This window comes from Promicromonospora kroppenstedtii (genome assembly GCF_044389675.1).
Lineage (GTDB): Bacteria > Actinomycetota > Actinomycetes > Actinomycetales > Cellulomonadaceae > Promicromonospora > Promicromonospora kroppenstedtii.
Map to the genome: position 1 here is coordinate 227679 of NZ_JBIRYI010000003.1, position 57671 is coordinate 285349.

46 protein-coding genes (2 of these 46 cut by a window edge) are annotated in these 57671 nt (G+C 72.7%); 20 read left to right on the top strand and 26 right to left on the bottom strand.

The features are described from left to right. The 8 genes from ACH47X_RS06725 to kduI form a co-directional block, all read right to left on the bottom strand. Window positions 1-5624 carry the 5' portion of a LamG-like jellyroll fold domain-containing protein gene (locus ACH47X_RS06725; RefSeq protein ID WP_397402621.1) on the bottom strand. Its footprint begins 136 nt before the window's first position, so only the first 5624 of its 5760 coding nucleotides appear in the window; it begins with the start codon at window positions 5622-5624; its stop codon lies beyond the left edge, outside the window. A gap of 137 nt (window positions 5625-5761) precedes the next feature. Next, complete coding sequence (locus ACH47X_RS06730) at window positions 5762-7252, bottom strand: aldehyde dehydrogenase family protein (protein WP_397402623.1); 1491 nt, start codon at window positions 7250-7252, stop codon at window positions 5762-5764. Window positions 7253-7334: 82 nt separating this feature from the next. Further along, window positions 7335-8339, bottom strand: coding sequence for an ABC transporter permease (locus ACH47X_RS06735; RefSeq protein ID WP_142036994.1), 1005 nt, complete (start codon window positions 8337-8339; stop codon window positions 7335-7337). 2 nt (window positions 8340-8341) lie between these two features. Continuing rightward, window positions 8342-9904, bottom strand: a complete 1563-nt coding sequence (locus ACH47X_RS06740; protein WP_397402626.1) for a sugar ABC transporter ATP-binding protein — start codon at window positions 9902-9904, stop codon at window positions 8342-8344. Then, on the bottom strand, window positions 9901-10848 hold the full coding sequence (locus ACH47X_RS06745; RefSeq protein ID WP_036969994.1) for an ABC transporter permease: 948 nt from the start codon (window positions 10846-10848) through the stop codon (window positions 9901-9903). Before ACH47X_RS06745 ends, ACH47X_RS06740 begins: the two co-directional genes overlap by 4 nt. Before the next feature lie 80 nt (window positions 10849-10928). Further along, window positions 10929-12032 (bottom strand): sugar ABC transporter substrate-binding protein, encoded by a 1104-nt coding sequence (locus ACH47X_RS06750; RefSeq protein ID WP_397402629.1) that lies wholly within the window; start codon window positions 12030-12032, stop codon window positions 10929-10931. Window positions 12033-12094: 62 nt separating this feature from the next. Then, entirely contained in the window at window positions 12095-12853 is a 759-nt protein-coding gene (gene kduD / locus ACH47X_RS06755; protein WP_397402631.1) for a 2-dehydro-3-deoxy-D-gluconate 5-dehydrogenase KduD, read from the bottom strand. Then, complete coding sequence (kduI, locus tag ACH47X_RS06760) at window positions 12850-13668, bottom strand: 5-dehydro-4-deoxy-D-glucuronate isomerase (protein WP_397402633.1); 819 nt, start codon at window positions 13666-13668, stop codon at window positions 12850-12852. The genes kduD and kduI overlap by 4 nt, the downstream gene beginning before the upstream one ends. Before the next feature lie 212 nt (window positions 13669-13880). Between kduI and ACH47X_RS06765 the strand changes: the two genes are divergently transcribed. The 5 genes from ACH47X_RS06765 (at window position 13881) to ACH47X_RS06785 (ending at window position 20606) form a co-directional block, all read left to right on the top strand. Beyond that, the gene (locus ACH47X_RS06765) at window positions 13881-14678 is read left to right on the top strand and encodes an IclR family transcriptional regulator (protein ID WP_397402635.1); all 798 of its coding nucleotides are present in this window, start codon (window positions 13881-13883) and stop codon (window positions 14676-14678) included. A 215-nt stretch (window positions 14679-14893) separates the two neighbouring features. Beyond that, on the top strand, window positions 14894-15760 hold the full coding sequence (locus ACH47X_RS06770) for a prephenate dehydrogenase (RefSeq protein ID WP_397402637.1): 867 nt from the start codon (window positions 14894-14896) through the stop codon (window positions 15758-15760). Further along, window positions 15757-19146 (top strand): TIR domain-containing protein, encoded by a 3390-nt coding sequence (locus tag ACH47X_RS06775; RefSeq protein ID WP_397402639.1) that lies wholly within the window; start codon window positions 15757-15759, stop codon window positions 19144-19146. The genes ACH47X_RS06770 and ACH47X_RS06775 overlap by 4 nt, the downstream gene beginning before the upstream one ends. Before the next feature lie 56 nt (window positions 19147-19202). Continuing rightward, window positions 19203-20054, top strand: a complete 852-nt coding sequence (locus ACH47X_RS06780; RefSeq protein ID WP_397402641.1) for a prephenate dehydratase — start codon at window positions 19203-19205, stop codon at window positions 20052-20054. A 27-nt stretch (window positions 20055-20081) separates the two neighbouring features. Next, window positions 20082-20606, top strand: coding sequence for a 2'-5' RNA ligase family protein (locus ACH47X_RS06785; protein WP_397402643.1), 525 nt, complete (start codon window positions 20082-20084; stop codon window positions 20604-20606). Window positions 20607-20786: 180 nt separating this feature from the next. Here the strand turns inward: ACH47X_RS06785 and ACH47X_RS06790 are convergent, their stop codons facing one another. Continuing rightward, window positions 20787-23567: a hypothetical protein gene (locus tag ACH47X_RS06790; protein WP_397402645.1), complete on the bottom strand. Its 2781-nt coding sequence runs from the start codon at window positions 23565-23567 to the stop codon at window positions 20787-20789. Window positions 23568-23761: 194 nt separating this feature from the next. Further along, complete coding sequence (locus ACH47X_RS06795) at window positions 23762-24763, bottom strand: squalene cyclase (protein WP_397402647.1); 1002 nt, start codon at window positions 24761-24763, stop codon at window positions 23762-23764. A 164-nt stretch (window positions 24764-24927) separates the two neighbouring features. Here ACH47X_RS06795 and poxB point away from each other — a divergent pair, with 164 nt between their 5' ends. After that, window positions 24928-26661, top strand: coding sequence for a ubiquinone-dependent pyruvate dehydrogenase (gene poxB, locus ACH47X_RS06800; RefSeq protein WP_397402649.1), 1734 nt, complete (start codon window positions 24928-24930; stop codon window positions 26659-26661). A gap of 113 nt (window positions 26662-26774) precedes the next feature. After that, entirely contained in the window at window positions 26775-27965 is a 1191-nt protein-coding gene (locus ACH47X_RS06805; RefSeq protein WP_036970112.1) for a cytochrome P450 family protein, read from the top strand. 34 nt (window positions 27966-27999) lie between these two features. Here ACH47X_RS06805 and ACH47X_RS06810 read toward each other — a convergent pair whose 3' ends face one another. From ACH47X_RS06810 to ACH47X_RS06820, 3 genes are all read right to left on the bottom strand, one after another. Then, window positions 28000-29277 (bottom strand): cytochrome P450, encoded by a 1278-nt coding sequence (locus tag ACH47X_RS06810; protein ID WP_397402651.1) that lies wholly within the window; start codon window positions 29275-29277, stop codon window positions 28000-28002. A 110-nt stretch (window positions 29278-29387) separates the two neighbouring features. Next, on the bottom strand, window positions 29388-30149 hold the full coding sequence (locus tag ACH47X_RS06815) for a tetratricopeptide repeat protein (RefSeq protein WP_397402653.1): 762 nt from the start codon (window positions 30147-30149) through the stop codon (window positions 29388-29390). 219 nt (window positions 30150-30368) lie between these two features. After that, window positions 30369-30809, bottom strand: coding sequence for a cupin domain-containing protein (locus ACH47X_RS06820; protein ID WP_397402655.1), 441 nt, complete (start codon window positions 30807-30809; stop codon window positions 30369-30371). A 96-nt stretch (window positions 30810-30905) separates the two neighbouring features. Here ACH47X_RS06820 and ACH47X_RS06825 point away from each other — a divergent pair, with 96 nt between their 5' ends. Further along, a complete protein-coding gene (locus ACH47X_RS06825; RefSeq protein ID WP_397402657.1) occupies window positions 30906-31868 on the top strand; it encodes an ArsR/SmtB family transcription factor in 963 nt (320 codons plus the stop codon). A 36-nt stretch (window positions 31869-31904) separates the two neighbouring features. Continuing rightward, complete coding sequence (locus ACH47X_RS06830) at window positions 31905-32405, top strand: cold-shock protein (RefSeq protein WP_397402659.1); 501 nt, start codon at window positions 31905-31907, stop codon at window positions 32403-32405. 10 nt (window positions 32406-32415) lie between these two features. Here the strand turns inward: ACH47X_RS06830 and ACH47X_RS06835 are convergent, their stop codons facing one another. After that, window positions 32416-32742: an L-rhamnose mutarotase gene (locus ACH47X_RS06835; protein ID WP_036969972.1), complete on the bottom strand. Its 327-nt coding sequence runs from the start codon at window positions 32740-32742 to the stop codon at window positions 32416-32418. Between the two features lie 37 nt (window positions 32743-32779). Then, entirely contained in the window at window positions 32780-33751 is a 972-nt protein-coding gene (locus tag ACH47X_RS06840; RefSeq protein ID WP_397402662.1) for an AraC family transcriptional regulator, read from the bottom strand. A gap of 80 nt (window positions 33752-33831) precedes the next feature. On the opposite strand from ACH47X_RS06840, the gene ACH47X_RS06845 reads away from it, so the two are divergent. After that, window positions 33832-34692 carry an NmrA family transcriptional regulator gene (locus ACH47X_RS06845; RefSeq protein ID WP_397402664.1) on the top strand — a complete coding sequence of 287 codons (861 nt, stop codon included), beginning with the start codon at window positions 33832-33834 and terminating at the stop codon, window positions 34690-34692. A 17-nt stretch (window positions 34693-34709) separates the two neighbouring features. Here the strand turns inward: ACH47X_RS06845 and ACH47X_RS06850 are convergent, their stop codons facing one another. Both ACH47X_RS06850 and ACH47X_RS06855 read right to left on the bottom strand, forming a co-directional pair. After that, window positions 34710-35519 carry a DUF899 family protein gene (locus tag ACH47X_RS06850; protein ID WP_397402666.1) on the bottom strand — a complete coding sequence of 270 codons (810 nt, stop codon included), beginning with the start codon at window positions 35517-35519 and terminating at the stop codon, window positions 34710-34712. A 293-nt stretch (window positions 35520-35812) separates the two neighbouring features. Next, window positions 35813-36478, bottom strand: a complete 666-nt coding sequence (locus tag ACH47X_RS06855; RefSeq protein WP_397402668.1) for a GntR family transcriptional regulator — start codon at window positions 36476-36478, stop codon at window positions 35813-35815. A gap of 42 nt (window positions 36479-36520) precedes the next feature. Between ACH47X_RS06855 and ACH47X_RS06860 the strand changes: the two genes are divergently transcribed. From ACH47X_RS06860 to ACH47X_RS06875, 4 genes are all read left to right on the top strand, one after another. Beyond that, on the top strand, window positions 36521-37804 hold the full coding sequence (locus ACH47X_RS06860) for a YncE family protein (RefSeq protein WP_397402670.1): 1284 nt from the start codon (window positions 36521-36523) through the stop codon (window positions 37802-37804). Beyond that, window positions 37801-39069 (top strand): amidohydrolase, encoded by a 1269-nt coding sequence (locus ACH47X_RS06865; protein ID WP_397402672.1) that lies wholly within the window; start codon window positions 37801-37803, stop codon window positions 39067-39069. The genes ACH47X_RS06860 and ACH47X_RS06865 overlap by 4 nt, the downstream gene beginning before the upstream one ends. Window positions 39070-39339: 270 nt before the next feature. Further along, on the top strand, window positions 39340-40737 hold the full coding sequence (locus ACH47X_RS06870; RefSeq protein ID WP_397402674.1) for an enolase C-terminal domain-like protein: 1398 nt from the start codon (window positions 39340-39342) through the stop codon (window positions 40735-40737). Next, on the top strand, window positions 40724-41428 hold the full coding sequence (locus ACH47X_RS06875; RefSeq protein WP_142037058.1) for a FadR/GntR family transcriptional regulator: 705 nt from the start codon (window positions 40724-40726) through the stop codon (window positions 41426-41428). Before ACH47X_RS06870 ends, ACH47X_RS06875 begins: the two co-directional genes overlap by 14 nt. Window positions 41429-41436: 8 nt before the next feature. Here ACH47X_RS06875 and ACH47X_RS06880 read toward each other — a convergent pair whose 3' ends face one another. The 4 genes from ACH47X_RS06880 to ACH47X_RS06895 form a co-directional block, all read right to left on the bottom strand. Then, window positions 41437-42429 carry an ABC transporter substrate-binding protein gene (locus ACH47X_RS06880; RefSeq protein WP_397402677.1) on the bottom strand — a complete coding sequence of 331 codons (993 nt, stop codon included), beginning with the start codon at window positions 42427-42429 and terminating at the stop codon, window positions 41437-41439. Between the two features lie 58 nt (window positions 42430-42487). Then, window positions 42488-43477, bottom strand: a complete 990-nt coding sequence (locus tag ACH47X_RS06885; RefSeq protein ID WP_397402679.1) for an ABC transporter permease — start codon at window positions 43475-43477, stop codon at window positions 42488-42490. 14 nt (window positions 43478-43491) lie between these two features. Continuing rightward, a complete protein-coding gene (locus tag ACH47X_RS06890) occupies window positions 43492-45060 on the bottom strand; it encodes a sugar ABC transporter ATP-binding protein (protein ID WP_397402681.1) in 1569 nt (522 codons plus the stop codon). A 155-nt stretch (window positions 45061-45215) separates the two neighbouring features. After that, the gene (locus tag ACH47X_RS06895; RefSeq protein ID WP_397402683.1) at window positions 45216-46208 is read right to left on the bottom strand and encodes an aldo/keto reductase; all 993 of its coding nucleotides are present in this window, start codon (window positions 46206-46208) and stop codon (window positions 45216-45218) included. Between the two features lie 164 nt (window positions 46209-46372). Between ACH47X_RS06895 and ACH47X_RS06900 the strand changes: the two genes are divergently transcribed. From ACH47X_RS06900 to ACH47X_RS06915, 4 genes are all read left to right on the top strand, one after another. Further along, complete coding sequence (locus tag ACH47X_RS06900) at window positions 46373-47179, top strand: alpha/beta fold hydrolase (RefSeq protein WP_397402685.1); 807 nt, start codon at window positions 46373-46375, stop codon at window positions 47177-47179. Window positions 47180-47296: 117 nt separating this feature from the next. Beyond that, window positions 47297-49006, top strand: a complete 1710-nt coding sequence (ilvD, locus tag ACH47X_RS06905; RefSeq protein WP_397402687.1) for a dihydroxy-acid dehydratase — start codon at window positions 47297-47299, stop codon at window positions 49004-49006. A 73-nt stretch (window positions 49007-49079) separates the two neighbouring features. Continuing rightward, a complete protein-coding gene (locus ACH47X_RS06910) occupies window positions 49080-50321 on the top strand; it encodes an MFS transporter (RefSeq protein ID WP_397402689.1) in 1242 nt (413 codons plus the stop codon). Window positions 50322-50366: 45 nt separating this feature from the next. Further along, the gene (locus ACH47X_RS06915) at window positions 50367-51329 is read left to right on the top strand and encodes a hypothetical protein (RefSeq protein ID WP_397402691.1); all 963 of its coding nucleotides are present in this window, start codon (window positions 50367-50369) and stop codon (window positions 51327-51329) included. 172 nt (window positions 51330-51501) lie between these two features. Here the strand turns inward: ACH47X_RS06915 and ACH47X_RS06920 are convergent, their stop codons facing one another. The 5 genes from ACH47X_RS06920 to ACH47X_RS06940 all read right to left on the bottom strand — a co-directional run bounded on the left by ACH47X_RS06920 (window position 51502) and on the right by ACH47X_RS06940 (window position 55966). Further along, window positions 51502-51870 carry a MerR family transcriptional regulator gene (locus ACH47X_RS06920; protein WP_397402693.1) on the bottom strand — a complete coding sequence of 123 codons (369 nt, stop codon included), beginning with the start codon at window positions 51868-51870 and terminating at the stop codon, window positions 51502-51504. A 455-nt stretch (window positions 51871-52325) separates the two neighbouring features. Further along, the gene (locus tag ACH47X_RS06925) at window positions 52326-52859 is read right to left on the bottom strand and encodes an AAA family ATPase (RefSeq protein ID WP_397402695.1); all 534 of its coding nucleotides are present in this window, start codon (window positions 52857-52859) and stop codon (window positions 52326-52328) included. A gap of 41 nt (window positions 52860-52900) precedes the next feature. Next, complete coding sequence (locus ACH47X_RS06930) at window positions 52901-53593, bottom strand: LysE family translocator (protein WP_397402697.1); 693 nt, start codon at window positions 53591-53593, stop codon at window positions 52901-52903. Between the two features lie 42 nt (window positions 53594-53635). After that, window positions 53636-55180: a peptide MFS transporter gene (locus tag ACH47X_RS06935; protein WP_142037092.1), complete on the bottom strand. Its 1545-nt coding sequence runs from the start codon at window positions 55178-55180 to the stop codon at window positions 53636-53638. Between the two features lie 99 nt (window positions 55181-55279). Then, a complete protein-coding gene (locus ACH47X_RS06940; RefSeq protein ID WP_397402699.1) occupies window positions 55280-55966 on the bottom strand; it encodes a cytochrome b in 687 nt (228 codons plus the stop codon). 71 nt (window positions 55967-56037) lie between these two features. On the opposite strand from ACH47X_RS06940, the gene ACH47X_RS06945 reads away from it, so the two are divergent. Continuing rightward, window positions 56038-56691, top strand: coding sequence for a TetR/AcrR family transcriptional regulator (locus tag ACH47X_RS06945; RefSeq protein WP_397402701.1), 654 nt, complete (start codon window positions 56038-56040; stop codon window positions 56689-56691). Window positions 56692-56707: 16 nt separating this feature from the next. Beyond that, window positions 56708-57671, top strand: partial view of a glycosyltransferase gene (locus tag ACH47X_RS06950; protein ID WP_397402703.1) — the 5' portion only. The gene runs 194 nt beyond the window's last position; the window shows 964 of its 1158 coding nt (coding positions 1-964); it begins with the start codon at window positions 56708-56710; the stop codon falls past the right edge of the window.

A 57671-nucleotide genomic window follows, 5' to 3' on the forward strand; every position in this document is an offset into this window, starting at 1 on the left:
GTCAGCGTCTGGCCGTCCTTGACCGCGATGCGCACCTGCCCCGTCACCGGGACCTCGTGCGCGGCCGTGAAGGACACGTCGACGACGACCTTCTTGCCCGACTTCTTCGCCGCGATCTCCATGGTCGGCACCACCTTGTCGACCACGACCCGTACCTTCGAGGACGCGGGCTGGTGGTCGGCGTCGCCCCCGTACCGCAGGGTGAGGTCGTACACGCCCGGGCGGATCGTGCCCACCGGCAGGACGAGGGTCGCCCGTCCGTCCGCGACCGTGCCGCTCGCCAGCGCCGTGGTGCCATCGCTCAGCTCGACCGTGCCCGTGGCCGTGTCCGGGGAGACCGCCACCGAGACGGTGCCCGCCGTGCCGTAGGTGATCGGCAGGGCGACACCCGCCACGGCCGTCACCTTGGGCGACCTCACCGTAATGGTCACCGTGGCCGGCGCAGACGTCGCCGTGCCGTCGGACGCCTTGTAGGTGAAGACGTCCTTGCCGGAGAACCCGTCGTCGGAGACGTAGGTGAACGAACCGTCCGCCTCCAGGGTGACCCGGCCGTTGGCGGGCTGCGTCACCGCGGTGGCGGTGAGCACGTTGCCGTCCTCGTCGGTGTCGTTGGCCAGGACGCCCGGCGCCGGGAGCGTCAGGGGCTGACCACCCACTGCCGCGTAGGCGTCGGCGCCCGCCACCGGCGCCGTGTTGACCGGCGGCTGCTCCCCCTCCTCCACGGTGATGGTCACCGTCGTCGCCGCGGACGTCGCGGCGCCGTCGGAGGCCTGGTAGGTGAACGTGTCCGTGCCGAAGAACCCGCTGTCCGGCGTGTAGGTGAAGGACCCGTTCGCCGCCAGCTCGACGTCGCCGTGGGCCGGCTGCGTGAGCCCGGTCGCCGTCAGGTCGTCCCCGTCGAGGTCGGTGTCGTTGGCCAGGACCCCCGGCGCCGCCACCGTCAGAGGCTCGTCCTCGACGGTGCCGTAGGCGTCGGCGGCGCCGACCGGGGCCGTGTTGGCCGCGGTGCCGGCGTGCAGGTCACCGACCTGCTCGGCGGTGAGCTCGTAACCGAACATCCGGAAGTCGTCGACCAGGCCGTCCCAGCGGGCGTCGGGCCAGCTGGTACCGCCGATGAGGTTGGCCGTCGTCTGCCCGCCCACGCCGACGTCGCCGATGGTGACGGTGAAGTCGTCGCGTGTCGCCTGGAGCTCGCCGTCGAAGTAGATCTTCCCGACGGAGCCGCTCTGGGTGAACACGACGTGCGTCCACTCGTTCAGCGGCAGGTCGTTGCCCTGGCCCAGCACCAGACGTTCCTGGGCGCTGCCCGGGGTGCCCGGCGCCTTGAAGGTCGCCGCGAAGCCGGTGGCGCCGCTCGTCTGGGTGTTGGACTGGAGCAGGAAGAACGTGTCGGTGCTGCTGCCGATCTGCAGCAGCGGCACCCACGTGGGCAGGGCGTCCGGCCGGGCCCAGATGGAGACGCTGAACTCGTCCTCCATCCCCGCCTCGATGTTGTCCGGCAGCCTGACCTGGTTGCCCGTGCCCGACGCGCCGCCCGGCAGGTCGACCGCCGAGCCGAACCGTCCGGCCGGGTTCCAGCCCGCCGAACCGCCGAGGGTGGCCGCCCCGACCGAGCTGTCCAGCCCGGTGTTGGCCGCCGTGCTGCCCTGACCCTCGTCGAACCTGTAGTGGATCGGCGTACCCGTACCTGGCGGTGGCCGCTCGACCGTGTGCTCCACGGTCCGCGCGGAGTCGCGCCACCCGTCGTCGGCCACGAAGCGGACCTGCACCTCGTGGCCGCCCGGGGACAGCGCCACGTCCGTGAAGCGCACCGCGCCGTCGGTCAGGTCGACCTGACCGCCCACGCGGGCGCCGTCGACCCACAGCTCCGCGACGCCCGCGGGTGCCGCGCCGGTCTCGTCCTTGACGGTGGCCGAGACGTCGACCGGCTCGCCGAACGGCGACGGGGAGCCCGGCTCGACCGCGACCGTGGTGGTCGTGGCGAGCGCGCTGCCGTCGGCGTACAAGGCCTCGATGTCGGCGTCACCGAGCGCGGAGGTGTAGACCCGGACGTCGTCCATCAGGCCGTCGTAGGCCGGGTCCGGGAACCCGTTGCGGCCCAGCCAGTTGTTCGCCGTCGGACCGACGTCGGTCATGTCGATCGTCAGGTCGTCGCGCGACGCGATGGCCTCACCGTTGAGGTAGAGCGTGCCGGTCGCACCCTGGCGGGTGAACGCGACGTGGTTCCACTCGTCGACGGCCACGTCCCGGGTGGGCGTGGCGTAGACCCGCTCCTCCAGGGCCGCGCCCTTGGCCTTGAACGTCGCGGCCAGACCCGTGCCGCCGGCGGCGGCGTTGGTCTGCATCTGGATCTGGAAGAAGCTGCCCGCCCCCGCCAGCCCGTCACCGATGTGGAACAGGCCGGTCCAGCCCGTCCGCACGTCGGGGCGCACCCAGAACGAGGTGGTGAAGGCCTCCTCGCCCTGCAGCAGGTTGTCGGGCAGGTCCACCGCGTTGGCGTTGTCACCGCCGGCCAGGTCGAGCGCGTCGCCGAACACGCCGTTCTCGCTCCACCCGGTCGTGCCCGTGAGCGCCGCGGCGCCCACCGAGTCGTCCGTGCCGGTGTTCGCGGCCCGCGTGCCGGTGCCCTCCTCGAACTCGTAGTGCACGGGGACGTCGCCGGCGCCGGGGTCGGAGCCCACGATCACCAGGTCGTCGATCATGACGCCCGCGCCGGAGTCCCCGGCCGCGAGGGTCAGGTCCTGCGACCGGGCCCCTGCGGTGAAGGTGCCGACGTACGTGCCGAACGTGCTCTGCGACGACAGGTCTGGCCCCGCGGAGAGAGTGGTGGACAGGTCACCGACCGACAGGTCCGCCGTGCCCGGGGCGGTACCGGCGGACCGGCTGTCGCGGGCGTAGCGCAGCGAGACGCGGTACTCGCGGCCCGGGTCGAGACCCTTGACCGTACGCGTCAGGTCGCCCTCGGTGCCGACGGCGAGGTGGTAGCCCGTCAGGCCGAGCCCGCCCTGGCTGGACGCCGCCGCGCGGACGAGCTGGACGTCGCCGTCCACCTCCCACGGGGACATCCGGCCGTTGCCGGGCGCCACGTCGACGACAGCCGGCGGGTTGGCGGACCGCCACTCGGCCGGCAGGCGCGGGTACTCGATCTGGTCGACCAGGTGCGGGGCCCGGGCGTCCATCGCGACCTCGGGGTCGATCTGGACGATGTCGGCCACCGAGGGTGTGCCGTCCTCGTCGAAGACGAAGAGCATGTACGCGCCGGGCGGGGCGTAGGTGCCGTCGACCGGGGTCTCGATGGTCAGGTCGTCGCCCGTCTGGGCGAACGCCAGGTCCTGGAAGTTCTGGTCGTTGTTGAACCCGTGCGTCACGGAGCCGTTGCGGACCAGGGTGACGCGCGAGACCTCGCCGTCGGCCTGGACGCCGAACGTGCCGTCGTAGCCGACCTTCTTCGGGACGCCCGTGACCTGGGGACGCACGGCCGGCTCGTCGCCGTCGAACAGGTACGCCGGCGAGTAGAACTCGACGTCCGTGTAGTTGCGCGGGCCCGGCGTGCCGCCGCCGCCCACCATCACGCGGCCGTCCGGCAGGAGCAGCGCGGTCGAGTGGTACAGGCGGGCGTGCTCGTACGGCACGTCGATCGTGGTCCACTCGCCCGTCTCCGGGTCCCAGATCTCGGCCGTGGTGACGTAGCCACCGTTGCCGTTGTTGTCCCGGGAGCCGCCGGTGACGATGACGTCGCCGTCGGGCAGCACCGTGGACGTGGCCCAGTGCCGGGCATACTGCATCGGCTCCGTCTTCTCGACCACCGGCGCGTCCGTGCCGCCCGTGATGTCCACGGTGAAGCCGGCGCGGGCGCCGTCCGGACCGCCGCCGTTGGCCCACCAGCCACCGCCGACCTGCAGGATCTTGCCGGGCCGGTACATGGTCGCCGTCGACGTGGCGCCGACCGGGTTGCCGAGGCCGCCCTGGTTGGCGACGTCCGCGGGCAGGGTGCCCCGCAGGGTCACCTCGCCGTCACCCGACGGGTCGAGCTCGTACATCTGGGTGCCGGTGATGTTGAAGACGTTGCCGTTGCCCGGCGCGACGAACGCGCGCGGGTACCACCAGCGGTTCTCGTCGGGCCCGTTGCCGTTCCCGCCGTCGCCGTAGGCCGCCGCGCTCGTGGCGCCCTCCAGCAGCTTCCAGGAGCTGCCCTCGTCCGGCGTGTAGAGCTCCGGCGTCAGCACGCCGGGACCGCCCGGGCCGCCCTTGAGGCTGCCGCCCTGCACCACGACGGAGCCGTCGGGCAGGGTGGTGCCCGTGGGGTACCAGCGCGGGTAGTTCATCGGGGCCTCGTTGCGCAGCCCTTGGTTGGTCGTGTAGCTGGTGACGCCGATCGCGGCGTCGTTGGGCGCGTTGCCGCCCAGGCCGTCGTCACCGCCGACCGTCATCGTGGCGCGCCGGTGCGGCATCTGCACCTGCATCGAGCAGAACAGGTCGGTGTACGTCGAGTTCGTCACGATGCCGTCGTTCACGTTGGCGGTCGTGCGTTCCTCGGCCGGGTCCCAGACGTCGATCTCCATCTGGCCGCCCTGCACGACGCACGAGTTGCCGCCGAAGTCGTAGGGCGTGTTGTCGGTGCAGCCCGACGACACGCTGCCGAACGACTGGACCTTGCCGTCCGACGTCAGCGCCGCGTTGATCGGCACCAGCGGCCACGGCGTGACGCCGCTCCAGGCCCCGTTCTCCGCCTTGTCGGGCGGCGAGCAGTCGGCCGGGAGCAGGCCCGCGGTGTAGGCCAGCCCGTTCTTCATCTGGGTGCGGATCGGGGCCTCGGCATATGCCGTGCCCTCGTGGCCCATCCCGGAGTACCACGACCGGCCCTCGTCGATCTCCTGGCACCAGGTGATCGGGTGGTTCGTGCCGTTGTTGCCCCCGCCGTACGACGACTCGTCGGCGTTGAGCAGGGTGCGCACGTTCGGCGCCGGGTTGACCAGCCAGTCGTACCACTCGTCGCTGCGGGTGAACTCGGCCGGCAGCCCCTGGGTCAGCGGGTGCGAGGCGTCCTTGACGACCACACGGCCCGGGCGGACCGCGGGGTTCTCGGGGTGACCCTCGGAGACCGCACCGACCAGGCGGGCGTAGAACGGGTTGACGTCGTGCTCGCTCTGGCCGACCGACCAGCCGGCGTAGTGCAGGCCGAGGTACCCGCCGCCACCGCGGATGTACCCCTCCAGTGCTGCGCGCTGGTCCACGTTGAACAGCACACCACCGGTCTGCGCGAAGGCGACCGTGTCCTTGGTCGCGAGGTTCGCCGCGGTGAACGCGGCTGGGTCGTCCGTCTCCTGGATCTCGACCGGCTGGTCGTACTCGACGCCCAGGTCCGTCACGAGGTCGCGGACGGCCTGGCGGGCCTGGACGTGCGACGCGTGGAAGTTGGACTTGTAGAAGAGCAGGACGCGCAGCACGCCGTCGTCGACGGACCCGGCCGCGGCCTGCGCGGCGGGGGTCGGCGCGGCCTGGGCGACGCCGCCCGTGAGCGGCGCGGCGACCCCCAGGGCGACCAGCATGGCCGCCAGTCGTATCGGGGCCCGGCGCAGGCGGCGCGCGCCGCGCCGCCGGTCAGGTCTGCGTAGCAGGTTCATCTTTGATCCCTTTTCGCACGTGGTTGATGGACATGAGGGCAGGCCGGGACGGCCGAACCCCGCACGGGGTCGGCCGCCCCGGAGCTGCTCCCCGGTGGTGCGTCTTGCGTTCAGTGCCCCCTGGGACTCAGGCCCGGTCAGCGCAGCTCGGCGATCACCGTCTTGAGCTCCGTGTAGTCGTCCAGGCCGAACGAGCCGAGCTCGCGGCCCCAGCCGGACTGCTTGAAGCCGCCCCGCGGGAGGGTGACGTCGTCGGCGTGCCAGGTGTTGAGCCAGACCGTGCCCGCGCGCAGGCGGCCGCCCACGCGGTGGGCCGTGCCGAGGTCCTTGGACCAGACGCCCGCGGCCAGGCCGTAGACGGTGTTGTTGGCCGCGGCCACGACCTCGTCCTCGGTGTCGAACGGGATGGCGGTGATGACGGGCCCGAAGATCTCGTCGGTCTGCACGGCCATCTGCTCGGTGACGTCGGTGATGAGGGTCGGGGAGAAGAAGTAGCCGCGGTCGGCGGCCGGGTCGGGGCTGCCCGCGGCGATCGTGGCGCCGTCGGCCACCGCGCCCCGCACGTAGCCCATGACCTTCTCGTGCTGCTCCTGCGAGACCAGCGGGCCCATCGTGGTGGCCGGGTCGAACGCGTCGCCCACCTTGATGGCCTTGGCCGCCGCGGCGACGCCCTCGATGACCTGGTCGAACACCTCGCGCTGGACGTACAGGCGCGAGCCGTTGACGCAGCACTGGCCCTCGTTGAAGTAGCCGGCCAGCGCGGCGCCGGCGATCGCGGCGTCCAGGTCGGCGTCGGCGAAGATGATGTTGGGTGCCTTGCCGCCCAGCTCGAGCGACACCTTCTTGAGGTTTCGTGAGGCGCCCGCGGCGATCTTCTTGCCCACCTCGGTGCTGCCGGTGAAGGCGACCTTGTCGACGCCCGCGTGGTCCACCAGGGCGGCGCCCGCGTCGCCGAACCCCGGCAGCACGTTGACGACACCGGCGGGGACGCCGGCCTCCAGCAGCAGCTCGCCGAGCCGCAGCGCGGTGAGCGGGGTCTGCTCGGCCGGCTTGAGCACCACGGTGTTGCCTGCCGTGATCGACGGGATGATCTTGAAGGCGGCCATCGTCAGCGGGAAGTTCCACGGCACGATGCCGGCGACGACGCCGATGGCCTCGCGCCGCGTGTAGGCGTGGAAGTCGCGGCCGGGCACCGACATCGGGATGGTGGTGCCCTCCATCTTGGTGGCCCACCCGGCGAAGTACCGGAACAGCTCGGCGGCCACGCCGACGTCGCCGCGCGCGGACGCGAGGGACTTGCCGTTGTCCAGCGACTCGAGCTGCGCGAACTCCTCGGTGCGCTCGTCGATCATGTCGCCGATACGCCACAGCAGGTGGGAGCGGTCGCGCGGCGTCATCCTCGACCAGGGCGAACCGTGCTCGAAGGCGTTGCGGGCCGCGGTGACCGCCCGGTCGGCGTCGACCGCGGAGGCCTGGGCCACCTGGACGAGGACCTCCTCGGTCGCGGGATTGACCGTCGCGAAGGTCTGGCCGTCCTTGGCGTCCACCCACTCGCCGTCGATCAGGAGCTGCTTGGGCGAGGACAGGAACTTCGAGACGGCGGGCAGGAGAAGGGAGTTCTCGGACATGGGGAACCTTCCGTGGTGTCGGGGTCCGGGTATCGGGCGTCGGGTCGGTCGTGGGCTGGGCCGGCGTTGCTCGGCGATCGGGCTACTTGATGATCAGCACCTTCGATCGGTCCAGGGTGAGCGCGACGGCGGCGACGATGATCGCGCCGTACAGGATCTGCTCGTAGGCCGACGGGACGCCGACGATCGGCAGCCCCACGCGCAGCAGGGTCACCACGAGCGCCCCGGCGAGGCTGCGCCACAGCGAGCCGTGGCCGCCGGTGATGGCCGTGCCGCCCACCACGATGGCCGCCACCGCGGGGAGCAGCAGGTTGTCCGCCATGGTCGGGCTGCCGCTGAAGTTGCGGGAGACCAGCATGACGGCGGCCAGGCCCGCGCACGCGCCGGAGAGGGTGAACGCGGCGACCTTGACCAGGTCGACGGGCGCACCGCCCAGCCGGGCCGCGGACTCGGAGTAGCCCGTGGCGCGGACCCAGCTCCCGAGCGGGGTGAGCGCGAGCGCCAGCGAGACCACGAGCACGACGACCAGCGCGACGACGAACGACATCGGCACCACGCCCGCGACGTAGAGCGTGAGCCAGTGGGTGGCGTCCCGGTCGGCCACCCGGATGGGGCCGGCGTCGGAGATCACCAGGGCGATCGCGGTGAAGATGCTCATGCCGCCGAGGGTGACGATGAACGACGGGATGCGCAGCAGCACGTGGGCGACACCCTGCAGGGCCCCGATCGCCCCGGTGGCCGCGATGATCGCGAGGGTGGTGAGCCCGCCGAGGTCGGGCAGCCACAGCGCGAAGAAGACCGTGGCCAGGGAGCAGAGCGCGGCGATCGACAGGTCGATGCCGCCGCACAGGACCACCAGGGTGGCACCGGCCGCCAGCACGACGAGCGGCGCCGAGGTGCGGACGGCGGCCGTGAGGCTGTTCAGGCTCAGGAAGCCGGGGTCGGCGACGGTGAGCGCGGCCAGCAGCACCACGAGCGCGATGACCGGCATGAACGACGTCAGGCGCTGCCCCGTGGTGGGGCGGGCCTTGGCCGTGGGCTCGGCGGCGGGCTCGGGGGCCGGCTTGGCGAGGACGGGCGTGGACATGGTCAGACCATCTCCTTGACGAGGTCGAGCGGGGTCGGCTTGGCCCCGGCAGGGGCGGCGACCTCCTTGGTCGCGCGGCCGTCGCTCATCACGACGATCCGGTCGGACATGCCGATCGCCTCCTCGAGGCTGTCGGCCAGCAGCACGGTGGCGACGCCGCTGTTGGCGAGCTCGCGCATCAGCCGGTACACCTCGGAGCGCGCCCCGACGTCGAGGCCGCGGGTCGGGTGGTCGAGCAGCAGCAGGCGGACGTCGCCGGCCACCAGCCAGCGCGCCAGCACCACCTTCTGCTGGTTGCCGCCCGACAGCCGCTGGATGGCGGTGCCCCGGTGCGGGGTGCGGATCGAGAGGCGCTCGATCCAGGTGTCCACGAGCGTGGCCTGCTTGCCGGGCCGCACCAGCGGGCCGGAGCAGCGCGCGTGCTGCTTGGTCAGGGTCATGTTGTCGGCGACCGACATCGGGCCGACCATGCCCTCGGTCTTGCGCTCGGCGGGCACGTAGCCGACGCCGGCGGCGCATGCCGCGCGGGTGCCGGACAGGTCGAGCTTCCTGCCGTCGAGCACGACCTCGCCCGCGACGGTGGCCTCGGCGCCGAACAGCGCACGGCACACGTCCTCGCGCCCGGAGCCGTGCACGCCGACGATGCCGACGATCTCCCCCGCGTGCACGTCGAGGTCGACGTCGCGGAAGGTCTTGCCGGTCAGGCCGCGCACCACGAGCCGGGGTCGGCGGGGCTCGTCGGAGCGCTCGGCGGCGCCGTCGTGGTAGTGGTCCTCGGAGCCGGTGGCGCCGATCATCATGCGGTGCAGCTCCGCGGGTGCGGCGTCCGCGGCGGGCACCTCGCCCACCGACTTGCCGCCGCGCAGCACGGCGACCCGGTCGCAGACGTCGAGCACCTCGTCGAGGCGGTGCGAGACGAAGACGACGGACGCGAACTCGCGCAGCCGGCGCACCTGGGTGAACAGGGTGTCGATCTCCTTGGCCTCCAGCACCGAGGTGGGCTCGTCGAGGATGATCACCGGCGGGTGCGCGGTGCGCTCCTCGATACGGAGCACCTTGGCGATCTCGACCATCTGGCGGTCGGCGAACGACAGGCTGTCGGTCCGGGCCAGCGGGTCGATGTGTGACCCGATCTTGTCGAGCTGCTCCTGCGCGAGGCGACGCATGGTGCCCCAACGGTAGATGCCGCGGCGCACGCCCGGGCCCTCGCTGCCCAGCACGATGTTCTCGGCGGCGGTGAGGTTGGGCACGAGCGACTGCTCCTGGAACACCATGCCGAGGCCGTGGTCGGCGGCGTCGACGACGCTGCGCAGGCGCACCCGCTCGCCACGCACCCAGATCTCGCCGGCGTCCGGCCGGACCAGGCCGACCAGCGCCTTGAGCAGGGTGGACTTGCCGGCGCCGTTCTCGCCGGCCAGCCCCAGCACCTCGTGCTGGCGCACGACGAGGTCGACGCCGTCGAGCGCCTTGACGCCCGGGTAGTGCTTGACCAGGCCGCGCACCTCGAGGGCGGGCGGGGACCCCGGCGCGCGCGGCCCGGGTTCGGTCTGCAGGTCGGTTGTCACTTGGTCACCTGGTTCCTACGACGCTGTGGGATGACGGCGGCCGCGACGGCCGCGACGACGATGAGGCCCTGCACGCCGCCCTGCCAGTAGGGGCTCACCCCGACCTGGACGAGGCCGTTGGTCAGGACGGTCACCAGCAGGACGCCGACGGCGGAGTGCAGGATGCCGCCGCGTCCACCGGTGAGCAGGGTGCCGCCCACCACGGCGGCGGTGATGGCGGAGAAGTCGTAGCCGCGGCCCGCCTGGACCAGACCGGCGCCGAGCTGGCTGGTGACCAGCACGCCGGCCAGCCCGTAGAACGCGCCGGCCATGGTGAAGACCGCGACCTTGTACGGCGCGACCCGCACCCCGGAAAGGGCCAGCACCTCCTCGGCGCCGCCGATCGCGAAGGCGTAGCGGCCCAGACGCGAGTACCGCTGCACCAGCCAGCCGAGCAGCACGCAGGCGACGGCGATCCAGGTCAGCCGCGCCAGGCCGAGAAACCGCTCGACGGCCCAGCCCTCGAGCATCGGGTCGGTGATGTTGGGCTGCACGCCCGCGAACAGCAGGGTCGCGACGCCCAGCCCGACGGCGGAGACACCGAGGGTGGCCATGAACGACGGCACCTTGAGCACCACGAGGGCCAGCCCGCTGAGGCAGCCGAGCGCGGCGGCCAGCAGCACCGCGACGGCGACCCCGATCAGGCCGAGGTCGTTGTCGTTGCGGTTGTTGGCGACCAGGAGGGCGACCGTGATGGCGGACGCCCCCATGATCCCGGGTGCGGAGAGGTCGATGGAGCCGGTCATCAGCACGAAGCTGATGCCGCAGGTCACCACGGCGAGGACCGCCGCCGCGTCGAGGACGTTCTGCACGTTGGAGATCGTCCGGAAGTCGGGGCTCAGGACCGCGAAGATCCCGAACACGACGACCAGTGCGATCGGCGGGCCCGCGTCCCGCAGGGACACCCCCCGCCGAGGCCGGGGGCGCGGTGCGGGCACGACGTCGGTGTCGGCTCCTGCGCCAGCTTCAGTGGGGGGTGCCATGGTCACGAGATCGCGCCCTGCGACCGGCTGAAGAGGTTGTCGCAGGCGAAGTCGTCCTCGCTGACCTCCGGGGAGACGAAGTCGGCGACGTTGTCCTGTGTGATGAGGAACTGCTCGGCGAACCAGGCGCGGTCCTCGCCGGCGATGTCCTCGGCGGCGAGCTCACCCGTGGCCACGCAGTAGCCGATGGCGAGGCCGATGCCGCCCTGCCACGGGCCGTCGCTCGAGACGGTGGCCGTCATGGTGCCGTCCTCGATGGCCGTCAGGGCGTCCGGGACGGCGTCGATGCCGACCACGGCCACGTCGTCACGGCCGGCCTGCTGCAGCGCCTCGAGCGCGCCGAGCGCCATGTCGTCGTTGGCGGCCCAGATGCCCTTGACGTCGTCGCCGTGCTTGGTCAGCAGCGTCTTGGTCACCTCGAGGGCCTCGGCACGCGAGAAGTTGGCGGTCTGGTCGTCGAGCAGCTCGACGTCGGGGTTGGCGGCCAGCGACTCCTCGAGCCCGGCGAACCGGTCCTTGGCGGCACCGGTGTCGAGGATGCCCTGCAGCGCGACGATGCCGCCCGACCCGCCGATGGCCTCGGCCAGCGCGTCGCCGATCTGCTTGCCCGACTCGACGCCGTCGTAGGTGATGTGGGACAGCCAGTGGTCGTAGTCGGCCACGTTCAGGTCCGCCGGCTTGTTCCACTGGGTGACGAGGTAGGCGCCCGCGTCCTGGGCACCCTCGACGATGGGCGGGGTGTCGGAGTCGCCGTTGGGCAGGATGTTCATGACGAGGCACTCGGTGTCGCCCGCGAGGAGCTGGCTGATCTGCTCCTGCTGGCGCGTCGAGTCGCCGTCGTAGGTGAGCCGCTCCTGCGTGAGGCCGACCTGCTCGGCGAAGGCGTCGCCGCCGTCGAGCCACGAGGCCTCGTAGGGGTTGGACTCGTTGCGCACCTGGCCCACCAGGGTCACGTCCGCGGGGTCGCAGGCCCCGGCCTCGGCGCTGCCACCGCCGCCGCTCCCCGCGGCGGTCTCGGTGCAGCCGGTCAGTGCGCCGGCCGCCAGCAGGACGCCGACGACGGCGGCCGTGTGGCGAGCGCCAGTGTGTCGAGAGGTGAACTCCATTGTCTTTTCCTCGATCTCGTTCGGTGCCGGGATCCGGCTCTGTGATGCGGAACTGCTGTGGGTCAGCGCGCCAGCCAGCCGCCGTCCACGGCCAGGACGTGGCCGTTGACGTAGTCGGCGGCGGGCGAGCTGAGGAAGACGGCTGCTCCGGCGATGTCCTCGGCGGTACCCCAGCGCCCGGCCGGGATGCGTTCGAGGATGGAGCGGGAGCGATCCGCGTCCTCGCGGAGCGCCGTGGTGTTGTCGGTGACCATGTAGCCCGGGGCGATGGCGTTGACCTGGACGCCGTGCGGCCCCCACTCGTTGGCCAACGCCTTGGTCACCCCGGCGACGCCGTGCTTGCTCGCGGCGTACGACACCACCCGCAGGCCGCCCTGGAAGGACAGCAGGCTGGCGATGCTGACGACCTTGCCGTGGCCGCGTTCGACCATCGGCCGGCCGAGCTGCTGGGTGAGGAAGAAGAGCCCGTTCAGGTTGACGTCGAGCACCTGTTGCCAGGCCTCACGGCCGACGTCCACGGAGTCCTCGCGGTCGATGACGCCGGCGTTGTTGACCAGCACGTCGATCTGCCGCGAGCCGGCCAGCTCGGTGCCGACCCGCTCGACGGCGTCCAGGTCGCTCACGTCGAGGTCGACGACGTCGGCCTCGCCGCCCTGCGCGAGGACCAGGTCGCGCGTGGCGTCCTGGTTGCCGGGCCGGCCGATCAGCACGACGTCGGCCCCCGCGCGGGACAGGCCGAGCGCGACCGCCTGCCCGAGGCCGCGGCCCGCGCCGGTCACCGCAGCGCACCGGCCGGTCAGGTCGAAGGGCGAGGTCGTCACAGGTCGTCCACCGCCACGGGGCTGAGGTCGGTGTAGACGTTGTTCTCGCCCGCCATGGCCCAGATGAAGGCGTACGAGCCGGTGCCGGCCCCGGCGTGGATGGACCACGGCGGGGAGATGACGGCCTCGCGGTTGCGGAGCACCAGGTGGCGGGTCTCGCCGGGCTTGCCCATGAAGTGGAAGACGCGGTCGCTCTCGTCGAGGTCCACGTAGCAGTAGATCTCGGTGCGGCGGTCGTGCAGGTGCGGCGGGAACGTGTTCCACACCGAGCCGCTGGCGATGACCGTGACCCCGAACTGGAGCTGAGCGGTCTTGACGTCCTGGCCCCACACGTACCGGAAGAGGTTGCGCTCGTTGGCCGCTGCGGCCGAGCCCAGCGCGACCGGCTCGACCTCGCTGTGCCGCAGCACCTGCGTCGGGTAGGCGGTGTGCGCCGGCGCGGACACGAAGTAGTAGGCGGCGTCGGTGCCGACGAAGGTGACCTCGCTCCCCCGGCCGACGAACAGGCCGTCGAGGTGCTCCAGCTCGAACTTCTCGCCGTCGACGACGACGTGGCCGGCGCCGCCCACGTTGATAACGCCGAGCTCGCGGCCCTCGAGGTGGCTGTCGGTGCCGAGCACGTCCGTCCAGGCCGGGAGGCCGACCTCGCCGTCGGCCGGGACGGCCCCGCCGACGAGCAGCCGGTCGTCGTGGGTGTACGTGCCCCGGGCCTCGCCGCTGACGAAGAGGTCTGAGACGAGGAAGCTCTCCCGCAGGTCCGCGGTAGTTGCCGTCTCCGCGCTGGCGGGAGATGTCGAGTATCGAACCTGGATCACGTAGCTGCCCCTCGGTCGGTCTGGCGAATCGCGTTCGTCTGTGAACTGCGTTCGTCTATGTGAACTGGTCCGAAGATAGACGTGACCCGGGTCACGGGTCAAGGGGCGGAAACCTGTCCATGTATGCGAACTCGCGGTACTGTCGTATTCACCCCCGGGTCAGTTCCCGGGGTACCCACACGTACGACCGGCAGGACCAGAGGAGAGCGTTGATGCAGCTGCAGAAGGAGTTCCAGACGACCGGCACCACGGAGACCGGTCCGGTGAAGTCGGCGGCGCGCGCCCTGGACCTGCTCGACGACATAGCCGCGAACGGCCCCGGAACCCAGCTGCAGCTCTCGACGCGCCTCAGCATCCCGAAGAGCAGCCTGCACGCGCTGCTGCGCACCATGACCGACCGGGGCTGGCTGCAGACCGACCCGACCGGCACCGTCTACCAGCTCGGCATCCACTCCCTCGTCGTCAGCTCCGCCTACCTGGACGGCGACCCCGTGCTGGCCCGCGCCACGGCCGTGCTCGACGAGGTGGCCGCCGCCACGCAGGAGACGGTGCACCTGGGCCGCCTCGACGGCGCCGACGTCATCTACACCGCCAAGCGCGAGTCCGTGCACCCGCTGCGCATGCACTCCGCCGTCGGACGCCGCCTCCCGGCGTACGCCACGTCGCTGGGGCGTGCCCTGCTCGCGGAGATGCCGGCCGAGTCCCGGGGCGAGCTGGTGCCCGAGTCGATCGCCGCGATCACGCCGAACACCACCACCGACAAGGCCGCCGTGCTGGAGATCATCGACCGCGCGGCCTACCAGGGCTACGCGACCGAGAGCGAGGAGTCGTGCATGGGCGTGCGCTGCTTCGGCGTGGCCCTCCCGTTCAGCAACCACGCCGTGGACGCCATGAGCGTCGCGGTGCCGATCAGCAGGCTCGGCGACGGTCGCGAGGACCTCATCATCGAGACCCTGCTCAGCGTGCGGTCGCGGCTGGCGGCGGTGCAGGGCAACAGCATGGTGCGCTGAGCGGGTACGCCGAACGGTGCGCTGAGCGGTGCGGCCCGCGGGGGCGCCGACGACGCCCCCGCCGCGCCGCTCCCGTGTACGCTCCTGCAGCATGGAGTCCGGCCTCGCGCCGGGGGTCCGCGGCACTCTGACCTGCATCTGGACTGCATCTGGACTGCATCAGGGCTGCCTTCGAACTGCACCTGACCCTGCACCGCGAGCGCGAGGAGCACTCCGTGACCGACGGCATGAAGACGGCCGGCGTGCTCGGCCTGGGGTTCATGGGCGCCTCGCTCGGCGCGGCACTGCGCGGGGCGAGCGGCATCGGGCGGGTCGTCGGCTACGACAGCTCCGCCGACGCACGGGCCCAGGCGCTCGACAACGCGCACGTCGACGAGGTGCTGGACAGCGCCGCCGACGTCGCACGCGCGGCGGACCTGCTCGTGCTGTGCACGCCGGTGCAGCAGATCATCACCTACCTGACCGAGCTCGGCCCGCTCCTGCGCCCCGGCACGGTCGTGCTGGACATCGGCAGCACCAAGTCGGCGGTCACCGAGGCGATGGACAAGCTCCTGCCCGACGACGTCGTGCCGATCGGCGGGCACCCGATGACAGGTCCCGCCACCGCGGGCACCGACAGCCCCACGGCGCGGATCTTCGCCGGCCGCGTCTTCCTGCTCACCCCCACGCTGCGCACCGATCCCGCCGTGACCCGGTGGTGCACCGGCCTGCTGGAGGAGATCGGCGCCCGGGTCGAGGTGCTGGAGCCCGCGCGGCACGACCGGCTCGTCGCCGTCGTCAGCCACCTGCCCCGGATCCTGCCCCTGCCGCTGCTCGAGCTCGCGGACAAGGACCCCGACCCGATGCTCGCCGAGCTGCCGGCGGGCGGCTTCCGCGAGAGCACACGGAAGGCCACGGAGAACATCGACATGTGGGCGGACGTACTGGTCACGAACACCGACCACGTCGTCGAGGCCCTCCGGCGCTACGCGCGCGAGGTCGAGCTGGTGGCCGACCGCGTGGCCGAGAGCGACCCCGCGGCCCTGCGTGAGCTGCTGACGACGGCGGCCGACCGCTGGACCACGCTCTTCGAGGCCGAATGACGAAGATCTTCATCTCGTACCGACGGGACGACACCCGCGACGAGAGCCTGCGGTACTACCGCCACCTGCGGGACCACTACCCGGCGGTGTTCCTCGACACGGAGGACGTCCCGCCCGCCACCGCGTTCCCCGACGTGCTCAGGGACGCGATCCGCGACGCCGACCTGGTGCTGGCCGTGATCGGCCCGCGCTGGGCGGGCGGCGACCGCATCGGCGACCCGGCGGACTTCGTGCGGCAGGAGATCGAGCACGCCCTCGACCACGGCAAACGGGTGCTGCCCGTACTGGTGCGGGGCGCCGGGCTCCCGGATCCGGACGGGCTCCCCGCGTCGCTCCGCCCGCTGACCGAGCGCCAGGCCGTGCCGGCCGACGGGGCCGACCTCGCCTGGCTCGTGCCGACGATCGAACGGTCGCTCGACCCCGCGCGGTGGGACGGTCCGGCCACGCTGTTCGCCGGACGGGTGCGCGCGCTGCTGGCGGCCGTGGGGGTCGACGTGTCGGGGATCGAGCGTGGCCCCTCCGGCGAGCCCTGGTTCCGGGCGACGTCGGCCGGCGACGTCGTCGGCTGGCCCGCCGGCACGGTGCGCGTCGGGTGCACGGTCGCCGAGCCCCGCACCTCCGCGGTGACCGGGCTGGCCGGCGCCGCCCGCACCACCGGCGCCGACCACGCCGTCCTGGTGGTCGACGACAAGGTCGACGCCGCGTCGCTCAGCCCGGGCACCTGGGGTGACGACGTCGAGGTGACGACGTTCCGGGGCCTCGCCGCGCGGCTCGCCCCGCTCGACCCGTACCTCGAGTGGCTGCGCGCCGAGCACGACCGGCGCATCGGGCGCGCCAGGTCGACGTTCGTGGACCTCGCCGCTGCCAAGTCCGATCGCCTGGAGGACGGGAGCGAGGTCTCCCGCTCGCCGCGCTCGTCGCTGGTCGGCTCGGTCGAACGGTGGACCGCGGACCAGAGCGGTACGCAGCTCGCGCTGCTCGGCGACTTCGGCAGCGGCAAGAGCTGGTTCTGCCTCGAGCTCGCGCACCGGCTGCTCCCCGACGCGACAGGGTCCGACGGCGGCGACGACGCAGCGGGACGCCTCCCCCTGCTCCTCGAGCTGCGGCACGTGCGCGCGCCGGACGACGTCGACCTGGCACCCGTCGCGGGGGCGGGCGCCCCGCAGGCCGGCGTCCGGCAGGACGCGGTCCGGGCGATCTTCGCGGACTTCTGCCGGCTGCACGGCCTGCACGACCAGGTGGCGGCAGTGCTGACCGAGCTGAACCGGCAGGGACTGCTCTTGCTCCTGTGCGACGGGTTCGACGAGATGCCGCGCGCCGCCCACGAGACGGTGACCCAGGCGTTCGAGCGGCTGCGCGCCCTCGCCGAACCGGCCAGCAAGGTCGTCATCACGTCGCGCACCCTCTACTTCCGCGACGTGCACGAGGAGTCGGAGGTGTTCCTCGGCGACCGCGGTCGCCGGTTCGACATCCTGTACCTGCGGGACTTCAGCACGGACCAGATCCGCGACATCCTCAGGGCGCGGTTCCCCGCCGACTGGGGACGGCGATGGAGCCTCATCACCGATACATACGGCCTGCTCGACCTCGTCCGCCGGCCGTTCGTCCTGGACATGGTGCTGGAGATCCTGCCGGCCATGCGCGGGCGGACCAGCGCGACGCTCGCCGAGCTGTACGACGTCTACACGCGCCGCTGGATCGAGGCGGTGGGCCGGGACCGGCCGCAGGCCATCTCCCCGCGGGAACGACGACCGCTGATGCAGCGGCTCGCCTGGACCATGTTCGAGCAGGACACGCTGGAGGTCCGCGTCGAGGCGATCGCCGAGATCGTCGGGGGCGAGAACTACGTGCGCATCCCGGGCCTCCTCGAGGCGATCGCGGCCGACCTCACCACGCAGTCCTACCTCCAGCGCGACTCGCACGGCCGCTACCAGTTCGCGCACAAGTCGTTCCTGGAGTTCTTCGTCGCGGACCGGCTCGCGACGGAGCTCGCGGCGGGCCGGTACGACCTGCTGGCGATCCGCCGCCTCTCCCCCGAGATCGTCGCGTTCCTCACGGGCAGGCCGCTGGACGCCCAGCGCCTCTACGACCACCTGGCGACCGTGCGCGGCCGGACCGACGACGCCTGCACCGCCGGGAACGTGCTCTCCCTGCTGCACGCGCTGCGGTTCCGGCTGTCGCGGCGTGACTTCTCCGGCCTCGTCATCGAGGGCGCCGACCTGAGCGGGGCGCACCTGCGGGGCTCGAGCTTCGCCGGCTCGACCGTGGTCTCGATGAACGTGACCGACGCCCAGCTCACCTCCACCGACTTCACGGACGTGACGTTCAAGGACCTGAACCTCGGCGTCCGCTCGTCGGGCAAGGGGGTGGCCGTCAGCCGCGCCGGGACGCGGGCGGTGACGCTCGGCGACAACAGCGTCAGCGTCCAGGACACCACGGGCACGGGCACCGAGCTGCACCGCCTGCGGGGTCCGTCGGACTCGCTGACCAGCGTCCAGCTCACCCTGGACGGCCGGACGGTCGCCGCGGGCAGCTTCGACCACACCGCCACGGTGTGGCGCACGGACGTGCCGGCCGACCACCCCTCCGCACGGCGGGTGCTCGAGGGGCACACCAACACGGTCTACGACGTCGCCTTCGACCCCGCCGGCCGGTACCTCTTCACGGCGGGGAGCGACTCCCTGGTCCGGGCCTGGTCCGTCGACGACGGCGCGGAGCTCAAGTCGGCGCGGGAGCACCGCGCCACGGTGTACTCGATCAACGCCGCACCCGACGGCGCCTGGCTCGCGACCGGCAGCTTCGACGCGACCGTGGGGCTCTGGCGGATCACGACCGACCCGTCCGACGGTCTCCAGCTGCGCTGCGTCGAGCGCTTCGAGGGGCACGGCAGCCTCGTCAACGGGGTGGCCTGGAGCCCGGACAGCCGCACCGTCGCGTCCGCGAGCAACGACGGGACGGTCCGCCTGTGGGACGTCGGGTCGCGTCGTGAGCGCGCCGTGCTCACCGGGCACCAGACCATCGTGTGGTCCGTCGCCTACAGCCCCGACGGCCGGCTGCTCGCCAGCGGGGACTCCGACGGCGTCGTCCGGATCTGGGACGTCTCGGACGACGACGCGGCGACCCCGGCGCTGGTCCGCCGGCTCGACGCGCACGAGGCGGCGGTCTGGAGCCTCGCCTTCCAGTGGCACGACGACGTCCTGGTCAGCGGCAGCCTCGACGGGTACGTGCGGTCCTGGAGCACGGTCGGCTGGGCCCGCCTGGACGAGCTCGCCCTGCAGAGCGACGCCAACCAGCGGATCAGCTGCCGGGGCATGCGGATCAGCGGTGCTGCGGGCCTGAGCCCGCTCCAGGAGCAGTTCTTGACGAAGATGGGCGCGCGGCGGTGACGCCGCGAGGTACGCACGCACCGCACGCACTCAGGCACGACGACACAGGAGGATCCGTGGCCATCGGTTATCTCGGCCCAGAAGGAACGTTCACGCACGCGGCGGCCCGGGAGCTGTGCCCCGGCACCGAGCTCGTGGCGCTGGCGACGCAGGCCCAGGCGATCGCCCAGGTCGAGGACGGCACGATCGACGGCGCCGTCGTGCCCGTGGACAACACGGTCAACGGCGTCGTGCTGCCGACGTGGGACTCGCTGCTGCTCACCACCGAGAGCCGCATCGTGGCCGACGTCCTCGTGCCGGTGACCTTCAACGCCTATGCCCTGGACGCCGACGTCGCGCCGGAGGTCGTGGCGAGCCACCCGCACGCCCTCGCGCAGTGCGCCAGGTACGTGGGCTCGCTCGGCGTGCCCAGCCGCGTCACCTCCTCGACCGCCGAGGCCTGCGCCTCGCTCGCGCCCGGCGAGGTCGCCATCGCGGCGCCCGTCTGCGCGGAGCTGTACCCCGTCGCGACCATCGCCACCGAGGTCGAGGACGGCGCCGGGGCGATCACCCAGTTCGGGCTCGTGACCCGCGACGACGTGCGGCCGACGACGGAGCGCTGGACGACCGTCTTCGCCGCCCTGCCGGAGCGGAACGCACCCGGCAGCCTCGCGGCGCTGCTCGGACCCCTGTCGGCCCTGGGCTGCAACCTCGAGAACATTGTCGCCCGGCCGGTGCGGGACAGCGTCGACTACGTGTTCCTGCTCTTCGTCGCCGACCTCGACGCCGACCGGGAGGCCGCCGCCCTGGAGTCGCTGGGCGCCCGCTGCTCCGGGCTCTCCGTCCTGGGCCGACTTGCGGCGACCAAGCCGTCGGGACCCGACGGCGCGTCCGGCGTGCCCGTCCGCCTGGCGTCCGTGGGGTCGTGACCCGGCACGACGGCCTAGGCTGACCTCGTGGCGCTGGCGATCTGCCTGCTGTTCGACAGGCCGACCGAGCGGGTCCTGCGACGGCTGTGGCAGCGGCTCGAGGACCAGGGCGTGCCCACTCTTGCCACGCACACCCACCGCCGGCACCTGCCCCACCTCTCCCTGGCGGTGCTGCGTTCCTGGGACCTGGACAAGGTGCGGGCCGCCGTCGAGGCCCTGCCGGACGCCGGGCCGACGCCGGTGCGGTTCGACGCCGTCGCCGCGTTCCGGCGCGGCCGGATGAGCCTGGTCCCGGCGGCCACGAGCGTGCTCACGGCGCGCCAGGAGCAGGTGGTCGAGGCGCTGGGCGCCACCGACGAGGAGCTGCACAAGCACTACGTGCCCGGCGTCTGGACGCCGCACGTCACCGTGGCGACGCGCGCCCGGCTGGACCAGACACCGCTGGTGCTGGAGGCGGTCTACGAGATCGTCCCCCTGACGGGCACGTTGTCCCGCGCCGCCCTGGTGGACGCGGGCACGGGCCTCGCGTACCCGCTGGCCAATGTCCCCTGAGCGCTGTCCCCTGAGCACTGTCCCCTGAGCAAGGGCTCCTGAGAATGCTCAGAACCTGAGGCCAGGACAACTGACATCGGTCGGTTGCCTTGAGACCGGTCAGTTGACCGACCGGTCTCAAGGCAACCGACCGAAGTCAATTTGTCGCCCCTGTCAGAACACCCTGTCAGAACACCCCGGTCAGGATCGGCCCGGGGTCAGGACGTCGACGCCGTCCAGGGTGAACGTGCCGCTGACCACCCGGACCGTGACCGTGTGGTTCCGGTTGCCCAGACCGCGCAGCCAGTAGGACGTCTCGCGCGTGCCCACCGGCCCGACCTGCACGGTCCGTGGGGCGGCGCCGTCGACGCTCACCTCCAGGGTCGCGGTGGCCGTGGCGCCGAACAGGTTGATCCCGGTGCCCCGGAACGGCACGGTCACCGACCGGCCCGCCGCGAGCACGTGCTGCGTGCGGTTGAAGTGGGCGTAGCCCGCCTGCGTGAACGTGAACCCGTCCGGGTACGACAGGCGCGGGTCGGCGTCGTCGATCTTCTCCGAGGCCCAGGCATGGTCCTGTACGGGGGTCACCGCGAGGTTGTCGTACCGCGTGTTGTAGAACCCGCTGGTCAGGGCGATCCGCCCGGCCAGCACCGGGTTGGCGGACGTGTCGGTGTAGCGCGTCAGGCGCACGCCGTCGAGCGTCGCGGTGACGACGTTCTCGCGCGCCTCGACCGCGAGCTCGTGCCACGCGGCGCCGTCGAACCCGGCCACCGTGCCCGACGCCACGACCCGGTCGAGCTTGCGGAGCTGCCAGCGGCCGTCCTCGTGCACGCGGACGGCGTAGGTGGCCTGGTCGCCGCCACGCGCGTACGTCTGCCGCACACCGAGACCCGCGAAGTTCTCCAGGCTCCCGTCCCGGTCCACGTCGTCGAGCCGGAAGTCCACGGCCGCCGCGTAGTCGGCCCAGCGGTGGTCGCCCAGCACGGTCGACGGCGACGCCGTCTGCAGCACGTCCTGCCGCCCGTTGCCCCACACGTTCCAGGTGAACCCACGGTTGTCCGCGTTGATCTGCTGCTGGAGCACGTGGCCCGTGCTCCGGTCGCCGCGGACCACCTCGAAGGCGCCGTCCTGGTCCGCCGTGTAGCGCGGCGTACCGCCGCGGCGCTCCAGGTAGGTCATCCGTTCTCCACCGACCTGGGTGACCGGGTACTCGTCGTACTCGAAGTCGTCGCGGTACGGCAGCGGGAGGATGGTGTCGGCCGCGTCGGGCGCGAGCTCGCCCGGCACGTACTCGTCCGTGGAGCCGGACACTCCGTGCGCGAGCGTCGACAGCGTGACGATCGAGTACGCCGGGACCTTGACGCGGTAGACGTCGTGCTCGACACCGTCGATCGTCTCGGTGCGGACCGGCTCGTAGACGCCCGTGTTCTGGAAGTAGTTCGCGTCGTACTCCTGGCCCGCGTCCGGCCCGCGCGTCTCCCACGCGTACAGCGGCCGGCCGGCGGGACCCAGGTCGGCCACCTTGACCTCGAAGTACCGGTCGGTGCGGGTGTTGTTCGCGTGCACCTGCGACCACTGCGGCTCACTGTCGGCACCGTCCTCGCCGTCGGCGGCCGCGGGCGTGCGGGCCGTGAGCACGGTGCGGGTCGAGGTGTCGACGTTCGTGCCGCCGTCACCCTTGGTGCCGTCGCCGCCCGTCGCGCCCTCGACATACTCCCAGCCGTCGCCGACGAACTGGTGGAAGTGCCGCACGGCCACCAGGCCGACGTCACCCTCCCAGTAGCCCGACCACGGGTCGGAGGCCCGGACCAGGTGCTTGGGCGAGTACTGCGTGCCCTCGTACATGGCGCTGACCGCGGGCTGGAACAGGAACGTGGTCATGTGCGCGGGGTCGGCGCCCGCGCCGCTCCAGCGGTAGGCGTTGATGAACCGGTCCGCGATGTCGGCGGCCGAGACCGTGCCCCCGACGCCGCCCCGGGACGGGTCCGCGGCGAGGCGGTACTGCGGGTCGATCATCGGCGCCACGCCCTCGGAGTACAGGATCTCCTTGCCGAACTCCTTGTTCAGCCGGGTCACGTTGGGGCCGCCCACGATGTCGTAGTGGTAGCCGAGGGCGTCGATCTGCTCCAGGGCGGCCGGGTCGGCCAGGATGCGGGCCGCGACGGCGTCGCCCTCCCGGTAGGAGTCCAGCGCCACGATCTTGATCTTCGAGTAGTCGTAGCGGGCGTCCGGTGCGGCGGCGTCCCGCTCCAGCCACTGCGCGAACCGAACCGTCCACGCCAGCTCGGCCGCCTGGTACGTGCTGCCCCGGACCTCGTTCTGCGAGGGGCTCATCCAGTCGAGCTCGACGCCGAAGGTGTCGTACGCGGCGTCGATGGTCTCCTTGTACCACTGGTAGCGCTTCACGGGGTCGTTGCCGGTCCAGGACGGCTCACCCCAGCGCAGCGCCTCGGTCTCGATGTCCGGGTTGATCGACAGCGCGTCGGCGATGAAGTGGAAGCCCGCCCCGCGCAGCACGTTCGCGGGCTCGTCGGCGCTGCGCTTGGTGGCGGGCTCGGCGCCCGACGACGAGTTGCTGTCGGCGCCGAGCTCCACCTTGATGTGCTTGAGCCCCGCGCCCGTCTCGGGGTCGAAGAGCATCCGCATGATGCGCCAGTACGCCTCGGGCTGCTCCTCCTTGTAGTCGAGCAGCAGGTTGGAGGTGTTGTTGCAGGACACCGACCCGAACCCACCGAACGTGTTGAACGCGGTGCCGTCGGCTCCGCGCTGCACGTCCTCGCCGTCGACCAGCAGCTCGCGCCAGTCGATGGTGGGGTCGTCGAGGCGGAGCACCGGGAGCGCCGGGGCGGCCGACGACGCCGTCGTGGTCGCCTCGCGCGGCGCGCTCGCGGTGGCCGACGGCGCCAGCAGACCGCCGGCGGTGAGGGCGAGGGCGGCGGCGACCGCGGTGGATCTGGCCGTGCGGCGGTGGGGACGTGGCATGGGGGCACTCTCCGTCGTCGTCGTTGACTGGTCCGGCACGCGAGGCGACGATCACCGATGATCGTTCGTGATCGGTTGGACCGACCATCCTCGCTGCGCTCCGGCCGAACGTAGGTCGCGGGGCGCGTCGAGGTCAACATTCTGATCGAAAGTGATCGGTTCGGCGGCCGCGGTCGACCCTGGCCGGACGTGCCTCAGCAGCTCCCGTGCACCGAGTCGTCCCACCAGCCGAGCACGCGCGCCGCGTGGAACGTGAGCCACTTCGACGGCTGCCCCGCGTCGACGTCGACCTCGAACCACACCCGGCCGGGGTGGCGCCGGGCCTGCAGCCAGGTGCCGTCCGGCTGCCGCTGCGAGCGCACCAGCTCGACGGCCTCGGCCACGCGCGGGTCGGGCGGCGTGTCGCGCAGCAGGGACGCCGCGCGGAAGTAGTCGGTGGCGGTGAGCACGTCGTAGAAGGCGCGGAACGGGTAGGCGAGCCGGAACACCCAGTCGGCCACCGGCTCGCCCGTGGTCAGCCGGTGGATGAGGCGCCGCTCCAGCAGGTACTCCTCGGCCCGTCGCTGCGCCTCGCGGACGGCGTCCGTGCCGCCCGTCGCCTCCTCGTAGGCCAGCAGACCCTTGAGCGAGTTCAGCGTGGACCGCACCGACGCACGCGTCGAGCCCTCGACCCACTCGCAGTTCCAGCCGCCCTCGGCCATCTGGTGCGCGACGAACCAGTCGGCGACGCCGTCGACGTCGGCCCCGAGCCACAGGCCGTTGGCCAGGGTGAACCCGTTGATGCAGGCGTCGACCTCGCCGCCCCAGTAGGGCAGGTCGTCGTACTCCCACCGGGCGTTGGCGGCGATCAGGCCCGCGGTGTCCCGCTCGCGCAGCACCGCGGGGTCCAGGCCCCACTCGCGCAGGGTGTTGAGCGACCACGTGGTGGCCGTCCACGGCTGCCCCGCGCCGGGCTGCGCCTCCGGGCCGTCGAAGTCGAATCCGGCCGGGAAGAACGCCCCGCCGGCCCAGGTGCCGGCTTCGTCCTGCAGCGCGAGCAGGCGGGCCCCGAACCCCTCGGTCGCGATCCGGGCCCGTGTGGCCTGCCAGACGTCGGCGGGCGCGCGCAGGAGGTCCCTCTCGACCTGCCAGCGCAGTGCCGGGTCGCTGTCGAGCAGCCACGCCGCCACGTCGTCGGACACCGGTACGGAGGCCATACCCCCGAGCGTAGGACGCGCGGCCCGCCGGTTCCACGCAAGTGGCGGGTGACCCGCCGCCCGGCGTTGCGACGCGGTGGGCCGCGGCATACGTTCGACGGGACCTGCTGACCGGGAGGCACCGCCCGAGCAGCGCGAACGCCGATCGGCCAGGGGGCGCACCCATGACGAACGTTGCCGAGACCATCGTCGAGATCATCGAGGACGCGGGGGTGGAGCGGGTCTACGGCCTGCCGGGTGACTCGCTGAACGGGTTCACCGACGCGATCCGCCGCACCGACAAGGTGGCCTGGCAGCACGTGCGACACGAGGAGGCGGCGGCGTTCGCGGCGGCGGCCGAGGCCGCGCTGACCGGGGAGCTCACGGTGTGCGCCGGCAGCTGCGGGCCCGGCAACCTGCACCTGATCAACGGCCTGTACGACGCCAACCGCAGCCGGGTGCCCGTGCTCGCGATCGCGGCGCACATCCCCGCGACCGAGATCGGCAGCACCTACTTCCAGGAGACCCACCCGCAGGACCTGTTCCGCGAGTGCAGCGTCTACACCGAGCTCGTGAGCCTGCCCGAGCAGCTGCCCCGTGTGCTCGAGATCGCGATGCGCACCGCCGTCGAGAAGCGCGGCGTCGCGGTCGTCGTCGTACCGGGCGAGATCTTCCTGGCCGACAACGTGGGACGCAGGAAGTCCGCGCCGATCCGGGCCGCGCAGCCCGTGGTGCGCCCCGGCGAGCACGAGCTCGGGATCGCGGCGCAGATCCTGAACGAGGCCAAGCGGGTGACCATCCTGGGCGGCGCCGGCACCGAGGGCGCCCACCGGCAGGTGCTGCAGATCGCCGAGAAGCTCAAGGCGCCGATCGTGCACGCGATGCGCGGCAAGGAGTTCCTGGAGTACGACAACCCGTACGACGTCGGCATGACGGGCCTGCTCGGCTTCGCCTCCGGCTACCGCGCCATGGAGAGCTGCGACGCGCTGCTCATGCTCGGTACCGACTTCCCGTACCCGCAGTTCTACCCGTCCAAGGCGCAGGTGGTGCAGGTCGACGTCCGCGGCGAGCAGCTCGGCCGGCGCACACCGATCGACCTGGGCCTGGTGGGCGACGTCGGCGACACGATCGAGGCCCTGCTCCCACGGCTGGACGACAAGAGCAGCCGCCGGCACCTCGACTCCTCGATCAAGCACTACACGCGGGCCCGCAAGAGCCTCGACGAGCTGGCCGACAACGACCGCAACCGCGAGCCCATCCACCCGCAGTACGTCGCGCGGCTGGTGAGCGAGCTGGCGAGCGACGACGCGGTGTTCATCCCCGACGTCGGCTCCCCCGTCGTGTGGGCCGCGCGCTACCTGACGATGAACGGCCGGCGGCGACTGATCGGCTCGTTCAACCACGGCACGATGGCCAACGCCCTGCCGCACGCGATCGGCGCGCAGTCCGCGTTCCCGGACCGGCAGGTGGTCGCGCTGGCGGGCGACGGCGGCCTCGGCATGCTGCTGGGCGAGCTGCTCACGCTGCGGCAGAACAAGCTGCCCGTGAAGGTCGTGGTGTTCAACAACTCGTCGCTGAACTTCGTCGAGGTCGAGATGAAGGCCGCCGGGTTCGTGAACTACGGCACCCAGCTCGACAACCCCGACTTCGCCGACGTCGCGAACGCGATGGGCATCCACGGCAGGCGGGTGGAGCAGCCCGACGACCTGGAGGGCGCCCTGCGCGAGGCGTTCGAGCACGACGGCCCGGCGCTGGTCGACGTCGTCACCGCGCGCCAGGAGCTGTCCATCCCACCCGCGGTCAACGCCCAGCAGGTCAAGGGCTTCACGCTGTACGCGATCCGCACGATCATGTCAGGGCGCGGCGACGAGCTGGTCGACCTCGCGGACACGAACGTGTTCCGCCGTCTTTTCGACTGACGGAGGATCAGCTCCGCCGATCACCCGCCCGGATGTGGACAAAGCGGGCAGCACGACAAAGACTGGGCCACTGACTGGTCCCGCAGTAGGTCGTTTCGTCGTGAGGAGTGCTCGTGGAGACGCTGGTCCTGGATGCCACCGGCAGGGCGCCGCTGGAAGAGGTGGCGCGGCTGCGGGAACGGGGGCCCGTCACCAGGGTCGCGCTGCCCGGCGGGGTGGAGGCGTGGGCCGTGACCGACCTGGCCCTGCTGCGCCCGATGCTGGTGGACCCCAACATCTCCAAGGACGCCCGGCAGCACTGGGTGGCGCTGCTCGACGGCGACATCACGCCGCAGTGGCCGCTGTACACGTGGGTGACCGGGCGGTCGATGTTCAACGCGTACGGCACCGAGCACCGGGCGATGCGCAAGGTGGCGGCGCGTTCGTTCACGGCGCGCCGGACCCGGGCGATGGAGCCGTGCGTCACGGCGGCCACCACCGCGGCGCTGGAAGCCCTGGCCGACGCCGGCAAGGGCGGCGCCGAGGTGGACCTGCGCGAGATCTTCGCCGCGACGATCCCGGTCGAGGTGATCTGCGACCTGCTGGGCGTGCCGGACGACCAGCGCGCCGACATGCGCCGGTGCGCCGACACCCTGATCGACACCGGCGCGTCACGCGAGGCCCAGGGTGCCGCCCAGCTCGAGCTGCGCTCCATGCTGACGGCGCTCGTCCACGACAAGCGCGAGCGGCCGGGCGAGGACCTGATCAGCACGGTGGCGGCCGAGCTGCCCGACGACGAGGCCGTCTCGACCGCGAACCTCATGCTCGTGGCCGGCCACGAGACCACCGTGAACCTGCTGGCCTCCGCCATCAAGCTGCTGCTGACCCACCCGGACGTGCTGGCCGCCGTCCGCTCGGGCGAGGTGACCTGGTCGGCCGTGGTCGACGAGACGCTGCGCGTGGCACCCCCGGTGATCTACATCCCGTTGCGGTTCGCGGTCGAGGACCTCGAGCTCGGCGGCGTGCCGATCGCCAAGGGCGACCCGATCATCGCCGTGTTCGGCGCCCCGGGGCGTGACGACGCCGTGCACGGCGAGCCCGCCGTCTTCGACCCCGCACGGGCCGACCGCACGCACCTCGCCTTCGGGGCCGGCGCGCACCACTGCGTGGGCGAGCCGCTGGCGCGCCTGGAGGCCGAAACCGCCCTGCGGGCCCTCTTCGAGCGCTTCCCCGACCTGCGGCTCGTCGAGCCGGACGGCGACCACGGCCAGGTGCCCGGGTTCGTCGCCAACGGGCCGGTGCGGCTGCCCGCGGTGCTGGGTTAGCCAGCCGGGACCGGGCTGCCGACCGCGGGTCCGCTCAGCGGAACGCCCCGCGGTCGGTGGCCCGCTGCCAGGTCACCGGGAGCCTCTCGGCGTGCCGCACCCACGGCGAGGCGGCCGCGGGCAGGCTGCTCTCGGGCACGGTGAGCTGCACGTCCCGGTGTCGCAGCAGGTGGTCGACGGCGGTGCGGGCGATCAGTCGTGCGAGCCGGGGCGCCGGGCAGGCGTGCGGCCCGGTGCCCCAGGACAGGTGGGAGCGGTTGTCCACCTCGTCCCACAGGTCGTCGGTGTGCACGGCCGGGTCGGCGTTCGCCGCGGCGATCGCGAGCACCAGCGCGTCACCCTTGCGGATCGAGCGCCCGCCGAGCTGCACGTCGTTGCGGGCGTAGCGCAGCGCCGGGGACTGGGCGATGGGCGACCGCCGCCACAGCACCTGGTCGAGCGTGCCGTCCAGCGTCAGCCGGCCGCCCGACATCCGCGCCGACAGCTCCCGGTCGGCCAGGAGCTGGTGCAGCGTCTGGGTGATCCAGGCGGTCAGGAAGATCGCCGCCGCGCTCACGGGCACGATCGCGCTGGTGGCGATCTCGCCGTCGTGCGCGAAGTTGGGATGGCCGACCAGGTGCCCGATGAGGTCCTGCCCGCCGTCCTTGCGGCGCTGGCCGATGTGCTCCATGACGATCGCGGCCGTGGACGCCTGGGCGTTGGCGACCTGCTCGCCGTCGCCGCTGACCACGGCGGCGGAGTCGGCCATGAGCCGTGCCCCCGTCTCCAGGTCGAACCCGAGCGTGGTGGTCATCGCGAGGAACCCGACGGGCCGGCTGTACACCTTCACGAGGTCGCCGCTCCCGGAGTCGCCCATCCGCTCGATGACGCGCTCGCACATGTACCGGGTCTGGTCCCGCACGGCGCGCTCGTCGAGCGCGGCCAGGGCGTCGTCCAGCGGCGCGCGCAACCGCTCGCGCTCGGGGCCGTCGTGGTAGAACGACGTCGGGCGCGGCGCGGGCGGGGCGAACGTGCCGATCGCGGTGCCGGCGGGCAGCAGGTTCTCGCGGTTCCAGCGCCAGTTCGCCGCGTTCCGGCTGTAGTCCATCTCGGAGCGCATCACGTGACAGTTCTCCGCGTGGCCCAGCACCAGCCAGGCCGGCACCACGACGTCGTCCTTGCGCTCGATCTCGACCGGCGCCACCTCCCCCCACTGCGCGCGCAGGCGCGCGTAGTGCGCCTGCGGGTCGGGGCTGCTGGTGATCTCCGTGAGCGACGTCAGCCCGCTGTGCTCCTCCAGCGTGGCGGCGTGCCGGGTGGTCTGCGGGTTCATGGGGATCATCCGACCATGACCGCCGGGTGGTGCGGAAGGGCCGGCATTTCGTGTCTCGAACACATTCATCTCCTGGTGCCGGAGGCAGAGCGTCCGGTCGTCCCTGCTGGTCAGCGGGTTGGTGCTACACCGAGCTCGGCGCCGTCGCGCACTGCGAACGCCAGTGTGTCCCACGGGTCGAGACGAGATCCGGCGGCGCGGCCCTCGGCCAGGCCGGCGTCGCCGAGCGCGTCGCGGACGGCGGCCTCGATCGCGGCGAGCTCGGCGGCGTCGTCGGGGTCGGGGACCTGGCCCAGGTCAGCGAAGGCGCGCTCCGCCAGGCCGAGCAGGCGAGCGGCGCGGGGCAGGTCGCCGTCGGCCACGGCCAGGGCGCCCGCACCGACGTAGGCGTAGGGGACGAAGTCGCGGTACTCCCCGGCGACGATGCGGGCGCGGCTGGTCGCGAACCGCTCGCGGGCCGCCGTCCGCTCGCCGAGGCCCAGCTCGGTGAACGCGAGGTTGTGCAGCTCGGAGGTGACCGTGTCGGCATTGCCGAGGGCCTCGTTGAGCTCGATGCTCTCCTGGTACAGCACGCGGGCGCGGGGCAGGTCGCCCGCCATGCGGGTCACGCCCGCCAGCACGTGCCGCGGGCGTTCCTCCAGGCCGCGGTCGCCGGTCCGGACGGCGGCGGCCAGCGCGGCCGACGCGATCCGCGCCGCCTCGTCGAGGTCGCCGGCGCGGATCGCGAGCCGGGACTGCATGTACAACGCCTCGACGAGGGCGGGCAGGTCGTCGGCCGCGCGGGCCCGCTCGGCCTCGTCGTGGGCCAGGCGCGCGACGGCGTCGTCGTCCCCGCGCCGGAACGCCGCGCGCGCGGTCTCGCTGAAGCTCATCCGGTACCCCTCCTCGTGACAGAGGGGAGCCTAGCGAGGCGGGGCGGCCGGGCGGGTGCGGCCGGGCGGGTGCGGCCGGGCGGGTGCGGCCGGGCGGGTGCGGCCGGGCGGGTGCGGCCCGCTCGCCTTCGAGGCCTAAGTTTCTTGTCTTTGGAGCCGTCCAAAGACAAGAAACTTAGGCCTCGAAGGTGAGTCGTGCGGGTGACTCGGCGGGAAGGCTCAGCCCTCGTCGGCGAAGTGGTTGTCGTGCTCCTCGTGCAGCCGGTCCATGTCCGCCTCCTCGGCGGTGGCGAGCTGCGCGAAGTAGTCCTCGCGACGCACTCCCGGCGCCAGCACCATGAGCACCGTGGCGGGCTCGTCGCCCTCCTTACGGAGCCCGTGCACGGATCCGCGGGCCGAGAACGCGGTGTCGCCGGGCCCCAGCGTGCGCCACGTGACGCCGTCGAAGAAGTCGACCTGCCCCTCCTCGACCACGAACGTCTCGCTGAAGGTGGTGTGGAAGTGCGGCGCCGGACCCCGGCTGGAGGGCGCGAGGCGCCAGCGGTACAGGCTCAGGGTTCCGTCGGTGTCCCCCGGGCTCGCGAGGACCTCGATCGTGGAGCCGCCGGCGCCAAGACGAATGAGTCGCGGTGCGGTGTGCTCTGCCGTGTGCTGTGTCATGCCCCGAGTCTCGGCAGCAGGCACGTCCGCCCGCGCTCGTTTCGGCCGTGGCCGAACAGTCTGGTCCCACCTGCGGCGGCGACCCAGAATGGGGCGGTGATCCGTTACCGGCTGGGCGCAGGCGCCACGAGCGTGCGGTGGGCGACGTCGCCGGTGCATGAGGTGGTCAGCCTCGCCCGGCTCCTGACCGAGCCACGCCGGCACCCCGTGTTCCACCCGTGGCTGCGCCGTCGCCGGCAGCGCCTGGCGGGCCTGGACCTGTCGGCCCTGACGGACTTCATGGCGGACGGCGCCTACCGGCCCGACTTCCTGGACCCGACGCCGCCGACCAGCGACCCGACCTTCGACGAGGGCATGGCCGCCCTGCTCGCGGCACCGGTCGAGCAGGTGCACGCCGAGCTGGTCGACGCCACGGCCCGTCTCGAGCCCACGGCCCGCCGCCGGCTGCTCGACGACCCCGCGCGCACCCGGGCCGACGCCGCCGCCGCGGTGCGCCGCCTCTGGCGGGCAGCCGTGGAGCCCGAGTGGCCGTCCATGCGGCAGGCTCTGCGCGCCGAGCTGCTGGACCGCGCCGTGCAGGTCAACCGCGAGGGCCTGCGCGCGGTGCTCCCCCGGCTGCACCCGTCCGTGACCAGCGACGGCGACACGGTGACCGTCGAGTCCGCCGTCGATGTGGAGACCGACTGCCCGGACGGCCTGATCCTGGTGCCGTCCCTGTTCATCACCGACCGCGTGCAGTGCACGACGTCGGACCACTGGTCCCCCGCGATCTGCTACCCGGCCACGGGGCGCTACCTCTGGTCGGCGCCCGCCACCCCGCGGTCGCTCGACCGGCTGCTCGGCGCCACCCGTGCCCGGATCCTGGCGGCGCTGACCACCCCGCTGCAGACCACCGTGGTGGCTCATCTGGTCAGCGTCACAAACCCGACCGCCAGCGAGCACCTGACGGTCCTGCGCGACGCCGGGCTGATCGACAGCACCCGCACAGGCCGGACCGTCACCCACGAGCTGACGGCGGCAGGCCGGGCGGTCCTGGACGCCGCACCGACGCACCGCTAGCGTCGTGGCCGGACCGCACCGCACAGGGGGCACGTGATGGCCGAGGGGACCGTGACGGCGTACGACGCAGAGGCCGGTTGGGGCGTCATCGTGCCCGATGACGGCGGCCCGCGGCTGCGCGTCCACCAGGTCGAGATCCTGACGCACGGCTACCAGGTTCTGGAGCGCGGCGAGCGCGTCGCGTACGCGGTCGAGCAGGACGACGACGGCCCCCTCGCGACCGCCGTCACCCCACTGGGGCCGATCCTGACCGAGGACGAGCTGGCGCGGCTCGGGCTCGTACCGGAGCCCCAGCCGGCAAGCAGCCCCTCGGCCGGCGACGACCCGGCGCTACCGTTCCTGGGCGAGCCGGCCGAACCCGCCAAGTTCCCCACCCCGGTCCGGGCCGTGATCGCACTCGTCGGCCTCGCGGCCCTGCCCTCCATGGTGATCGGCATGATCCAGGTCGCGAACGGGCACGAGGAGTGGCTCCCCCTGCTGATCAGCGGCGTCATCATGCTGCTGGTCCTGGAACGCATCCCGCACGAGCGGTGGTGAGCCGGCGCCGTCAGGCCAGGTGCCAGACCTCCTGCATGTCGCGCCAGCCCTCGCCGGGTGCGGCGTCCTTACCGAACGCGGTCTGGCACGGGTCGGTGTGCGTCCACCACTCCTGGGTCACCGGGTCCTGCGCGATCCGGGCCATGTCGGCCTCGTGGTCGTCGCCGGTGTACTCGTAGTACGCGAACAGCGTGTTCTCCAGCACGAAGATCGTGTAGTTGTGCACGTTGCACGCCTGGAGCGTCGCCTCGACCTGCGGCCAGACGGCGGCGTGCAGGCGCAGGTACTCCTCGCGCTTCTCCGGGACCACGTCGACCACGAGACCATGTCGTTCCACGGAGCCGGACGCTATCAGAGGCGCGCGACGCGGCTGGTCAGAGCCCGGTCTGCTGCGCCCCGACCTGCCTCGGCCCCGCCGCGAGGCGGCGCCGGTACGCGGCCGGGCTGACGCCGAACTCCCGCGTGAACGCGGTGCTCAGCGCGAACCCGCTGGAGTAGCCGACCCGCTGGGCCACGGCGTCGAGCGTGTGGTCGCGGTCGGTGAGCAGGTCGCGGGCCAGGGCGAGCCGCCAGCTCGTCAGATACCGCAGCGGGGGCGAGCCGACCAGCTCGGTGAACCGCGCGGCGAGGGTCGCGCGGGAGACGGTGGCCCGGCGGGCCAGGTCGGCGACCGTCCAGGCCCGCTCGGGCTCGGCGTGCATCGCGCGCAGGGCCGCGCTGACCGCCCGGTCACCGATACCACCCACCCAGCTGGGCCGCGCCGGCGGGTTCGCGGCGGTCCACGCGCGGATCGACTCGATGGTCACCACGTCGACCAGGCGGTCGAGCACCACGCTCTGCCCCAGGCCGTCGTTCGCCATCTCGCGCGCCAGGTGGCCCACGAGCGCAGGGTCGAGCCCGCCTGCCGGCACGACGGCGGCGTCGGGCAGGATCTCGGTGACGAACCGCCCCACGCTGCCCACGTCGGCGTAGCTGGCGACGATCATCGTGTCAGGACCGTCGGGGTCGTTGCCCCAGTGGCGCAGGCCGTGCGCGAGAGCAAGGTCGAGCGGGGCGCCGTCGGGCGTGACGCACCGCTGGCCCGGCTCGATGACCGCGACCGTCGCGCTGCCGGCGGCGTCGGCCACGCGGTAGGGCAGGGGGCCGCGCACCAGGGCGACGTCGCCCTCCCGGAGGTCGTGCACGGTGTCGCCGGCCTCCAGGCGGCAGCCGCCCGAGGTGACGATCACGACGGTCAGCGCGGACTCGTCCTCGACCTGGACGGCCCAGGGCGCGCGCATCGACATCAGGAGCGTGAAGGCGCCCTCCGCCTGCGGGTGCGCCAGGAGCTGCGACAACGGGTCCATGCGCCAATCTTAGACGCTCGAACATGCAGAGCAGACCCTGGGCTATTCAACGTCCAGCGCTCCGGCGTTTCGATGTACCCATGACCACTTCGCAGGCCTCTTCGCAGGCACCCACCACCGCACCGATCCTCGTCACCGGCGGCACGGGCCGCACCGGCCGCCGCGTCGCCGACCGGCTGCGCGCCCAGGGCCGACCGGTCCGCATCGCCTCCCGGAGCGGAGCGGTCCCGTTCGACTGGCACGACGAGGCCGGCTGGGACGCCGCGCTCGCCGGCACGGCCGCCGTCTACCTCTGCTACTCCCCCGACCTCGCCCTGCCCGGCGCCGACGCCGTGGTCGACGCGTTCACCACCCGGGCCGTGCGGCACGGCGTCGAACGGGTCGTCCTGCTGTCCGGCCGCGGGGAGGAAGGCGCCCGCGCCTGTGAGGACATCGCCCTGGCCGCGGCGCCCGCCACCACGGTGGTGCGCTGTTCCTGGTTCCAGGAGAACTTCAGCGAGCACTTCCTGCTCGACGGTGTGCTGGACGGCCGCATCGCCGTGCCGGCCGACCAGGTACGCGAGCCCTTCGTCAGCCTGGAGGACGTCGCCGACGTCGCGGCCCTCGCCCTGACCAGCGACGCCCACGCCGGCGAGGTGCTGGAGCTCACCGGCCCGGAGGCGCTGACCTTCACGCAGGTGGCGCGCCTGTTGAGCGACGCGACCGGCCGCCCGGTCGAGCACGCCGCTCTCACCCCGGACGACTTCGTCGCCGAGCTGACCGCCGCCGGCGTGCACCCCGACGAGGCCGCCGGTCTCGCCTGGCTCTTCCAGGAGGTGCTCGACGGGCGCAACACGGCCACCACGGACACCGTCGAGCGGGTCCTGGGCCGGGCAGCCACCCCGTTCGACGTCTTCGCCAAGACCGCGGCGGCGGCCGGGGCGTGGGTTCCGCGGGCCTGACGGCCGGCTCGCACGCGTCAGTGGTGGTGCCCGCCGCCGTCACCCGGCACCACCGGCGTCGCGCCAGGGCGGGTCCACTGCGGGGTCGGCCGGCGGGTCGGCCCCCAGGTGGCCTCGCCGTCGGCGTCGGTGGCCCAGTACCAGCAGGACGTCCGGCCGGCGGGCCAGCCGTCCGGCACGTCCTCCCAGGCCTCGCCCCGGCCGTACGGCGTCATGTCGAGCAGGCCGAAGATCCCGGCGGCCGGCTCGTTGCCCCGGCCCGTGGTGCGGTAGGTCAGGTACACGCGGTCGCCGTCGCGCAGGAAGCAGGCGATGTGCCCCATGTCCACGCCGACGGGCGCCGGCAGGCCGCGCACCGAGTACCAGGGCTCGGTGTACCCCATGAAGCGCAGGAACGGGACGACCTCGGCCCAGGGGCCCTCGGTGAGCATCGCGAACGACACCCCGCGCGCCCGCAGGTACGGGGCGGCCTGCTGGATGTGCCAGGCGTTCACGGTGCAGCCCGGGCACTGCCCGCTGACCGGGTCGCCGTCGTGCCACATGTGCTGGTAGACGACGAGCTCGTCGCGGCCCTCGAACAGGTCGACGAACGGCACCGGGCCGTCGGGACCGACCACCTGGACGCTGCCGTCGAGCTCCGTCATCGGCAGCCGACGGCGGGCCGCCGCGAGCGCGTCGCCCGCGCGGGTGTGCGCCTTCTCCAGGGCCAGCAGCTCGTCCCGCGCCGCCTGCCAGGCGTCCCGGTCGACGACGGGCGGGCGGGCGGGGGCCGTCCCTGTCGGGCTGTCGGTCGTGGGGTCGGTCGTGGGGTCGGTCGTCTCGGTCATCGTGCGCTCCTGCGGGTCGGGGGTGCTTCACGGGTACCGACGACGACCGAGCTCCTGACTCATCGCTGTCGAGGTCGGCACCCGTCCCGCGCAGCGGCGGCAGGTCGGTGAGACCCGCCCGGAGGGGTTCGATGGTCACCCCCGGGGCAAAGCTTCCCGCCCGAGGTGAGTTGCTCTGAGTCGACAATGTCCACGCGGAGCAACACGCCCCGCAGAGCATCGTTCTCCCCGGAGCACGGACCCGGTCGGCCGGCCGGCTCGACCTCCCAGCCCAGCCGGCTCAGCCAGAGGGCTCAGCCAGAGGGCTCAGCCCGGCGCGCGGCGGCCGCCGCGCGGCTCGTGCCCAGGTGCTCCCGCGCCAGGCGGGCCGCGGCCTCCGCATCACCGTCGCGGACGGCGTCCAGCAGCGCGCGGTGCTCGTCCGCGATCGCGGCGAGGTCGGAGTGCTGGGCCAGCAGCCAGCGCACCCGGCTCGCGGTGACGGCGTGCAGCTCGGCGAGCACCGGGTTGCCGGACGCCTCGACGACCGCCTCGTGGAAGTCCGCCGCCGCCCGGCGCGCCGCCGGGCCGTCGCCCATCGCGGCGGCCTCGGCTTCCCGCTGCCAGGCGTGGGTCAGGGCCACGAGCTGCTCCGGGGTACGCCGCTGCGCCGCGAGCCGGAACTGCACCGGGTCGGTCGCCTCGCGCACTTCCTGCAGGTGCGCGACGTCGGCGTCGGTGAACTCCCGCACGACGGCCCACGTGCGCGGCCGCGGCGTGACCAGGCCCTCCGCGACGAGCGCGCGCAGCGCGTCCCGCACCGGGATGCGGCTCACGCCCAGCTCCGCGGCGAGGTCCCGCTCGACGAGCCGGCTGCCGGGCGCGCGCGTCCCGTCCACGATCTGCTCGCGGACCGCGCTCGCGACCCGCACCGACTCGGGCTCGAAGTCGCCCGCCGGCCCGTTCGGGGGCATGTTCATGGCGCCATCCTGCCAGTTCTGGAAATGGGATACCATTTTTGGATGACCTCCCCCGCCCGACGCCACGCGCCGCTCCGGCGGGCGCTCGGCACCGCCGTGGCCGCCCTCGCCGCGGGCCTGCTCCTGGCCGGGTGCGGACCGGCGGCCCCGGCGGCAACGCCACCGGCACCGTCCGCGACACCCGCGCCGACACCGTCCACCTCCCCTGAAGACACAGCCGCGACCGACGAGCAGCTCCTCCTCGTCACCCAGGCCGACCGCGACACGATCGCCCTGGTCGACCCGGACAGGAGCGCCGACCCCACCGGCAGCTCCACCGGCAGCCCCAGCGACAACCCTGCCGACAGCCCTGCCGACGGCTCCGCCGTCCTCGACGAGATCGCCGTCGGTGCGGCCCCCTGGGACGTCGCGGTCCACGCGGAGACCGGCCGCGCGTTCGTCTCGACGGCGGAGGGCGTCGCGGTGGTGGACCTCGCCACGCGCGAGCGGACCGACCTCGTCGGCTACGAGCATCGCCCCGCGAGGATCACCTACGGCGAGTACCGCCCCGGCGGCCTCGGCCTCGCGGTCTCCCCCGACGGCGGCGCCGTGTACGTCGCGGTGAGCACGGGTGAGGCGGCCTACCTGGAGCAGATCGACGTGGCCGACGGTGCCGTCGTGCGTTCGGTCCCGGTCGGCCGGCGGCCCTTCGACGTGCTGGTCAGCGACGACGGCCGCGAGGTCTACACGATCGACCACGACGGGTTCACCGTCACGGTCGTGGACGCCCGGTCGTTCGAGGCGCACGCGATCGAGGTGGCCCCGTTCGGCACCGAGGGCGGCCTCGCGTCGTTCGAGAAGCCGCACTACGCGGTGCTCGACGCGGACGGCGACCTGCTGCTGCCCTACCAGGGCCGCGCCCTCGCCCGCGTCGACCCGGCGACCGGCGACGTGACGACCACCGGCCTCGACGCCGACACCCACCAGCACGGCGTCGCCCGCGCGGACGACGGCACGCTCGTCATCGCCGGCAACGGCCCGTTCGGCAACGCGGACAGCGGCGCGAGCATCGAGGTCGTCTCCCCCGCGGGCGGCTCGACCGTGCTCCCGACCGAGCGGCGGCACGAGACCGTGGCGGTCTGGCAGCACGACGGCGCCGTGTTCGGCATCCTGGCCGGCGGCTACACGCAGGACGGCGCCTGGGACGGCCTGACCGTCCTCCCGCTCGCGGCCGCCCTCGACGGCACCGACGAGTCGTACGAGATCCGCGTGCTCGGCCGCCCGCAGGCGGTCGTGCCGGTCACGCTCCCCGACCCCGACACCAGCCCTGCGGAAGGAAACCCATGACCGGCACCACCACGCCCGCCAGCATGCCCAGCACCGTCACCGTCCTGCGCGACGTGCGCCCCTGGGGCGGCGCGCGCAGCGACCTGCACGTCGCCGACGGCGTGATCACCGCCGTCGTCCCCCACGACCCGGCCGCGCCCGCCGGCACGCCCGGCAGCACCGGCAGCACCGGGCCGGAGAACGCGACAGCCTCCGGCATCGTCGACGGCGGCGGCCTGCTCGCCCTCCCGGGCCTGGTCAACGCGCACGCCCACGTGGACAAGTCGTGGTGGGGCAAGCCGTGGGTGAGCTACGGCGGCGAGCCGGGCACGCAGGGCCGCATCGCGCACGAGCGTGCGCACCGCGACGAGCTCGGCATCCCCGGTGTCGACGTGACGCTCGCCGTCCTGCGCGAGTCGGTCCGCACCGGCACCACCGCCGTCCGCTCGCACGTGGACGTCGACCTGGGCGTCGGGCTGCGCGGCATCGAGGTGGTGCGCGAGGCCGTGGCCGCGCTGGGCGGCGCGGTGCACGCCGAGATCGTGGCGTTCCCGCAGGACGGCGTGCTGCGCCGCCCGGGCGTGCTCGACCTGCTCGACCAGGCGGCGGCAGCGGGCGCCGAGCACATCGGCGGGCTGGACCCGGCCTCGATCGACCGCGACCCCGTGGGCCAGCTCGACGGACTGTTCGCGATCGCGGAGCGGCACGGCGTGGGCATCGACGTGCACCTGCACGACGGCGGCGAGCTCGGCGCGTTCCAGATCGAGCTGATGATCGACCGCACGCTGCGCACCGGCCTGCAGGGCAAGGTGAACGTGGCGCACGGCTTCGCCGTCGGGCAGCTCGCGGGCTCCCGCCAGGCCGACCTGGTCGCCGCGATGGGCGAGGCGGGCATCACCATGTCGACGGTCGCGCCGATCGGCGCCGCTCCCCTGCCGCTGCACGCGCTGCGCGCCGCCGGGGTACCCGTCGGTCTCGGCACGGACGGCATCCGCGACCTGTGGTCCCCGTACGGCACCGGCGACCTGCTCACGCTGACCACGCAGCTGGCCCGGCTCTCCGGTTTCCGCGACGACGAGGACCTGGTCACCGCGGCACGGATCGCCTCGGCGGACGCGGCCCGGTTCGTCGGGCGCGAGGTGCACGACCTGGTCGTGGGTGCGCCCGCCGACGTCGTGCTGGTCGACGCCGAGAACGTGCCCGACGCCGTCGTCCGCGCCCCGCGCCGCGCGCTCGTCGTGGCCGGTGGCCGCGTCGTCGCGAAGGACGGCGAGCTCCTGCTCTGAGCCCGGCAGCCCCACCCGATCCCCCGCGATCCCCCTGATCGCCAACCCGAGGTCGGCAGCTGGCATCGAGATCGGCACAGACCTTTGCCGATCTCGATGCCAACTGCCGACTCTGCGGGGCAAACTGCCGAGCTTCGAGCAACATGCCGAACTGAACTGCACGCACATTGATCCAACCATTCAGCCATGGGTCAGGGTGAGCACCTTGACCTGGCCGCACACTCGTCCGTAGATTGCAGGCATTTCATCGGATGTTTGCGAGGGAGCGGCATGGCCACGATCACCGGAGTGCGCGTCGAGGACGTGCGGTTCCCGACGTCGGTCACCGCCGACGGTTCCGACGCGATGAACAAGGACGCCGACTACTCGGCCGCCTACGTCGTGCTGGAGACCGACGCGCCGGACCCGGCCGGGTCGGGCGCCCCGCTGGGCGGCTACGGCCTGACGTTCACGATCGGCCGGGGCAACGACATCGTGGCCGAGGCGGCGCGCCAGCAGGCCGCGGCGCTCGTCGGCCGCGACGTCGACGAGATCGCCGCGGACATGGGGGCGCTCTACCGGGACCTGACCGCCGACAGCCAGCTCCGCTGGCTCGGGCCCGAGAAGGGTGTGGTGCACCTGTCGCTGGCCGCGGTGCTCAACGCGGTCTGGGACCTGGTGGCCCGCCGCGCCGGCAAGCCGCTGTGGCGGCTGCTGGTGGACATGACGCCGGAGCAGCTGGTCGACGTCGCCGACCTGCGCTACCTCTCGGACGCCCTGACCCGCGACGAGGCGCTGGCCCTGCTGAAGGCTCGGGAGCCGGGGAGGCAGGAGCGCCTGGACCACCTGGAGCGCACCGGCTACCCGGTCTACACGACGTCGGCCGGCTGGCTCGGCTACAGCGACGACAAGCTGCGGCGGCTGTGCCAGGAGGCCGTCGACGCCGGGTACCAGCACGTCAAGCTCAAGGTCGGGGCGGACCTGGCCGAGGACGTGCGCCGGCTGACCATCGCGCGCGAGGTGCTGGGCCCCGACCGGAACCTGATGATCGACGCCAACCAGGTGTGGGACGTGCCGCAGGCCATCGAGTGGATGAGCGCCCTGGCGCCGTTCGACCCGCTGTGGATCGAGGAGCCCACCTCCCCCGACGACATCCTGGGGCACGCCGCGGTGCGCCGCGCCGTCGCGCCGATCGGCGTCGCCACGGGCGAGCACTGCCACAACCGGGTGATGTTCAAGCAGCTCATGCAGGCCGAGGCGATCGACTACTGCCAGCTCGACACCGGGCGGCTGGCCAGCATCAACGAGATCGTCGCGGTGCTGCTGCTCGCCGCCAGGTTCGGCGTGCCGGTGTGCCCGCACGCGGGCGGCGTCGGCCTCTGCGAGATGGTGCAGCACGTCTCCGTGCTGGACTACGTGGCGATCGGCGGCGACCTGACCGGCCGCGTGACCGAGTACGTGGACCACCTGCACGAGCACTTCACCGACCCGTGCGTCGTCGCCGACCGGGGCGCGGGCACCGCGTACGTGCTGCCGGCCCTGCCCGGCTACTCCACGCAGATGTACGAGGAGTCGATCGACCGGTTCCGGTTCCCGGAGGGTACGTACTGGGCGCGGGATGCTTCGGCGCCGGATGCCTCGGTGCCGGACGGCGCTGTGCGGGATACTTCCCAGCATGTCCCGCACTGACGAGGTCGTCGACGGCATCCGCAGGATGATCCTCGACGGCAGGCTCCGCCCCGGCGACCGCCTGCCCGTCGAGAAGGATCTGGCCGACGAGCTCCAGGTCTCCCGCGGCTCGCTGCGCGAGGGGGTCCGGGCGCTGTCCATCCTCGGCGTGCTGCACACCCGGCAGGGCGACGGCACCTACGTGACCAGCCTCGACCCCGGCCGGCTGCTGTCCCCCATGGCGCTCGTGCTCGACCTGCAGGACGAGGGCGCCATGCCCGCGTTCCACAGCGTGCGCCGCGTGCTGGAGACGGAGGCCGCGGGGCTGGCGGCCACCCGCATGACCGACGAGGCGCTGGCCGAGGCCCGCGCCGTCCTGGACCAGGTCGCCGAGGTGCGGGACGGCGCGGAGGTGGACCACGACCGGTTCATCGAGGTCGACATCGCGTTCCACCGCGTGATCGCCGCGCACAGCGGCAACCCGGTGCTGGAGGCACTCATCGAGTCGTTCGCGGGCCGCACCGTGCGGGCGCGCCTGTGGCGCGTGCTGCACGCCGAGGGCATCGAGGCGCGCACCCACGGCGAGCACGAGGCCATCTGGCGCGCGCTCGCCGCGCGTGATCCCGAGGCGGCCCGGATCCGGATGGCGGCGCACCTCCTGGGCGTCGAGGACTGGCTGCCGAAGCCGGAGAACCTGGACGAGGACGCCTGACACGTCCGCTACTCGTAGAGCACCGCGGCGATCTCCTCGTCGTCGATGTTCGTCTCGTCGTACCAGTAGAAGCCGGAGTCGACGACGGGCTCGACCTCCTCGCCGTCGATCGCGGCGACGGCGGCCTTCACCGTCTCGTAGCCCATCTTGATCGGGTCCTGCGTGATCGCCCCGGCCATCAGGCCGTCGCGGATCGCGTCGGTCTGCGCCTTGCCCGAGTCGAAGCCGATCACCGTCAGCTCGCCCGCCCGGCCGGACTCCTGCACGGCCTTGACCACGCCGATGGCCGAGCCCTCGTTGGTGCCGTAGATGCCCTTCAGGTCGGGATGCGCCTGCATGATCGCCTTCGCGGCGTCGGCGGACTTGAGCTGGTCGCCCGCCGCGTACTGCGTGTCGACGATCTCGATGTCCGGCGCGTTCTCGGCGATGTACTGCGTGAACCCCTCGACCCGCTGCTGCCCGGTCTGCGACGTCTGGTCGTGCCCGACGATCGCGATCTTGCCGCTGCCCACCAGCTCGGCCATGTGCTTGGCTGCTTCGGCGGACGCCGCGAGGTTGTCGGTGGACACCGTGGTCACCGGCACGTCGGAGTCCACGCCCGAGTCGAAGGCGATGACCGGGATCCCGCGCGACTGGGCGTCGGTCATCATCGGGATCGACGCCTCGGAGTCCAGCGCCGCGTACCCGATCGCGTCCGGGCTCTTGTCCAGGGCCGTCTGCAGCATGGTGAGCTGCTTCTCGACCTCCGTCTCCGTCTCGGGCCCCTCGAAGGTGACCTCGACGTCGAGCTCGGCCGCGGCGTCGTCGGCGCCCTGCTTGACCGCCTGCCAGAACTGGTGCTGGAAGCCCTTGGAGACCAGGGCGACGTACGGCTTGTCGCCCGTGCCGGGGGCCGCGCCGCCCGAGCCCGAGGAGCACGCCCCGAGGGCGAGCACGAGGGCGGTCACAGAGGCGGTGGCGGCGACCGCCGCGAGGCGCCCGCGTGTTGTGCTGCTGTTCATCCGGGTCCAGCTCCTTCGATGGTCGGGTGGAACGGGGTGAGGTCACGCCTCCTTGCCTTCACGCCTCCTTGCCGCGCCGCAGCATGTCGGCGTACACGGCGAGCACGATCACGATGCCGACGGCGACCTTCTGCCACTCCTGCGGGATCGACATGATCCGCAGGCCGTTGGTCAGCGTCGCCATGATCAGCGCGCCGATCACGGTGCCGAGGATCGTCGCCTTGCCGCCGCGCAGCGAGGTACCGCCGATGACGACGGCGGCGATGGCCTCCAGCTCGTACCCGAGCCCGAGGCCGGGCTGCGCCGAGTTGAGCCGGGACGCCATGACGACGCCCGCCAGGCCGGTGAACAGTCCGGCGACGACGTAGATGACCACCTTCCAGCGCCGCACGTCGACGCCGGAGATCGCCGTCGCCTCCTCGTTGGAGCCGATGGACAGCGCGTAGCGCCCGGTGAGCGTCTTGCTCAGCGTCACGCCCGCGAGGACGGCGGCGACGAAGAAGATGAGGACGGCGTTCGGCAGCCCTGGCAACAGCTCGCCGCCCGCGAGCTGGCCGAACCCGGGCACGTCGCTGAAGTAGATGGGCTTGGTCCCCGAGATGACGAGGGACAGCCCCTGCGCCACCATCATCATCGCGAGGGTCGCGATGAACGGCGGCAGCCGCAGGTACGCGACGTTCAGCCCGTTGAGCAGGCCGATCAGCGCCCCGATCGCGAGCCCGCCCAGCACCCCGACGACGAGCGGCAGGCCGAGGTTGGCCAGGAACACGCCGGTCATCACCGAGCACAGCGTCATGCCGGTACCCACGGACAGGTCGATGCCGCCCGTCGCGATCACGAGCGTGGCACCCAGCGCCATGATCCCGGTGACGGCCGTGGCGAGCAGGATGCCCTTCACGTTGGCCCAGTCCAGGAAGTAGGGGCTGGCCACCGAGAAGAACACGAAGATGACCACCAGCCCGCCGAACGCGAGGAGCTGTTGGAGCTGCTGGCGGTTGCCGAGCCCGGTGGTGCGTCGCGGCGTCGTGGCCGTGCTGGACGTCGTCATTCTGGTGTCTCCAGTCATTCCGAGTCTCCGGTCGTGACGAGCGAGCGGTCCGCACCGAACCGCGTCGCGAGCTCCATGATCTGGTGCTGGTCGGCGTCGGCGTTGGCGAGCGTGCCGGTGACCCGGCCCTCGCACATGACGACGATCCGGTCGGCCAGCCGCAGCACCTCGGGCAGCTCCGACGAGATGACGATGATCGACTTGCCCTGCGCGGCCAGCGCCGTGAGCAGCGTGTAGATCTCGTCCTTGGCGCCGACGTCGATGCCGCGCGTCGGCTCGTCGACGATCAGCACGTCGCAGTCCCGCACGAGCCACTTGGCCAGCACCACCTTCTGCTGGTTGCCGCCCGACAGGTTCTTGGTGCGCTGGGCGACCGACGGCGTCCGGATCGAGAGCCGGTCCACCATCTCCTCGGCCACGCGGCGCCCGTCGGCGTCGCGCACGAACCCGCCGCGGGTCAGACCGCGCAGGGAGGACAGCATCACGTTGCGCACCACGTCCTGGTCGAGCAGCAGGCCATAGCGCTTCCGGTCCTCCGAGAGGTACCCGATGCCGTGCCGGACGGCGTCCGCGGGGCTGCGCACTGTGACCGGCCGGCCGTTGACCTCGACGACGCCGGCCGAGCGGTCGGCGCCGATGATCGCCCGCGCCACCTCGGTGCGGCCGGCGCCCATCAGGCCGGCGAAGCCCAGGATCTCGCCGCGGCGCAGCTCGAAGGACACGTCCTTGAGCAGCGCACGGGTGCTGAGCCCGCGGACTGCGAGCACGATGTCATGTCCTGAGCTGTCGCGCTCCGATCCGCCGTCGGAGGTGACGGGCCCGCGCGGGGCCGGCCGCACCCCCGTCTCGAGCCGGCGCCCCACCATGGCGGCGATGACCTCCCTCGTCGCCGTGGTCGCCGTCGGGAGCGTGTCCACGTACCGCCCGTCGCGCAGGACCGTGATCCGGTCGGAGATCTCCTTGATCTCCTCCATCCGGTGCGAGACGTAGATGACGCCCGTGCGCGGCGAGACGAAGTCGCGCACGATGCGGAACAGCGTGGCCACCTCGGTCTCGGTGAGCGCCGCCGTCGGCTCGTCCATGATCAGCACCCGCGCGTCGAACGACAGCGCCTTGGCGATCTCGACCATCTGCTGGCCCGCGACGCTGAGACGGGACACGGGCTGCCGCGGATCCAGCGGGATGCCGAGCCGCTCGAACAGCGCGGCGGCGCGCCGCTCCAGCTCGTCGTCGCGGATGAGCAGCCCGGCCCGCCGCAGCTCGCGGCCGATGAAGATGTTCTGCGCGACCGTGAGGTCGGGCATCAGATGGAACTCCTGGTGGATCACGCTGATGCCGAGCTCGTTGGCCTGACGCGGGCCCGCGGGGCTCATCGGCGCGCCGTCGAGCTCCATGGTCCCGGCGTCAGGCTGGTAGATCCCGGAGAGCAGCTTGAGGAGCGTCGACTTGCCCGCCCCGTTCTCGCCCACCAGCGCGAGCACCTCGCCGGGCCGCAGGTCGAGGTGGACGCCGTCGAGCGCGCGGACCCCGGGGAAGGACTTGCTGATCCCCGTGGCACGGAGAAGTGCGGGGCCGTCCGTCACGTGAGCTCCCTTGCGTACGTGCGACACACATCCGACCTCAGGCATTCAACCGCAGACATCAGATGCATCTCAAGACCTCGGGGCAGATTATCCGCGAATTCGCCTCAATCAACCCCCGAACCGAGGAGATAGGTCGGACGTTTGGCGTCGGCGCCTCAGCCTGCCGGCGGCACCGCCTCTGGCGCGAGCAGCCCGGCGTCCGCGAGCGCCTGCCACAGCTCCCCTGGCACGGCGACGGCGGCCCGCTCCGCGGCCTGCACCGCGTGCTCGGGCGCGCCGAGTCCCACGACGGTGCTCACCACGGCCGGGTGCGTGCGCACGTAGGCGAGCGCCGCCTGCGGCAGGGTCACGCCGTGCTCCTCGCACACCGCGGCGATGCGGCGGGCACGCTCCAGCGGCTCGGCGGCGACGGGCGCGTAGTCGTAGGTCGCGTCCGACGGCGGCCGGTCCTGCGCGAGCAGTCCCGAGTTGTAGACGGCGGCCGCGACGACGGCGACGCCACGCTCTGCCGCGGCGGGCAGCAGGTCGGCCAGGGCGGGCTGCTCGAGGAGCGTGAACCGCCCGGCGCACATGACGACGTCGACGTCGGTCTCGCGTACGAACCGGGTCAGCATGGCGGACTGGTTCATCCCGGCGCCGATCGCGCCGACCACGCCCTGGTCGCGGAGCTCGACGAGCGCGGGCAGGGCCTCGTGGGCCGCCTGCGTCCAGTGCTCGTCGGGGTCGTGCAGGTAGGCGACGTCGATCCGGTCCAGACCGGTGCGCTCCAGGCTCGCCTCGATCGAGGCGAGCACGCCGTCGCGGGAGAAGTCCCAGACCCGGCGTGAGGTGGCGGGCACGTCGAACATCTCGGGGTCGCGCCGGCCGGCGGTCTCGGGCGAGGGCACCAGCAGTCGTCCGACCTTGGTGGAGATCACCAGCTCGTCGCGGGGCCGGGTGCGCAGGTACGCGCCGAGGCGGCGCTCGGACAGCCCGAGGCCGTAGTGGGGCGCGGTGTCGAAGTACCGGATGCCGGCGTCCCACGCGGCCTGGAACGTGGCGTAGGCCTCGTCGTCCGTGGTGGCGCGGTACAGGTTGCCGGCGGGGGCGGCGCCCAGGCCGAGCGTGGTGAGCCGGACGCCGGTGGCGCGCACCTCGGTGGTCTGCATGCGGTGTCCTCTTCGACGGGTCGGCTCGACGGGTCGGCCACGTGGCCGGCGACAGCACCGGCGACGTGGCCGGCGAAACATCAGATGTATAGCACCGAACCGGCCTCGGACGGAACGTCCCTCGGACCGACGACCCCGACGGGACGTCCCGGTAGGCTCGCCGCGTGACGGCGCTGTGGTGGACGGAGTCCGGACCGACCGACGCCCCCGTGGTGCTGTTGCTGCACGGCGGCGGCATGGGCGCGTGGATGTGGCGCGACCAGGTGGCCGTCCTGCGCGAGCGTTACCGCGTGATCAGGCCGGACCTTCCCGGCCACGACCACAGCGCGGAGGTGCCGTTCGGCTCCCCGGGCGAGATCGTCGCGGACCTCGCGGGCCTGCTCCGGGAGGTGACACCCGGCCCCGCGCGAACACTCGGGGCCGGCGCTCCGGAGACGACGGTCGTCGGCTTCTCGTTCGGCGCCCAGCTCGCGTTGGCCCTGGCCGCCGCACATCCCGACCTGGTCGCGCGCGCCGTCGTCGTCAGCGCCCTCACTCAGCCGATGCCGCCACCTGGCCTGGGCGCGAGTCTGGGCGCGAGCGTGAGCGCCGGGCTCGTGCGCGCGGCGGCCCCGCTCGGCGGGCAGCGCTGGTTCGCCCACCTCCAGGCCAGGGCCCTGTACGTGGACGAGGCGATGTTCGACGACTACCTGCGCACGGCCCGCTCGCTCTCGGCGACGAACCTGGTCGCGATGACGTCGGCCAACGCGGCCTTCCGCATCCCGGAGGCGTGGGAAGCCTTCCCCGGGCAGGCGCTGCTGCTGGCCGGGGGTGCCGAACCGCGTGCCCTCGTGCGCGGGATGCGCGAGCTGCAGAGCCGGCTGCCGCCGTCCGAGCTCGAGGTGGTCCCGGGCGCCGGGCACGGCCTGCCGCTCCAGCACGCGGCCTGGTTCACGCGGCGGCTCTCGGACTGGCTGAACCAGCAGAACTGACTTCGGTCGGATGCCTTGAGACCGGTCAGTCAACCGACCGGTCTCAAGGCATCCGACCGATGTCGATTCGGCTCGGCTGGCTCGCGCGTGGCCGGCCCGCCCGAGGCACAATGCAGGATGACCACTGACGAGAACCCCTCGGTCGACGTCAAGCCCCGCTCCCGCCAGGTGACGGACGGCCTCGAGGCCACCGCGTCGCGCGGCATGCTCCGCGCCGTCGGGCTGGGCGACGACGACTTCGCCAAGCCCCAGATCGGCGTCGCGAGCTCCTGGAACGAGATCACGCCCTGCAACCTCTCGCTGGACCGCCTGGCCAAGGCCTCCAAGGAGGGGGTGCACGCCGCGGGCGGCTACCCGCTGGAGTTCGGCACCATCTCCGTCTCGGACGGCATCTCGATGGGGCACGAGGGCATGCACTTCTCGCTCGTGTCCCGCGAGGTCATCGCCGACTCCGTGGAGACCGTGATGCAGGCCGAGCGCCTCGACGGCTCGGTGCTCCTGGCCGGGTGCGACAAGTCGCTGCCCGGAATGCTGATGGCGGCCGCCCGCCTGGACCTGTCCAGCGTGTTCCTCTATGCCGGCTCGATCATGCCGGGCTGGGTCAAGCTGACCGACGGCACCGAGAAGCAGGTCACGATCGTCGACGCCTTCGAGGCCGTCGGCGCGTGCTCCCGCGGGCTGATGAGCCAGGAGGACGTCGACCGCATCGAGCGCGCGATCTGCCCCGGCGAGGGCGCGTGCGGCGGCATGTACACCGCCAACACGATGGCGTCGGCGGCCGAGGCGCTCGGCATGTCGCTGCCCGGTTCGGCAGCTCCGCCCGCGGCGGACCGCCGGCGCGACACGTGGGCGCACCGGTCCGGCGAGGCCGTGGTGAACCTGCTGCGCAAGGGCATCACGGCGCGCGACATCCTGACCAAGGAGGCGTTCGAGAACGCGATCGCCGTGGTCATGGCGTTCGGCGGGTCCACGAACGCGGTGCTGCACCTGCTCGCCATCGCGCACGAGGCCGAGGTGGAGCTCACCCTCGACGACTTCTCCCGCGTGGCCGACCGCGTGCCGCACCTGGGCGACCTCAAGCCGTTCGGGCAGTACGTGATGAACGACGTCGACCGCATCGGCGGCGTGCCCGTGGTGATGAAGGCCCTGCTCGACGCCGGCCTGCTGCACGGCGACGCCCTGACCGTCACGGGCCGCACCATGGCCGAGAACCTCGCCGACATCGCGCCGCCGGACCCGGACGGCAAGATCCTGCGCGCCATGGACAACCCGATCCACCGCACCGGCGGCATCACGATCCTGAGCGGTTCGCTGGCCCCGCAGGGCGCCGTCGTGAAGTCGGCGGGCTTCGACTCGGACGTGTTCGAGGGCACCGCGCGCGTGTTCGAGCGCGAGCGCGGCGCGCTCGACGCCCTGGAGGACGGCACCATCCAGGCCGGCGACGTCGTCGTCATCCGGTACGAAGGGCCCAAGGGCGGTCCGGGCATGCGCGAGATGCTCGCCATCACCGGCGCCATCAAGGGTGCGGGACTCGGCAAGGACGTGCTGCTCATCACCGACGGCCGGTTCTCCGGCGGCACCACCGGCCTGTGCGTGGGCCACATCGCCCCCGAGGCCGTCGACGCCGGACCCATCGCCTTCGTGCGCGACGGCGACCGCATCCGGCTCGACGTGGCGAGCAAGACACTCGACCTGCTGGTCGACCCGGCCGAGCTCGAGTCGCGGACGGCGGGCTGGGCGCCGCTGCCGCACTCCTACCAGCGGGGCGTGCTGGCCAAGTACTCGAAGCTGGTGCAGTCGGCGTCGAAGGGGGCTGTGCTGGAGTGACCGTGCTGGAGTAGACGAGCCCACACTCCGGACCAGGTCGTTGCCGAGGGTAACTATCTGGCACGATGGCGACGTGACGAGCGACGGCGGTTCAGACAGTCCCGGTCCGGACGGTTCCGGGGACGATCGGGACTTCCGTTTTCGCGACATCGCCGTCGTCGCCTACCTGCCCTCCGTCGTGAGCTCGATCGGCCACGGCGCCGTGATGCCGGTGCTGGCGATCCACGCCGGCAACCTGGGCGCGGCCACCGCCATGGCGGCGTTCGTCGTCGCGCTGCTGGGGATCGGCCAGCTCGCCAACTCGCTGCCCTCGGGCGCGCTCGTGGCGCGGCTGGGCGAGCGGCGCACCCTCGTGATCGCCGGCCTGGTCGACGCCGTGGCGATGATCGTCGCGTTCCTGGTGCCCTCGGTCTGGCTGCTGTGCGTCTGCGTGTTCGTGAGCGGCATGAGCTGGACGGCGTTCCTGCTGGCCCGGCAGGGGTTCCTGATCGACGCGGTACCGCTCAGCCACCGGGCGCGCGGTATGGCGCTCCTGGGCGGGTCGATGCGCCTGGGCATCCTCATCGGCCCGCTCCTGGGCGCGCTGCTGATCCACCTGTTCGGGGTGCGCTCGGTCTTCCTGCTCGCGGCCTGCGCGTCGGTCGCGTCGGCGCTGATCGTGACCCGCATGCCGGACTTCGGCCGGGTACGCCGGGGCACCGTGCCGCTGCCCGTGCGCTCGGTCCTGTGGGAGCACCGCCGCACCCTGCTCACCCTCGGCGTGGCAGTGATCATCATCGGCGCGTCGCGGTCCGTGCGCACGGGTCTGCTGCCCCTGTGGGCCGACCACGTGCACATCTCCGCCGCGGTGGTCTCCCTGCTGTTCGCGGTCGCGGCCACCATCGACATCCTGCTCACCCTGCCGGGCGGCTGGCTGCTCGACACCAAGGGCCGCCGGGTGGTGGCCGTCCCGGTGGTGGTGGCCGTCGGCGTCGGCTGCCTGCTGCTCCCCCTCGCCGACTCCGCGCTCACCGTCGGCGCCGTGATGGCGCTCATCGCGCTGGGCAACGGCCTCGGGTCGGGCATCGTGATGACGCTCGGCGCCGACGTCGCGCCGCAGGAGGGCCGCTCCCAGTTCCTCGGCGGCTGGCGGCTGTGCGGCGACATCGGCAACACCGGCGGGCCGCTGCTCGTCTCGGCCGTCGCGGCGATCGCGCCGCTGGCCGCCGCGCCCGTGCTCATCGGCGTGCTGGCGCTGCTCGGCGCGATCTGGGTGGGCCACTGGACCGGCCGCGCCGACAAGGACAGGCGGGCCGGGGGCGGCGCTCCGGCGTAGCCCGGCTACCGGGCGGAACGCCGGCGCCCGTGCCACGGTGAGACCGTGACAGCGCCGCCGGAACCCCTCGACGCAGCGGTCGACGCCCTCTACACGCAGCCGCTCGACGGTTTCGTCGCGGCCCGCGACGCGGCGGCCCGCCAGGCCGCCGACGCGGGCGACGCCCTCGGGGCGCAGCGGATCAAGCGCCTGCCCAAGCCGTCGGTCGCGGCCTGGGTGATCAACCACGTGGTGCGGGAACGACCGGACGATGTCGCGGCGCTGACCAGAGTCGGCGACGAGCTGCGGGCCGCGACGCAGGACCGGGACCGCGCCCGCATCCGCGCGCTGGACCACCTGCGCAAGGAGCGCACCGAGGCCCTGGTCGGCGTGGTGCGGCAGGCCGGAGAGGTGGGCGGGCGGCCCGTGTCTGCCGCCGTCCTGGACCGCCTCACCGAGACGCTCACCGCCGCGGTCATGGACGCCGACGCCGGCGCGGCGGTGCGGGCCGGCCGCCTGGCGCGCGGCCTGCAGCACGCCGGGTTCGGCGTCGTGGACGAGCTCGGCGAGGAGGCCGACCTGGTAGCGCTACGGCCCGCGGCGGCGTCGGACGCGGAGAAACTGGCGAAGGAAAAGCCGGCGAAGGAACAGCCGGCGGAGGAACGACCGCCCGAGGACGTACAGCCGGAGGAAGCACAGCCGGAGGACGCCGCTGACGCCGCCGAACGCGCCGTCGAGGAGACCTCAGCGCAGGTGGACCGCCTGGAGGAACGGCACGACGACGTCAGCGACCGCCTCCGCACGGCCGAGGCCGCCGTCGACGACGCTCAGGACGAGGCGACCCGCCTGGACGACGAGCTCGCGCGGCTGACCGAGGAGCGCGACGCGGCGCACCGCGCGCTCGACGAGACCCGGGCGGCGGCGGACGAGGCCCGCACCGACCTGGCCGCCGTCGAGCAGGAGCTGGAGGACGCCGAAGACCGCGCCGCGCAGGCCCGCCGCCGCCGTCGGGCAGCCAGAGGGAAGTGAGCGGGAACCCAACCGCGCGGGCGGTAGGCCCGCGAGGGTGCGCGGGGGTGCGCGAGCCCTGGCGGCTCCGTATCGGTCGCTCGACCGCGCTCAGCACCCGCACCTGCTGCTCGTCGTAGGTCTGGTCCGCGTACTCGGCGAGCAGCGGCGCGAGCTGGGCCGAGCGCACGGATCAGCGCCGCGGTCCGGGCCTCGCCGACCGGGCGGGCGGCAGGTCGGGCACGACGCCGTGCTGCCGCAGCACCGCGATCACCGCGCGGCGGCTGATGAGCCGCCGGATCCCGGCGGCCGCCTCCTCGTCGAGCCGGTCGAGCAGGTCCGCGGCGGCTTCGGGGTCGTCGAGCAGCTCTGGAAGGTCCGCGAGGGGCACGCCGAGCTCGGTCAGCCGGATGATCCGCAGCAGCCGTGCCAGGTGCCGCACGTCGTACTCGCGGTAGTCGTTCGACGCGAGGTCGGGCTCCTCGAGAAGCCCGATCTGGTGGTAGTGCCGCAGGGTGCGGATCGTCACGCCGGCGAGTGCCGCCAGCTCACTGGAACGCATCGCCCACTCCTCATGTCGAGGTCCGGTCGCATCGGCAGTGCCCCCGACCGACCGTACTGCTGTGCACGCCGGGCCCGAGCACGACGCGACGTCGGGGTGCACGCCGGACTCGCAGGTTCACCCGCGAGCGACACGTCCGGCCACGCCGGCGCAGGCGGATGCACGTCGTCGTGCAGCCGCTTCCCCGCGCCGGTATCCGCGTCGGCTGCCGCACCGGCGCCCGTGTCGGCAGCAGCCCGGCAGCACCGGGCTCGTCTGCCCCTCCGCAGGGGGCCCCACACTGCGGAGGGGTTTGCACGGCAGCCTTCGTCCCAGACACGAGTGCTACCAATTGCAACATATCAGCCCGTAATCAACGCCGAGCGCGAGAATGCGAAAAACGTCCGCAATGCGGCAGGCGAAATGGAAATCGAAATGCGCCTGCTTCTCACCCGGGATTTCGCATCGCGAACCCCTCAACCCGCCGCAGCGGCATCACGGCCCACGGACAGCGCCGTGACCAGGAGCTCTACCGTCTCCTCCGCGGACGAGGCCTGCCCCACCACGATCTCGTGGTCCACGCCCAGCCGGTCGTCGCTGGTGAACCAGCCGGCCATCTGTTCGGGCGTGAACTCGGCGGACTGCGGCCTGGTGGCGTGCCTCCGCACCGTCTCGTCGAACGGTACGTCCAGATATGCGCACACCGTCGTCCCGGCGTGGTCGGCCACCAGTCCGGTGAGCATCGGGCCGTAGTGGTCGACGGCCAGGATGCCCTCCAGCACCACGGAGTAGCCGGTGTCGAGCGCGTGCCGCACCACGGTGTCGATCATCGAGATGTTGGCCCCGCCGGGCACGTCCTTCTCCCACATCAGCACGCGGCGCAGGTAGTCCTGCTGCACGAGTGCCGTCCCGCGACCCATCCGCCGCCGGAGTGCCGCCGCGACGGTGGACTTGCCCGCCCCGGAGGGACCGCGCACGACGACGAGGCAGGTCTGCCGGGTCCCGGCCACGGCCGGATCAGAGCCTTGCTCGCCGGACCTTGCCGACCGCGTCAAACCTTGCTGCCGCTGAACGCGAGCGTGCCGCCGAGCCCGATCATCATGCCGCCACCGGTGGCGCGGATCGCAGCGAGCCGGCGCGGCGACGACGCGAACCAGGAGCGGGCGGCGCCGGCCAGCACTGCCCAGATGCTGTCGAAGACCAGCGCCACCAGCGTGAACACCAGGCCGAGCACCATCATCTGCAGCGGTACCTGCCCGGCGCGTACGTCCACGAACTGGGGCAGCGCCGCGACGAAGAACACGATCGTCTTCGGGTTGGTCACGCCCACCACGAAGCCCTGGCGCAGGATCGCCCAGCGCGACGGCGTCCGGCGTCCGGCAGGTGCCTCCAGCCCGGCCCCGGCCCCAGCAGCATTCCCAGGCCCTGCCCCGTCCCCGTCCGGCTCGGCGCCGTCGCGACGGTGCCGGATCGCCTGGACGCCCAGGTAGACCAGGTAGGCGGCGCCGAGCAGCTTGATGACCGTGAACACCACGATCGACTCGGCCACGACCGTGCCGACGCCGAGCGCGACGGCCGCGACCAGCGGCAGCGCGCCGAGCTCGTTGCCGAGCACGCTCAGCAGCCCGCCGGGGCGACCCAACGAGAGCGAGCGCCCGACCACGAACAGGACGCTCGGCCCGGGAATGACGATGAGGATCACCGACGCCACCACGAAGGCGACGAGGGTCTCGAAGGCCGGCATGGGCTCACCCTATGACCCGGCCGGGACCGCCCGCCCGGAGTTTTACTCCCCGCTCGTGTGCACCCCTTCGAGGGCGTCCGCGCGGCGCACGTGCCGGGTGACCCACGGTCCGAGGAGCGCGAGCACGGCCGCAAAGCCGAGCGCGACCAGGCCGATGCCGCCGAAGTAGGCGGTGTCGGACGCGCCTTCGGTGGCCTGCACGAGCTGCGCCGTGATGGCCTGCCCGGCCGCGGGCGCGAGGAACCACAGCGCCATCGCCTGCCCCTGGTAGGCACGTGGCGCGAGCAGCGTGGTCGCGGCCAGGCCCACCGGCGACAGGCACAGCTCGCCGAGCGTCTGGATCACGTACACGACGGCCAGCACCCACCCGGGCGTGAGGTTGTCGCCCGCGATGGCGGACGCCCCGGCCAGCACCAGGAACGAGAGGGCCGCGAGCGCCAGGCCGATCGCGAACTTGTACGGCGTCGGCGGGCGGTCCTTGGTACGGACCCAGAGCCAGGCGAACACGGGTGCCAGGATGATGATCGAGGCAGGGTTGATCGACTGGAAGAACTCGGGGCTCACGGTGAACCCGAGCACTTCGCGGGACGTGCGGTCGGCCGCGAAGGTGGCGAGCGTGGTCGCGGCCTGCTCGAAGATCATGAAGAAGAGCATCGCGGCGACGAACAGCGGGATGTAGGCGACCAGGCGGGGGCGTTCGGCGTCGGTCACGCGCGGCGAGCGGTACATGGTGATGAAGAACGCGATCGGGGCGAGGAACGCGATGTAGCTGAGGGCATCGATGAGGGCGTGCACGCCCCAGCCGCCGGCGACGAGCACGGCGAGCAGGTACACCACGACGACGGCGCCGAGGATGATCGCGAACATCCGCACCAGCGCCGGCCGCTCCCCCGGCTGCACGGGGTTGGGCACGATGTCGCCGGCGCCCTGCAGGTTCTTGCGGCCCAGCACGAAGAACACGAGCGCGATGCCCATGCCGATCGCGGCCACGGAGAACGCGGCGTGATAGCCCCAGACGGCACGCACGGCGCCGACGATGATCGGCGAGAAGAACGAACCGATGTTGATCCCCATGTAGAAGATCGAGAACGCCGACTCGCGCCGCGGGTCCTGCCGGTCGTACAGCGCGCCCACCATGGACGACACGTTGGGCTTGAGCAGGCCGGTGCCGAGGGCGACGAGCACGATGCCGAAGTAGGAGAACCCGGCTGCGGGTACCGAGAGGCACACGTGCCCGGCGGCGATGACGATGCCGCCGTAGAGCGTGGAGCGCCGGGCGCCGATCAACCGGTCGGCGAGCCAGCCGCCCACCACGGACAGCAGGTAGACGCCGGTGCCGTAGATCGACACGACGGCCTCGCCGAGCGTCTGGTCCAGGCCGAGCCCGCCGTTGGCGATCGTGTCGGTCAGGTAGTAGACCAGGATCGCGCGCATGCCGTAGTAGCTGAACCGCTCCCACAGCTCCGTCGTGAACAGCGTCATCAGGCCCAGGGGATGCCCGAAGAACCTGCGGTCGCCCGCCAGCGCGGCGGGCGGTGTCTGGTCCGGTCCGGTTCCTGACGGCGGTGTCGCCGACCCTGTGCTCATCACCCGATCGTCGGCGCGTTGCGCGCGAGGCGCACGTCGGGCGGGAAAGTGTGCGCTGTGTCGTCACTGCCGAGCCGGCTGGGCGGCTGGCGGGGCCGGCTAGCGGGGCCGGCTCCAGAGCATCCGGCCGATCACCCGCCGGCGGACCACCACACCGACGTGCGCGGCCAGCGCCGCGAAGAAGCACAGGTGAGCCGCGATGTGCAGCGGGAGCAGGTCCGTGCTGCCCACCACGAGCGCGATGCCGGTCGCGGGGACCACGAAGAGCATCGCCAGCAGGACCCGCTCAGCCCAGTGCATGATCTTGCGGTCCGTACCGGTGAGCCGGGGGTCCCAGGGCGGCAGCGTCGTCGTCCGGCGCCACACGAGCCGCAGCACGCCGACGGCGATGATCGCGAGGCCGAGCAGCACGTGCCAGCCGGGGAGCGCGAGCCGGCTGGCCGCGCCGTCCACGCCGCCCGCGCCGTCCACGCCACCGCCCGACCACAGTTCCGACCAGGCGGAAGCGACGGCGTCGTCGGCGTCCTGCTCCCGCAGGTCCTGCGCCTGCTCGCAGCTCTCCTCGAGCTGGTCGAGCCGCTCCTCCTCCGCGTCGGTGGTGTCGCCGCCGCTGCGGTCCTCCCCCGGCGGGTCGCAGTCGACGGAGGAGACGCCGTCGGCCCCGCCGCCCCCGTCGTCGTCCATCGCGTAACCGACCGCGAACTGGGTCACCAGCAGCGCGACCGTCGCCCAGTGCAGGACCTTGGTCACGATGCCGTAGCCGTGCTCCCCGTTGCGCCACCTCATGCGGGCAACCTCACCGCATGACCAGGCACACGTCCAGCCCCTTCACCCGCACCGCTCCTTAGGCTGGTGGGATGACGACTCGCCCCTACCGGTCGACCCTGCGCGAGCAGGCGGCGGCCTCGACGCGCGCCGCGATCCTGGACGCGGCCGAGGAGCTCTTCGCGCAGGACGGCTACGCCCGCGTGACGATCGGCCGCATCGCGCAGGCCGCCGGCGTGGCGCCCAACACCGTGTACGTGGCGTTCGGCAACAAGGTCGGCCTCGTGCGCGGGCTGACGGAGCGGGCATCGGGCGAGGACAGCATCCAGGAGACCCTCGCGGCCATCGCGGAGTCGGACGACGCCGAAGCGATCGTCGACCTGACGGTGCGCAGCACCGGCGACGTCGTGCACGGGCACCGGCGCCTCATGACCTTGCTGATCGCCAACGCGGCCGCGGACCCGGAGATCGGCGCGACCCTGCAGGGCACCGAACGGCTGCTCCGCGAGCGGTTCGGCCTGATCACGGGACGGCTCGCGACGCTGGGCGCGCTGCGCCCGGACCTGGACGCCGACCAGGCGACCGACCTGCTGACCTACTACCTGAGCCCCGAGTCGTGGCTGCGGCTGGACGCGCTCGGCTGGGACCCGGACGCCAGCCGGTCCTGGCTGCGCGGACAGCTCGGACTCGCGCTGCTCGGTTCCGGCAGCGACCCCGGGAGAGGTTCCGGAGGAGATTCGGAGTAGTCCTACACTAATCAATGTGCGCATACTCTTCTCAAGCACCCCCGCTCACGGGCACCTGCTGCCCCTGCTCCCCCTCGCCCGCGCGTTCCGCGACCGCGGCGACCAGGTCGCCGTCCTGACCGCGGCGGCGTTCGCCCCGCTGCTCCACGCCGAGGGCATCGAGCTGGTCGCCGCCGGGCCCACCGCCGACGTCCTGTTCGCGGAGTCCGGACGCCGGACCGGCGTCGACGCTGCCGCAGACCCCCGCCCGGAGGCCGTCGCGGACTTCTTCGCCGGCACCCGCGTGGACCTCACCGCCGACGACGCCGTGGCCGCCGCCCGCGCCTTCGCCCCCGACCTGATCGTGGCCGAGGCCCTGGACTTCGTCGGCCCGCTGGTGGCCGCCTCGCTGGACGTCCCCCACGCGACGATGGCGTTCGGCCCGGCGATCCCCGCCGAGTTCACCGACGGCATGTACGCCCTCGTGGCGAGCCGCTACGCCGACCGCGGCCTCGCCGCCGCCCCGGCCCGGTGGCACCTCGACCCGTGCCCCGACCTGCTCCAGCCGCCCGGCTGGCAGGCGCCCGCGAACCACGTCGCGGTCCGGCCGGAACCGCACCAGGGACCTGGCACACCGGGTACGGGCGCCGGAGCTGGCACGCGCGGCGAGCACCCCCGGGTGCTCGTCACGTTCGGCACGCACTTCTCCGACCCGGCGACCCTGACCCCGATCCTCGCCGAGCTGCGCACCGTCGGCGTGGACCTCGTCGTCACGCTCGGCCTCACGGCGAGCGCCGCGGACCACGAGCTTCCCGACAGCACCCCTGGGACGAACGCGGCCGGAGACATCACGTTCGTGCCCTTCACGCCCCTCGCGGACCTTCTGCGGGACGTCGACCTCGTCGTCACGCACGGCGGCGCCGGCACGACCCTCGGCGTCCTGTCCCGCGGCCTCCCGCTCGTGGTGGTCCCGCAGGGTGCCGACCAGTTCCTCCAGGCCG

Bases quoted from the DNA above. Each gene is read 5' to 3' on its own strand.
- ACH47X_RS06820 (WP_397402655.1), bottom strand. From the start codon at position 30,809: ATGACACAGCACACGGCAGAGCACACCGCACCGCGACTCATTCGTCTT.
- ACH47X_RS06750 (WP_397402629.1), bottom strand. From the start codon at position 12,032: ATGGAGTTCACCTCTCGACACACTGGCGCTCGCCACACGGCCGCCGTC.
- ACH47X_RS06935 (WP_142037092.1), bottom strand. From the start codon at position 55,180: ATGAGCACAGGGTCGGCGACACCGCCGTCAGGAACCGGACCGGACCAG.
- ACH47X_RS06870 (WP_397402674.1), top strand. From the start codon at position 39,340: ATGGCCACGATCACCGGAGTGCGCGTCGAGGACGTGCGGTTCCCGACG.
- ACH47X_RS06850 (WP_397402666.1), bottom strand. From the start codon at position 35,519: ATGACCGAGACGACCGACCCCACGACCGACCCCACGACCGACAGCCCG.
- ACH47X_RS06735 (WP_142036994.1), bottom strand. From the start codon at position 8,339: ATGTCCACGCCCGTCCTCGCCAAGCCGGCCCCCGAGCCCGCCGCCGAG.
- ACH47X_RS06880 (WP_397402677.1), bottom strand. From the start codon at position 42,429: ATGAACAGCAGCACAACACGCGGGCGCCTCGCGGCGGTCGCCGCCACC.
- ACH47X_RS06875 (WP_142037058.1), top strand. From the start codon at position 40,724: ATGTCCCGCACTGACGAGGTCGTCGACGGCATCCGCAGGATGATCCTC.
- poxB (WP_397402649.1), top strand. From the start codon at position 24,928: ATGACGAACGTTGCCGAGACCATCGTCGAGATCATCGAGGACGCGGGG.
- ACH47X_RS06845 (WP_397402664.1), top strand. From the start codon at position 33,832: ATGACCACTTCGCAGGCCTCTTCGCAGGCACCCACCACCGCACCGATC.
- ACH47X_RS06895 (WP_397402683.1), bottom strand. From the start codon at position 46,208: ATGCAGACCACCGAGGTGCGCGCCACCGGCGTCCGGCTCACCACGCTC.
- ACH47X_RS06930 (WP_397402697.1), bottom strand. From the start codon at position 53,593: ATGCCGGCCTTCGAGACCCTCGTCGCCTTCGTGGTGGCGTCGGTGATC.
- ACH47X_RS06855 (WP_397402668.1), bottom strand. From the start codon at position 36,478: ATGAACATGCCCCCGAACGGGCCGGCGGGCGACTTCGAGCCCGAGTCG.
- ACH47X_RS06810 (WP_397402651.1), bottom strand. From the start codon at position 29,277: ATGAACCCGCAGACCACCCGGCACGCCGCCACGCTGGAGGAGCACAGC.
- ACH47X_RS06860 (WP_397402670.1), top strand. From the start codon at position 36,521: ATGACCTCCCCCGCCCGACGCCACGCGCCGCTCCGGCGGGCGCTCGGC.
- ACH47X_RS06730 (WP_397402623.1), bottom strand. From the start codon at position 7,252: ATGTCCGAGAACTCCCTTCTCCTGCCCGCCGTCTCGAAGTTCCTGTCC.
- ACH47X_RS06830 (WP_397402659.1), top strand. From the start codon at position 31,905: ATGGCCGAGGGGACCGTGACGGCGTACGACGCAGAGGCCGGTTGGGGC.
- ACH47X_RS06885 (WP_397402679.1), bottom strand. From the start codon at position 43,477: ATGACGACGTCCAGCACGGCCACGACGCCGCGACGCACCACCGGGCTC.
- ACH47X_RS06920 (WP_397402693.1), bottom strand. From the start codon at position 51,870: ATGCGTTCCAGTGAGCTGGCGGCACTCGCCGGCGTGACGATCCGCACC.
- ACH47X_RS06815 (WP_397402653.1), bottom strand. From the start codon at position 30,149: ATGAGCTTCAGCGAGACCGCGCGCGCGGCGTTCCGGCGCGGGGACGAC.
- ACH47X_RS06790 (WP_397402645.1), bottom strand. From the start codon at position 23,567: ATGCCACGTCCCCACCGCCGCACGGCCAGATCCACCGCGGTCGCCGCC.
- ACH47X_RS06765 (WP_397402635.1), top strand. From the start codon at position 13,881: ATGCAGCTGCAGAAGGAGTTCCAGACGACCGGCACCACGGAGACCGGT.
- ACH47X_RS06795 (WP_397402647.1), bottom strand. From the start codon at position 24,763: ATGGCCTCCGTACCGGTGTCCGACGACGTGGCGGCGTGGCTGCTCGAC.
- ACH47X_RS06945 (WP_397402701.1), top strand. From the start codon at position 56,038: ATGACGACTCGCCCCTACCGGTCGACCCTGCGCGAGCAGGCGGCGGCC.
- ACH47X_RS06940 (WP_397402699.1), bottom strand. From the start codon at position 55,966: ATGAGGTGGCGCAACGGGGAGCACGGCTACGGCATCGTGACCAAGGTC.
- ACH47X_RS06865 (WP_397402672.1), top strand. From the start codon at position 37,801: ATGACCGGCACCACCACGCCCGCCAGCATGCCCAGCACCGTCACCGTC.
- ACH47X_RS06840 (WP_397402662.1), bottom strand. From the start codon at position 33,751: ATGGACCCGTTGTCGCAGCTCCTGGCGCACCCGCAGGCGGAGGGCGCC.
- ilvD (WP_397402687.1), top strand. From the start codon at position 47,297: ATGACCACTGACGAGAACCCCTCGGTCGACGTCAAGCCCCGCTCCCGC.
- ACH47X_RS06775 (WP_397402639.1), top strand. From the start codon at position 15,757: ATGACGAAGATCTTCATCTCGTACCGACGGGACGACACCCGCGACGAG.